Below are 56,130 nucleotides of genomic sequence, written 5' to 3' on the forward strand. Positions count from 1 at the left end.
GGACTTCACGAAGAACGGCCACACGCACTCACTCGGCCTGATCCTGTTCAAGGCCCTGCTGGCGCTCATCGTCTCGCTCAGCCTGCAGATCGGGTCGAACTTCGCCAATGACTACTCCGACGGCATCCGAGGCACGGATGACGAGCGCGTCGGCCCGCTACGCCTGACCGCCTCAGGTCTGGCGGAACCGGCCGCGGTCAAGAAGGCGGCATTCATCTTCTTCGGCATCGCCGGTGTCGCCGGTCTCGCCCTGGTCATCCTCTCTCAGGCCTGGTGGTTCCTGGCCGTGGGAGCGGCAGCCGTCGCCGCGGCCTGGTTCTACACGGGTGGGAAGAAGCCCTACGGGTACATGGGCCTGGGTGAGGTCTTCGTGTTCATCTTCTTCGGCCTCGTCGCCACCCTCGGCACCATGTGGATGCAGGTCGGAAACCTCAGCCTGAGCGGATGGGCCGGGGCCGTGGCGATCGGCTGCCTCGCCTCGGCGGTGCTCATGGTCAACAACCTCCGCGACATTCCCACGGACGTCGAGGCCAACAAGATCACCCTGGCGGTGCGGATGGGCGACGAGGGCGCCCGCACCGCCTATGCGGCCCTCGTGCTCGTCCCGTTCGCCCTGCTGGCCCTGGCGATCATCGACGGGCACCCTGCGGCCGCCTTGGCGGTCCTTGCCCTCGTGCTCGCCCTGTCCCCGCTGAAGATCGTACTGCGGGGAACAACCGGGCCGGGCCTGATTCCGCCGATCAAGTCGACAGGGCTGACAGCCCTGTGCTTCGCGGCCCTGCTGGGCCTGGGCCTCTCGCTCTGAGCAGACTGTGTGTTCGCAGTCTGACCGGGCACTGTCCTCCGCGCTCCGAGGACGAGGGGCTGTCGCTGAGCCGGGAGCGTCAGAGGCCGTTGTCGACGATGCGGTCCTCGGTCGCCTCGTCGGTGGATTTCGGCTTCTTCGCTTGAGCCCGCCGGGTCAGGCGGCCCTCGATGTCGGCGGCGACCTGTGCTCGCATGCGGCCCAGGAACAGGTAGCTCAGCAGCGCCCCGATCAGGATGGCGGCGACGGCCATGACGAGGGTGAATCCGAGGAATGGGAACAGAATCAGGCCGACGGCGACGATGATGCCGAGCCGGGCCAGGGTGTAGATCCAGAAGCTGCGCATTGAATACATTTTAGCCGCTCGGTACAAGGGGTATTCCCATGGGATGGCTGAGTTCCTGCTCAGGTTCGTCGACTATCCTGGATGCATGGCTCGACTACTCATCGCCGGGATCGTCTTGGCTGCGGCGATCACCCTGTACGGACTGTTCGACTGTCTGTTGCGCGACCGTGGCTTGGTGCGAGTCCTGCCCAAACCCGTTTGGGCCCTCATCATCCTTCTCATCCCGCTGCTGGGCTTCGGCCTCTGGTACGTGTTCGGCCGCGGAACCGAAGACAAGCCCACCACGCCCCCGCGCTCGGGCCCCACAGCTCCCGACGACGACCCGGACTACCTGCGCAAGGTCGCCCGTGATGTCCAGTTCGGCAAGCACGTCCCGCGCACGCCCGAACCCGAGGACACGGCCAACACCGACGAGTCCGAGACGACCGAGAAGAACGAGTCGCAGGGTGAGGACAGCACCACCGACGACGGGCCGGACGAGCACGGCTCGGAAGGAACCAAGGGCGAGGGCCGCGGCCAGGCAGGCTGACGGTTTCGTTTCCCCACTCCTCAGAGAGTCTGCATGGGCAGCGCTTCTGCATAGGCAGCACACACAGCTGAGCGCTATTCACATCATTGCAATGGTGTGAATAGCGCTCAGTTGTGTGCCGTGCGAGAGTCAGCAGCCAGGGGCTGCAGCGGGCCAGCGGGACGCCGGTCAGCGAGCCGCCAGCCAGCGGGCGACATCAGGCCAGCGGGGCCGCCGAGGCGGGCGTGCGAGTCGCGCAGGGCCGCCCACGCCACCCACACTGTCGCCCGTTACAGCCCCGAGTACGAATGCAGGCCGTTGAAGTAGACGTTGACGACGGTGAAGTTGAAGATCACCGAGGCGATGCCGATGAGGTTGAGCACCGCCACCTTCGTCGGGCCCCAGCCGCGGGTGGCCCTGGCGTGCAGGTACGCCGCGTAGACGACCCAGACGACGAACGTCCAGATCTCCTTCGAGTCCCAGCCCCAGTAGCGGCTCCAGGCGACCTCGGCCCAGATCGCGCCGGCGATGAGGGTGAACGTCCAGGTGATGAATCCGACCGCGGCGATCGTGTACGAGACGCGCTCGATGTCCGTGCTCGCGGGCAGGCGTTTGGTGAAGCGCAGCCACTTCGGCGCCCGGTCCTCGTAGCGGGCCTTGAGGATCTGGAACACCGCGAGGATGGCCGAGATGTAGAGCAGCGCCGTCGAGAGGATGGCGATGGGCACGTGGATGGCGATCCAGTACGACTGCAGCGCCGGGATCAGCTGCGCGGCGGGAGTGTAGAAGACCGTGATCGACAGCCCCAGGGACAGCAGCACCCCACCGGCCACGAAGGTTCCCAGGTAGCGGACGTCCTTGCGGATGTTGACGATGAGATAGACGACGACGGTGATCGCGGTGGCGGTGAGGATGTACTCCATCATGTTGCCCCACGGCACCCGCATCACCGACAGCGCTCGGGTGAGCACCGCCGCGACGTGCAGCAGGGCGGCGAGGACGAGCAGAGAGGTGCCGACGCGGGCAGCGCGCCGGGCCCGCTCGGCGCCGTGTCTCGAGGCGGCGTCGTCCGAACCGGTGTCGTCCGAACCGCCGGTCGCGGTGTCCGGGGCGTCGAGCACGGCGGTGGCCGTCTTCCGGCTCGTCCGGCGCACGCTCAACGGCTTCGACTCGGCCGACGTGACTTCGCTCTGCTTTAGCTCCCGCCCGCCGAAGAGGTCGAACGCGTAGGCGATCATCGCGATCGCGTAGACGATCATCGCCGAGACGATGAGCTGATTCGACCACATCGCGAGGTCAGTGTTGACGTCCATTAGTCCTCCGGATCACTTGCGTTCGATCGCGCTCGGTCCCGTTCGCCGACTCGGCATTCGCCGACTCAATCACGTTCGGAGGCAATTCTACTCCCGGTAGTAGAAGTCCTCGAATCCTCCGCCGAGGCGGGCCCTCCATCCCGCAGGTCCGCAGCGAGGTCCTTCGCGGCCCGCTCAACCATCGGGTCCTCGCCTCGGGCCAGCGCCGCGACTTCGACTCGGCCGTCGGCGACCCGGACCCACATCCGCCTGCGCGGGACGAACAGCGACAGTCCCAGACCGAGCAGCACGCAGATCGCGCTGACGAGCATGAGGCCCTGGGTCGGATCCTGCGAGATGTCGACCGCAACGTAGCGCTTGACCCCGTCGAACGTGACCGAACCGCCGTTCGGCAGCTGCTGCGTCTGGCCGACGCCCAGCTCCAGGACGAGCGGTTCGCCGCTCGCGTCCGTCATCTGGGTCATCGAGTCGGCTTCGAGGGTGTACACCGATTGCGGAACCCCGGAATCGAGTCCCAGGTCCCCCGTGTACCCGCTCATCACCAGGTAGGGATTGCGCAGCTCGGCGAAGCTCGAGACCAGCTCACCCTTGTCGTTCTGCGTCGCCGTGGGCAGGAACACCCCGACGAAGCCCATCTGCGTGCCTGCCGCGTCGGGCACCTTGATGACGCCCTCCGAGGTGTAGCCGGGACCTCCGTCCGGCACGAACACCGTCGGCCCCGACTGGACGACCTTTCCGGTCGCGTCCCTGACGGTGACCTCCGGGGCGTAGCCGTTGCCGGTCAGGTACACGCCGGTCCCGCCGACCCGGACGGGTTCGTTGACCTTGAGGGTGTGGTTCTCGCTCCGGCCGTCGACTGTCGTGGTCACCTCGGCTTCGAAGACCCGTGGCTGCCCGAACTGGGCGCCGGGTGAGTCCGCGTCGAACGCCGAGGTGAACTTGTCGAGGGTGAGGCGGAAGTCGGGCAGGGTGTCCGGGTCGTAGTACGCGCCCGGTTCGAAGGAATCGTAGGCGACCAGGGAGTTCGTGAAGGTGTCGCCCTCGATGAGGATCCGCTGCCCCTGATAGCCGAACAGTGAGCCGATTGCCATCGTCAGCGTCGCCACCAGCAGGGAGATGTGGAAGACGAGGTTGCCCGTCTCCCGCAGGTAGCCGCGTTCCGCGGCGACGTGGTCGCCGTGGCGGGCGGTCCGGTAGCCGAGCTTGCGCAGGCGCGTCTGCGCGGTGTCGAGGAACTCCTGCGAATCCGTCGCCGAGGTGAACGCCACGTATCCAGGCATCCGCCCCAACCGCCTCGGCGCCTTGGGCGGTGCCGAGCGCATCGCCTTCCAATGCTGGGCCGAGCGCGGGATCACGCACCCGACGAGGGAGATCATGAGGAGGAGATAGATGGAGGAGAACCAGATCGACGAGTAGACGTCGAACATCTGGATGGTGTCGAGGAACTGCCCCCAGGCGCCGTTGTCCTCGAGGAAGCGGGTGACGCGTCCCGGGTCCTGGATCCGCTGCGGCAGGAGGGAGCCGGGGATCGCGGCCAGCGCGAGGATGAGGAGCAGGATGAGGGCCACCCGCATCGTGGTCAGCTGCCGCCAGGCCCATCGGCACATGCCGAAGAAGCCCAGCTGCGGCTGGGTCGCCGTCGATTTGTCCACTAGATCACCACTTCGAATCCGCTGATCGCACCCTGCAGGGTGGTCAGCCACAGTGTCCACAGACCGGAGGCCATGATGGCGCCGAGGATGATGAGCAGCACTCCCCCGGTCCGCACGATCGCGGTCTGATGTTCTCGAACCCAGGTCAGGCGGCCGGCGCCTTTGTGAATCGCCAGGGCGAGGAGGATGAACGGCACCCCGAGGCCGAGGCAGTAGACGAACGCGAGCAGGGCACCGCGCCAGATCGTGCCGTCGGAGCCGAAGCTGACCGACAGGCTGAGCACCGCCGACAGAGTCGGACCCACGCAGGGGGCCCAGCCCAGGGCGAAGGTCGCGCCGAGCAGCGGCGCGCCCCACAGTCCCGCCTTGGGTCTGGCGTGGATGCGGTGTTCGGACTGGAGCAGGCCGATGCCGCCCATGAAGACGAAGCCGGCGATGATGACGACGACGCCGAGCACCCGGATGAGGATGCCCTGCCATTGGGAGAACAGCGCGCCGAGCGCGGAGAACGCTGTGCCCAGGGCCACGAACACGATCGTGAAGCCGAGCACGAACAGGGCGATGCCGACGACGACGCGCCAGGTCTCCTTGTCTTTGAGCGAGGATCCGCTGAGGCCTGTGACGTAGCCGACGTAGCCGGGGACCAGCGGCAGCACGCAGGGTGAGAGGAAGGACACCAGTCCCGCCAGCGCCGCCGCTCCCGCCGCCAGCAGCAGCGGGCCGCCGAGCACGAGCCCTGCGAACTGCGAACCGAGCCCCGTCACCTAGGCCTGCACATCCTCGATGAGACCGCGCAGAGTCGACTCGTCGACCTCACCGACGACGCGGGCCGCGGCCCGCCCCTCGGCGTCGAGGACCACGGTCGAGGGGGTGGCCTGCGGGGGCAGGACGCCGGACAGCAGCGCCACCATGTCCCCGCTCGTGTCGAGCATATTGGGATAGGGGATCTGGTAGTTGGAGATGAACGCGCCGGCCGCAGCCTCCTGATCGCGGACGTTGACGCCGATGAACTGCACCTTCTGACCGAACTCATCGGCGAGTGCCTTGAGCGCCGGCGCCTCCTTCCGGCACGGCGGGCAGGCCGCGTACCAGAGGTTGATGACCACAGGGGTGGGCCGCAGATCGGCCAGGGACATCTCCTTGCCGTCCAGGGTCGTGAACTCAAGCTCCAGGGGTTCGCCGCGCTTGTCCTTCGGCACCTGGGAGACGACTCCGGAACCGGAGACATAGCCCTGGTCGGACCCGGCCTGGGAGGCCAGTTCGTCGTTCTCGCTGCAGGCGGTGAGCAGAAGGGCCGCACCGCCGATCAGTCCGGTGCTCAGAAGTGTGCGCCGATTCATGCCCCCGCCACCGCTTGATCGGGCTGCAGATCGGGGCAGATGCTCTCGTAACTCACGGACACCAGTGTGGAGGAGTCGAATGTGAAAGTCGTGACAGACGCCAGGTCGCACTCCCGCCGGCGCGGGTCGTGGAAGAGCGAGCGCCCCTCGGCGGAGAGCCGGGTCATCCAGATCGGCAGCTGGTGGGTGACGATGACGCCTTCGGCCTCGGGGCCGTGGGCCTCGAGCTTCGCTCGCAGGCTCGCCATCGCCGCAGACATCCGCAGCACGATCTGCTTGTAGGGCTCGCCCCAGGACGGGGTGAACGGGTTGTACAGGCGCATGAGGTTCTTCGGGGCGGCCAGCCGCCGGCTGTTGACCTGCTGGCCCTGGAAGGAGTTCGCCGCCTCGATCACCCGGTCGTCGGTGAACACCGGCAGGTCGAGCCGCTCCTGCAGGGGCGCGATCGTCTGCTGCGCCCGCTCCAGGGGCGAGCACACGAGTTCGACGGGCGCTTTGTCGGCGGTGGCGAAGTGCTCCCCGACCCGACGGGCCATCTCGTGCCCGCGTTCGGTCAGACCGAAGTTCGGCAGCCGGCCGTAGAGAACCCGGTCTGGGTTGTCGACCTCGCCGTGGCGCACCAGATGGATGACGCTCATGACCGACCCCCCGAGCCGGCGCCGGCCGCGGCGGCAGCGGCGGCCGCCGCGGGCAGGGCCGCGATGATCCTCTCGAGGATCTCATCGGTGTGGGCCAGCGACAGGAACCAGGCCTCGAAGGCGCTCGGCGGCATGTGGATGCCCTGATCGAGCATCGAGTTGAAGAACGCCGAGTACTGGCCGACGTTCTGCGCCCGGGCGTCGTCGTAGTTGGTGACCTCGCGGTCGGTGAAGAAGACGGAGAACATCGAGTTGGCGGACTGGATGACGTGGGCGACGCCCTCGGCCTCCAGGCTTGCGGCGACAGCGGGCCGCAGCACGTCGGCCGCCCGTTCGATGTGGGAGTAGACGTCGAGCTCTCGCGTCAGCTTCAGCGTCGTCAGCCCCGCAGCGGTCGCCACGGGGTTCCCCGACAGGGTGCCGGCCTGGTAGACGGGACCTGCCGGGGCCAGGTGGGCCATCACCTCGGCGCGGCCGCCGAAGGCAGCGGCCGGGAAGCCGCCGCCCATCACCTTGCCGAAGGTGAACAGGTCGGCGGGCCCGTCGGGGTAGCCCAGGGTCTGCGACTCGTGGCCGTACCAGCCCGCGGCGGAGACGCGGAAGCCGGTCATCACCTCGTCGCTGATCATCAGTGCGCCGTGGGCCTTGGTCAGGCGGCGGATGGTGTTGGTGAAGCCGTCACGGGGTGGCACGACGCCCATGTTGCCGGGGCTGGCCTCGGTGATGACGCAGGCGATCTCGTCACCGTGCTCGGCGAACACCGCCTCCAGCGCTTCGGCGTCGTTGTAGTCGACGACAATGGTGTCCTGCGCCTGGGCGCCGGTCACCCCCGGGGTGTCGGGCAGGGAGAAGGTGGCCAGTCCGGACCCGGCCTGCGCGAGCAGAGAGTCCACGTGCCCGTGGTAGCAGCCGGCGAACTTGACGATCTTCGCCCGGCCGGTGAAGCCGCGGGCCAGGCGGATGGCGCTCATCGTCGCCTCGGTTCCCGAGGACACGAGCCGCACCTGGTCGACGGGCTCGATGCGGGACACGATCTCCTCGGCGAGTTCCACCTCCCCCGCGGACGGGGTGCCGAAGGAGAACCCACGTCCGGCGGCGTCCTGGACGGCGGCGAGCACCTCGGGGCGGGAGTGGCCGAGGATCATCGGTCCCCACGAGCCGATGAGGTCGATGTACTCGTTGCCGTCGACGTCGCGCAGCCACGCCCCCTCCGCCGAGGCGATGAACCGCGGGGTGCCTCCGACGGCCTTGAACGCGCGCACGGGCGAGTTCACTCCCCCGGGGATGACGCGCTCGGCGCGATCGAACAGTGCGGCCGACTGTGCTGTCTCCGTCATGGTGTCTCCTCAGTTCGCAGGTGGGTCGTGACCTTGTCGTGCATCTGGGTCATGCCCTGGTTTCGCAGGTGGGTCGTGACCTTGTCGAATATGCGACCCAGTGTCGCCATCTCGTCCGCGTCGAGCAAATCGACGAGGTGGTGGCGCACGCTCTCGACGTGGTCGGGGGCGCAGCTCCGCAGCAGGTCCCAGCCGGCCTCGGTCATGACGCAGTTGACTCCGCGTCCGTCCTCGGCGATCGGGACCCGTCTCAGCAGTCCGCGCTTCTCCATCCGGGCCACGCAGTGGGTCAGGCGGGAGCGCGACATCGTGGTGTCGGTGGCGAGCAGCGCCATGCGCATCGTGTGGTCCTCGTGCTCGGACAGCCGCACAAGGATCTCGTATTCGGGCATCCCGATGCCGTGCTGCTCCCGCAGCTCCCTGTCGAGGGCGATGGAGAGGAGTTCGCTGCCGGTGAGGAAGCTGCGCCAGGCCAGCTGCTCGTCCCGGCTCAGCCACTGCGGCTCCGTCATCGCTCTGTCCCGGCCGGACCTGCCCCGGCGGTCCCGTGCAGACGCTGGGCGACCTCGGTGGCCCAGTAGGTGAGGATCGCGTCGGCGCCGGCGCGTTTGAAGGCGATGAGGGATTCGTCGATGGCGCGTTCGCGGTCGATGGCCCCTGCTGCCGCGGCGAATTCGATCATCGCGTACTCGCCGGAGACCTGGTAGGTCCACACGGGCACGGGAGATTCGGCGGCCACCTCGGCGAGGACGTCGAGGTAGGGCAGTCCGGGTTTGACCATGACGATGTCGGCGCCTTCGGCCAGGTCGAGGTCGAGCTCGCGCAGCGCCTCCCGTCCGTTCGCGGGATCCTGCTGATAGGTCAGGCGGTCGCCCTTGAGCTCCGAGTCCACGGCTTCGCGGAAGGGGCCGTAGAACGCCGAGGCGTACTTCGCGGTGTAGCCCATGATGACGACGTCGGGGAATCCGGCCGCATCGAGGGCGTCGCGGCAGACGCCGACCTGGGCGTCCATCATCCCGGACAGGCCGATGACGTGGGCTCCGGCCTTCGCCTGCGCCACGGCCATCGAGGCGTAGCGGTCCAGGGTGGCGTCGTTGTCGACTCCGCCGCGCGCGTCGAGCACCCCGCAGTGGCCGTGGGAGGTGAACTCGTCGAGGCAGAGGTCGGCCATGATGACCGTGTCCTCGCCGAGGTGGGAGTGCAGTTGCCTGATCGCGCGGTTGAGGATCCCCTCGGGGGCGTCGGCCTGTGATCCCGTCTCGTCCTTGTGCTCGGGGATGCCGAAGAGCATGAGTCCGCCGACCCCGGCGGCCACGGCCTCCTCGGCGGCGGTGAGCAGGGAGTCGAGGGTGTGCTGGACGACCCCGGGCATGCCGGTCAGGGGCGCGGGCTCACTCAGAGTCTCCTTGACGAACATCGGCAGGATGAGGTCGGCCGGGTGCAGGCGCACCTCGGACACGAGCCTGCGCAGCGCGGGGCTCGTGCGCAGTCGGCGGGGACGGACGGTCCCGGGGACGAGAGTCATCTCAGGCCTTCTTTCTGCGGCGCTTCTGGCTGGGACGCATCGGGGTGGCGCCGGCGGCCAGATCGTCGGCGCGCGAGAGCTGGGCGAATTCGACCAGACCGTCGATGAGCGAGGTGAGGTTGGCCTCCTTCGCCAGCACGTCGACGCGCAGCCCGTGTTCGGCGGCGGTGTTGGCCGTGGCCGGTCCGATGCAGCAGATCACCGAGGTGGGAGCGGGCTTGCCGGCGATGCCGACGAGGTTGCGCACCGTCGAGGAGGATGTGAACAGGAAGGCGTCGAAGTCGCCGGCCTTGATGGCCTCCCGGATGGGGGCCGGCGGCGGGGAGGCGCGCACGGTGCGGTAGGCGGTGACGTCTTCGACGTCCCACCCCCTCTCGAGCAGGCCCGCCACCAGCACCTCGGTGGCGATGTCGGCACGCGGCAGCAGGACCCGGTTCATCGGGTCGATGTCCGGGACGTAGTCGGGCCATTCGGCTGCGAGCCCGCGGGCCGAGTGCTCACCGGCGGGCACCAGGTCGGGGGTGATCCCCCAGTCGGACAGGGAGGCCGCGGTGGCGCCGCCGACGGCGGCGATCTTCACTCCCGAGAGCGAGCGGGAGTCGAGGCCGAAGTCCTCGAACCACATGCGCACGGCGCGGACCGCGTTCACCGAGGTGAAGCCGACCCATTCGTAGTCGCCGTCGACGAGTCCGCGGATCGCCTTCTCCATCTGCGTGGGCGTGCGCGGGGGCTGGACGGCGATCGTCGGCACGACTGTGCCGACCGCACCCAGCTCAGCCAGCGCCTCGGCGGTGGAGGTGCCCTGTTCCTTGGTCCGCGGGATCAGGACCTGCCAGCCGAAGAGCGGCTTCGTCTCGAACCAGGAGAGGTCCCCGCGGGATTCGACTCCCTGTCCCATGATCATCACCATCCGATTCCCCGTGGCCTCGGCGAAGGCCGAGGACATCGCCTGTCCCAGGTTCGTGTCGATCGTCGTCTGCTCCGTGGTCGAGATCCCCCACCCCAGCAGGACCTTCGTCTCCTCTTTCCAGCCGTCGGCGAGCAGTGCCGCGATCGCCTGCCCGATCTCATCGGCGGTGCCCGTGAGCACATGGGTGGTGTTGCGGTGCTTCGACACGTCGACGTGCGTCTGCGGTCCGGCCTCGACGAAGCGCAGGGACCGGACCCGGTTCGTCGTCAGCGCGGTGCCCGTGTAGGCGGCGGTCGCCGCCGAGAGACCGACTCCGGGCACGATCTCGACCTCCACGCCGGCCTTCCTGCACACGGCGGCCTCCGCGGTGGTGGTGGTGAAGAGGAGGCCGTCGTCGGAACTCAGCCGCACCACCGTCCGGTCGGGGCGGGCGAGCTCGACGAGCCTGCGCCCGCGCGTCGAGGCGGAGGCGCCCAGGCTCGTGGCCTCGACCACCTCGGCGGCCTGGGTGACATAGGCGGTGACGATCTCGGAGTGGACGTCGGCGTCGTAGACGACGAGTTCGGCCGAGGCCAGCAGGTCGGCCCCGCGCATCGTCATCAGGCCCGCCTCTCCGGGTCCGCTGCCGATGAACACGACGCGCGGCGAAGCAGGCAGCAGCCGCCGCGGCTGGACCTGTCCTGTTGCCACCGTCATACCTGTTCCTGCGCTTTCTTCACCGGAGTCAGATGCGCAGAGGTCTGTGCGGGGTCGATGCCGAGACGGCGGAGCAGGTCCTCGGCGGCGAGAGTGCCGAGCTCATCGGCGACGCGGGCGAGTTCCTTGCCGCCGATCGACAGCTGATGCTCGGTGCCTGTCAGATCGACTCCGGGCACGACCGGCAGCTCCATGCTCTTCCTCGTCCGGGCCAGGTGTCCCTCGTCGTCGGCCATCACGGCGTCGACGACGAGTTCGTGACCCTCAATCACCGCGAGCGCGCCGATCGGGGCCGAGCAGCCGGCTTCGGCGCGGGACAGGATCGCCCGTTCGCACGTCACGGCGAGGTCGGTCGCTTCGTCGTGGAGCTTCATCAGTGCGGCCCGGATCTCCACATCGGCGGCGAGGACCTTCTCGTCCTGGGAGTAGGGACTGGCCGCGGACCGGGTCTCGACGGCCAGAGCGCCCTGCCCGGGGGCGGGAAGCATGGTGTCGAAGTCGAGCTGGTCGGTCGCCTCGGCGAGGCGGCCGATCCGGCGGACGCCTGCGGCGGCGAGGACGACGGCGTCGAGGCGGCCCTCGCGGACGTGCGCGATGCGGGTGTCGACGTTGCCGCGGACTCCGCGGACCTCGATGTCGGGACGAGCCGCCCGCAGCTGCACCGCGCGGCGCGGCGAGCCGGTTCCGACGACGCTGCCCGCGGGCAGGTCGGCCAGTCCGAGTCCGTCGCGACCGATGAGCACATCGGCGGGGTCGACCCGGGGCGGCACTGCGGCCAGCTGGATCCCGGCCTCGGGAGTCGTGGGCAGATCCTTGAGCGAGTGCACAGCGATGTCGATGGTGCCCTGGTGGAGGGCCTGGCGAACGGCGGAGACGAAGACTCCGGTGCCGCCGAACCCGGCCAGGGGCGACATGTTGACGTCACCCTCGGTGACGACTTCGACGATCTCGACTCGCCACCCGGTCAGGGCCGCCAGCTGGTTCGCGATGGCCGTCGACTGCGACCGGGCCAGCTGCGAGCGGCGGGTCCCGAGCCGGACCGTCCGGCCCGAGTAGTGCTCGGGTTCGACGATGTCGAGGGTGTGATCGGCCACGGGGTGGAGGCCGTCGGCCTCGATGTGCTCGGAGCTGGACGCCGTGGCGACCTTCGTCTCCGGCTTGCTGATCGAATGCGCGGCCTTGATGGTGGGCAGGTCGAAGAGCTGCATCAGTGCCTGAGCATAGTCGACGTCGGTCTCCGTGACAGCCAGTTCCTTGACCTTGACGGTCGGGGTGTGGATGAGCTTCTCCGCCACTCGGTGCAGGGACTTGCGGATCTCGGCGAAGACCTTGTCATCGACGTGTTCGCCGATCTTCTTCTCCAGCCTCCCGGCCTCCGCGGCCAGCACGTCCTTGGCGTGGGTGCGCAGGGCGGTGACCATCGGGGCCACGGCGCGTTCCTTCGCCCCGGTCTGGAGCTTGCCCAGCTCCTCGTCGATGATGCCGCGGACGGCGGAGACGGCGTCGACGACCTCGGCGTCGCGGGAACGGTGAGAGTTCTTCAGGAGATTGCGGATCTCCCCCAGTCCGAGCAGGACCACGTTCTGGAACTCGCGCACGGTGGGGTCGATGTCATGGGGCAGGGCGAGGTCGACGAACGCCTTGTCCGCGGCGCCCTTGGGGTCCTGCGACAGGCCGGCGACGATGTCGTCGCGGGTGACGACGACGCCGCGGGCGCCGGTGCAGGAGACGATGATGTCCGCCGAGGCGATCTCCTCCGCCAGTGACCGCGGGGTCAGAGCCCGGGCGCGGCCACCCACCTCGGCGACGAGGCGTTCGGCCTTGTCCACCGTCCGGTTGAGAACCGTGATGTGGTTGACTCCCTCCCGGTGCAGGCCCGAGACGACCAGACCCGACATCGCACCGGCGCCGATGACCAGTGCGTTGGCGGCGCGCAGGGACCCGATGTGGGACTCCGCCGCTTCGAGGGCGGCGCTGAACAGGGACCGGGCGACGTCGTCGAGCCCGGTCTCCGAGTGCGCTCTCTTGCCGACCCGCAGAGACTGCTGGAGGGCGTGGGAGAGCTCGGAGGTCAGCGCGCCCGCGGACATCGCGTCGGTGAAGGTCGCACGCAGCTGCCCGAGGATCTGGGCCTCGCCGATGGCCATCGAATCGAGGCCGCAGGCGACCTTGAGCAGGTGCTCGAGCGCCTGGACTTCGTAGTGGGCGTAGAAGTGGCCGGCGATGTCGTGCCATTCCCGGCCGATTGCGGCCACCAGGGCGCCGCCGAGGTCGGCGAGTCCCCCGTGGAATGCCGTGACGTCGGCGATCAGCTCGAGCCGGTTGCAGGTCGAGAGCACCGCGAGGCCCTCGATGTTGCTGCCGGCCAGGGCGCTGCTGCGCAGTCCGGCGACCTCATCGGCACCGAATGCGAGCGCATCCAGCATGTCGATCGGGGCGGAATGATGGGAAATCCCCAGAACCAAGAGAGTCAATTCTTGTGCTCCTCAACTGGATCGAGCTCAACCGAATCGAGCGCTGAATAATACGCAAGTACTTGCAGCTCACTGGCCAGATCGACCTGATGCACGCGGACTGAGTCCGGGACGTCGAGCACGGTGGGTGCGAAGTTCAGGATCCCCCGCACGCCCGCCGCCACCGCGCGAGCGGTGGCGGCGGGAGCCGCGGAGGCGGGTGTGGCCATGACCACGAGGTCGATGGGCTGCGGCCACGTGTCGAGGTCGCTCATCGCCGAGACCGGCAGGGTGCCGATCGTCGTGCCGATCTTGGCCTCGTCGACGTCGAAGATCGCGATGAGGTCGAGTCCGCGGCGGCGGAATCCGGCGTAGTCGGCCAGAGCCGAGCCGAGCCGCCCGGCGCCGATGATCGCCACGGTCCGGGCCCGGTCGACACCGAGGAAGGACCGCAGGGTGGCGGCCAGGTCCGCGCATGAGTAGCCCACCCCGCGCCGGCCGGAGCCGCCGAGGTGGGAGAGGTCCTTGCGCAGGATCGACGAGGACACACCGCTGCGGGCCGCCAACGCCTCCGAGGAGACGGTGGAGCGGCCCGCCGTGGTGAAGGTCTCGACCGACTGCAGGTAAATCGGGAGTCGAGAGATGACGCTGTCCGGCACGTCCTTGCGAACGACACCGTCAATACCGTTGGCGGACAGAATCTCGCCCACTGATGCGTGTCACTCCTTCACTCGGTCTGAGGCGCACGGCGTCACACGCCGAGCGCTTCCAAGGCTCGGGACAGCCTGTCTGACTCGACGCGGTGGAAACTGTGCTGCCGACCGTTCAGCAGCACCACCGGGATGTCCCAGCCGTACTGATCCGCAAGGGCCTCATCGGAGTCGATGTCGATCTCCGTCACGGCGACCTGCCTGCCCGCGACCACCTCGGCGATCGAGGTCCTTGCGACCTCGCACAGATGGCAGTCGGCTCGAGTCAGGAACGTCAGCTCGACCACTGCGCACTCCTCCTCAGGTGACAACAAACCCCGCCGAAATCAGATTCGAGCGGGGAGGTAGGACCGTTGCCGGTCTTACTTCTTGTTGCGACGCTGGTGACGAGTCTTGCGAAGCAGCTTGCGATGCTTCTTCTTCGACATGCGCTTGCGTCGCTTCTTGATAACTGAGCCCACGCGGGTACCCCTTGCAATTGTCGGTGGAGGTGAACATCGCATGCCCACCCATTGAACTAACCGTGCAATTCTATCGCTTGGTCCCTTGCTTTCCCAAAACTGTGTCCGAATCGACTGTGCACCGCCTCGACTTCGCCCGCGACCTCAGCCGAAACAGGGGTCGGCGTCAGTCGAAGTAGGGGTCGAGGCCGAAGAACGGGAACAGGTTCTTCCGCGTCGCCATCACCGCACGGTCGAGCTCGGATTCGGGGTCGAAGCCGCCCGACCAGGCCGTGAAGTCCCCGTCGAAGCCGTCGGTCATCGACAGCGGCGCCTCCCGCCCCGTCGTCGTCTGGGCGTAATGGGCCCACCGGCCCGGGATCGGGGATCCGGGGTCGATGTCGGCGCCGGTGGCGATCGCGACGAGGTTCGTCCAGGCGCGGGGCACCACATCGAGGATCGCGTAGCCCCCTCCCCCGGTCGCCAGCCACTTCCCACCGCAGTGCTCGGCGGCGAGGTCGCGCACCCAACCGGTGGCCACCCGCATCCCGTCGACGCTCAGCCGCATATGGGTGAGCGGGTCCATCCGGTGCCCGTCGCAGCCGTGCTGGGAGACGATGACCTGTGGGGCGAACTCGCGGACGAGGGCGGGGACGGTCGCGTCGAAGGCGCGCAGCCAGTCCGCGTCGCCGGTGCGCGGCGGCAGGGCGATGTTCGCCGCCGAGGCGGCCGCTCGCAGCCCCCCGATGTCGGCGGGGAACCCCGAGCCGGGGAACAGGTACTTGCCGGATTCGTGCAGCGAGATCGTCAGTACCCGGGGGTCGTCCCAGAAGATCTTCTCCGGCCCGTCCCCGTGGTGGGCGTCAAGGTCGATGTAGGCGATGCGTTCGTAACCGGCGTCGAGGAATTCGGTGATCGCGCCGGCGATGTCGTTGTAGACGCAGAATCCGCTCGCGCTGCCGGGCATCGCATGGTGCATCCCGCCGCTGAAGTTCACCGCCCGGTCGTAGTCGCCGCCGATGATGGCGCACGCTGCGTCGACGGACCCCTGGAAGAGCATCGCCGAGGCGGTGTGCATGTTCTCGAAGCTCGGGACGTCCTCGGACCCGATCCCGTACTTCGCGGAATCCTCGGCGTCGAGTCCCTCGGGGGCGCCGGCCTGCCGCACCGCTGCGATGTAGTCGGCGTCGTGGATGCGGGCGAGCTTGCCCTCGTCGATCGGGCCGACCGGCTGAACATGGACGTTGCCTAAGTCGAAGAGCCCGAAGTCCATGGCCAATCGGGCTGTGAGGTCGAGCCTCAGGGGGTGCATGGGGTGCGTGGGGCCGAAGTCGTACCCGGTCACCGCCTCGTCCCAGACGACGTACACATCGCGATTCGCCATGCCGCCAATGCTATACGTCCGGTGTCGGGTATGGTGCAGCTCACTGGGCCCCGGCGCAATCGGCCGCGCCCACCGGGGTCCGGCAGGTGCGGATCGCCCGGCCCGTCGGGGTTCGTCCGCGGCGGATCGCCCGACTCGGGTGGCCCGGCTTCGGCGGCTGCCGTTCTACCATGGAGTCTGTGTCCAAGAATTCCCAATTGACCTGGGACCGGGTGCTGCGTCCCGGTCGCTGGGTGCGCGACGTCGTCGACCAGCTGGCTGTGGCCTCCCCCGCCCGTCTGGCGATCGGGTCGTTCGTCGGGGTGGTGGCGCTCTTCGCGATCCTGCTGATCCTGCCGGCGAGCATGCGCGACCCCGACTCCGTCTCGCAGTCGAAGCACATCGCCAACGCGGTGTTCGTCGCGGTCTCCGCCGTCTGCGTCACCGGACTGACACCCGTGGTCACCGAGGAGTACTGGTCCGACTTCGGGATCTCGGTCATCACCGCCGGCATCCAGGTCGGCGGACTCGGAATCCTCACCCTCGCCTCGCTGCTGGGCATGGCGGTCTCCCGTCGCCTCGGCGTCAGGCAGCGTCTCATCGCACAGCAGGCCACCTCGGCGCTCAATCTGGGGCAGGTCGGCACCCTGCTGAAGACGGTCGTGTTCACGATCCTCACCGCCGAGGCGATCATCGCCGTCCTCCTCTTCCCGCGGTTCCTCTTCCGCGGTGAGAGCGTCGGGGATGCGCTCTGGTACTCCGTGTTCTATGCGATCTCCGCGTTCAACAACGCCGGGTTCACGATCCACCCGGGCGGGGCGGCCTACTTCGCCGACGACCCGTGGATCCTGTCCCTGATCATGCTCGGGGTGTTCGTCGGGGCCCTGGGCTTCCCGGTGGTGCTCATGGTCGCCATGCACTGGAACCGTCCCAGCCGCTGGGATCTGCACACGAAGCTGACGCTGACCACCACCACGGCAGTGCTGGTGGTCGGGATGCTGCTGCTGCTGCTCTTCGAATCGTCGAACCCGGCCACCCTCGGGGACAAGAACGCCGGCCATACGTTCGTCGAAGTCCTCTTCATGTCGGTGATGCCGCGCTCGGGCGGGTTCTCGACGATGGACGTCGCGGACATGAATCAGTCCTCGCACCTGCTCATGGACCTGATGATGTTCATCGGCGGCGGCTCGTCGTCGACGGCCGGCGGAATCAAGGTCACGACCGTGGCCGTGCTCGTCCTCGCGGCCTACACCGAAGCCCGGGGCATGCAGGACGTGCACGTGTTCGGCCGGCGCCTGACCGAATCGACGATCAAGCTCTCGATCTCGATCCTCCTCGCCGGCGCCACGATCGTCTTCGTCGGCACCCTGATCATGCTGCAGATCAGCGAGGAGCCGCTCGACATGGTGCTGTTCGAGGTGATCTCGGCGTTCGGCACCGTGGGCTTGAGCTCCGGGGTGTCGGCCGCAGCGCCCGAATCAGGGCTGTACTGTCTGTCCGTCCTCATGCTGATCGGGCGGCTCGGTACGATTACACTGGCGGCAGCCCTGTCGATGCAGGACTCCATGCGCCTGTACCGCTACCCCGAAGAAAGGCCCGTCGTTGGCTAGCGAACACTCCTCCATCCTGGTCATCGGACTCGGCCGGTTCGGTTCCGCGACTGCGGCAACCCTGACCCGGCTGGGCCGCGAGGTGATGGCGATCGAGCACAGCGCCGAGCTGGTCAAGGAATGGAGCGGGAAGCTCACCCACGTCGTCGAGGCGGATTCCACGAACATCGAGGCACTGCGGCAGGTGGGCGCGGGCGACTTCTCCACCGCCGTGGTGGGCATCGGCACCTCGATCGAGGACAGTGTGCTCACGACGGCCAACCTCGTCGACCTCGGCGTCGGCCAGGTGTGGGCCAAGGCGATCTCCCCCTCGCACGGCAAGATCCTCCACCGTATCGGCGCCCATCACGTCCTCTACCCCGAGTCGGATGCCGGCACCCGCGTCGCCCACCTCGTGAGCTCTCGGATGATGGAGTACATCGAGTTCGACGAGGGCCACTTCGCGGTGGTCAAGATGCGGCCCCCGCGCGAGATCCAGGGATTCACCCTGGGCGAATCGAAGGTGCGCGACAAGTACGGCGTGACGATCGTCGGCATCAAGAGCCCGGGCCGCGACTTCACCTACGCCGAGCCCACGACCCGCGTGGGCAAGCAGGACCTGCTCATCGTCGCGGGCCATGTCGAGCTGCTCGGCCGCTTCGCCGGAAGGCCGTAACGGGCACCGCCGCGAGTCGGCGGCGGGGCGCCGCGGGCTGGCGGCGGGGCGCTGCGGGCTGGCGGCGGTGCGCATTCTGTCGGCAGGCTTTCCTCAAATCGTCAATCAGAAGTCAATTCTCCAGCGAGAAATCTGGCCGCCCCGCAATTTGGGAGACAGAGATTGCTTCGACAGCGACAAGTTCCTGTCGAAATGATTTCTGATTCCCAGCTGCCGCGGGCCGAGGTGCTCCTCGAGCAACCGATCTGCCGACCGAGCAGCTGGTCCCAGTGAAGGAGCGCAACAGATCGCGGCGGAGCTGGTTCGCCGAATCGCTCGGGCGCGCAAGCGGTCTCGAAGCGGACTTGCGCGTGGAAACATGTGGACTGAAGACCGGCTCGATGCCCAACGGCCGAAGAACGTTATGACGGTCCTCCATACGGCAGCCGGGGCGACAGCCGATTTTCTTCGGAGTTGGACATCGCATGCTGTGGAGACCGTTTCGACTTATGCGCGATCGGGCTGTGGAAGAACTGCAACGTTCCACAGGCCTCATGCGAGCGGTTCGCAGCCATCTGAGAATCGTCGAACATGGACAGCATGTACAACGTCGTCGCCACCCGAGAGCTCAATGCCGCGGGAGTGCCGAGCCCGATCATCAGACAAGCCCTCGGGTGCTGCCTGCTCAAGCTCTCCTACGGTGTCTACACCGTCGTCAGAATGTGCGCCGACCCACGCCATACCCGGCTCCGACAGTTCGCAACCGACGCCGAATGGCTCCGGATCAACGAGGAACATCGTGCTCGTGAGAATGCGTTCGACTTCGAATATGCGGCACTGCTGTACAAACTCAAAGCGTCGTCATACCCGCACTACAACGCGGACGATGTCCTCTTCGGGCTGACAGCGGCGGTCCTACACGATCTGCCTCTGTTCCGCCCTGCTCTCAATCACATATTCGTGGCTCATCCGACTTCGCATTCGTCCGGACCGCTGGTGAAGAGGCGCGTTCAGCGCATCGATGAGTCGGACGTCGTCACAGTGGGCAAGATGCGGGTGACCACCTCGACGAGGGCATCGCTTGAACTGATCGCCCAGATCGGCGAGACCGCTGCCTATCCCGCGATCGAACATGTCGTACGCCTGCTCGTATTTAGCAGCGCGGAAGCCGCCGATCGTGCAGCACGACGCGGCTACCCCTCGGATATCGCCGACCGGACCAGGGCCGTGATCGAACGCAGTATGCGGCCGGTCGCGCTGCGTCTGCGCAAAGGACAGCAACGCGCACTTCAGCTCCTCGACAGCGCGGATTCCCGCTCGGAGAGCTACGCGGAGAGCCGATGCGCACTGAATCTGAGGATGCTGAGAATCGTCGGGTTCGAACCACAGGTCGACGTCTTCGAGGGGAGCCGATGGATCGCACGAGTCGACTTCATGCACCGAGAAACAGGGACGATCCTGTTCATCGACGGCACGACCAAGTACGTGCACAACGGCTTCGCCCTGATGCGGAAGGAAGCCGCCCAGCACAATGCCCTGACGTCGCTCGACTATAGGGTTCTTCGCTTCGGCTTCGACGACACCATCGACCTGGAGCGCTTCGCCACCATCCTCTTCAATCAGGCACCCGAGCTCCGAAGGCATATCGGACGCTGATTTCCCGACATAGGGCGCTCAGAGGTTCGTCGCTGTTCCAACTTCGTACCGAGACGTGATTTTTGCAAACACTTGTCATTGGCAGTTCTACTTCCGCTTGCAGGAACGAGTCACCGCCGAACTTCTCCCTGTCGAGACCTCTTCTGACTGCCGGATTCGGCATCCGTGAGGGCAGTTCGCTTCGGCATCCGTGAGGACAGTTCGCTTCGTTGACAGTTTGCTTCGGCATCACTGAAGGCAGCTCGCTTCGTTGACAAGTCGCTTCGGCTCGGCGGGCGGGACGAAAGCGAGTCGCGGCGGCACCGGCAGGGTGAATCGATCACACTGCCGGCGCCGCCGGACCGCGCCGCGAAGCCGCCCGCCGGTCTAGTGCTCGACGGCCTTCTCGGCGCCGAAGCCGGTGTGGGCGCGGACGTCCATCTCGGCGGCCAGCTCCGGGCTCTCGATGGTCCGGTCGGTGACCGACCCGAGCCAACCGAGGATGAACCCGAGCGGGATCGAGATGATGCCGGGGTTCTTCAGCGGGAAGAGGACGAAGTCGGCGCCCGGGATCATCGCGTCGGGATTGCCGGAGACGACGGGCGAGAACGCGATGAGCAGGACCGCCGCGCCGAGTCCGCCGTAGATCGACCACACGGCCCCGCGGGTCGTGAACCGCTTCCAGAACAGCGAGTAGATGATCGTCGGCAGGTTCGCACTCGCGGCCACGGCGAAGGCGAGCGCGACGAGGAACGCGATGTTCTGCCCCTGCACGCCGATGCCGCCGATGATGGCCACGGCACCGATGACAATGACGGTCCGGCGCGCGATCTTCACCTCCGCGTCGGGGTCCTCGACCTTGCCCTTCTTCATGTAGTTGGCGTAGATGTCATGGGCGAACGACGCCGCCGCTGTGATCGCCAGCCCCGCCACCACCGCGAGGATCGTCGCGAACGCGACCGCCGAGATGAAGCCCATGAGGATCGGCCCGCCGAGGTAGAGCGCCAGCAGCGGTGCCGCGGAGTTCACTCCGCCGGGAGCGTTCTTGATCGTCTCGGCGCCGACGAGAGCCGCCGCACCGTAGCCGAGCACGAGGGTGAAGAGGTAGAACGCACCGATGAGCCAGATCGCCCAGACGACGGACCGCCTGGCCTCCTTGGCCGTGGGCACGGTGTAGAAGCGCATGAGCACATGCGGGAGACCGGCGGTGCCGAGCACCAGCGCCAGCGCCAGGGAGATGAAGTCGAGCGGGTTCGCGCCGTACTGCAGCCCGGGGTTGAGGACGCCTTCGCCCACCCCCGCAGCCGCGTTGTCCACTGCCGCCCCGAGCAGCGTCGAGAGGTTGAATCCGTTGAGGGCGAGCACCCACACCGTCATTGCCGCGGCGCCGAGGATGAGCAGGATCGCCTTGACGATCTGCACCCAGGTGGTGCCCTTCATTCCGCCGACGAGGACGTAGATGATCATCAGCGTGCCGACGACGGCGATGACGAGCGACTGTCCGAGCTTGCTGTCGATGCCCATGAGCAGGGAGACGAGACCGCCGGCGCCGGCCATCTGCGCCAGGAGATAGAAGAAGCACACCGCCAGGGTCGAGATCGCGGCGGCCATCCGGACCGGACGCTGTTTGAGACGGAAGGAGAGCACATCGGCCATGGTGAACTTGCCGGTGTTGCGCATCAGCTCCGCGACGAGCAGGAGCGCCACCAGCCAGGCGACGAGGAAGCCGATCGAATAGAGGAATCCGTCGTAGCCGTTGACCGCGATCGCACCGCAGATGCCGAGGAACGATGCCGCCGAGAGGTAGTCACCGGCGATCGCGAAACCGTTCTGCGGGCCGGTGAACGACCGACCGCCGGCGTAGTAGTCGGAAGCGGTCTTGTTGTTCCTGCTCGCACGCAGGACGATGAACATCGTGACCGCGACGAAAGCGGCGAAGATCGCGATGTTGAGAACCGGGTTGTTCTCGACCTCGGTCGTCGCCTGGGAGACGAGGCTGGCTGTCAGAGTCATGGCTGAACTCCCTCGGATTCGCGTTCGAGCCGGTCGCGGATCTCCGCTGCGGGAGGATCGAGCTTGTTGTTGGCGAACGAGACGTAGAACATCGTGATGGCAAAGGTCGAGACGAACTGCAGCAGCCCGAGGATCAACCCGACGTTGATGAGTCCCACGACTTTCGTCGACATGAAGTCGTGGGCGTAGGTGCTGAGAATGACGTACAGGAAGTACCAGGCGAGGAACGCGATCGACAGTGGGACGACGATCGAGAATCTCTTGCGTTTGAGCGCTTTGAACTCCGGATTCTCCTCCTCGGCGAGGAAATCGATGGGAGCGCGGGCATGGTCGGACATCGTTGTTTCTCCATTCGCGTATCCGCAGAGTGCGTGTGACTCGTGTCACTTGAGCTCCAGCTAACCGTCAAGCGGTCTCAACGAATACCTCCGAAAGTTGGTAATCTCGGACGCATGCCTGCCATGACGAAAGAGGATCGGGCGCTGAAGGCCGAATCCCGCCGACTGTTCGCCGAGGCGATCGAGTCCCTTCATCGTGCCGGAACCGGGGACGTCGTCTTCGGCGGAATGGTCGAAGAGGGCGCTGTGTCGGTCGAAGCGGTGGCCGGCGGCAACGACGGCCGCCTCGGCCAGCTCATCGTCGGAACCGGCAAGGGACTGGGCGGTCGTGCGATGACCGAAGGCACGCCTCAGCTGACCAGGGACTACGGCGTCGACCCGTACATCACTCATCATTACGACGAAGAGATCCTCGGCGAGGGGATCGAAGTGCTCATCGCTGTGCCCACCCTCTACGGGGGCGAGGTCACCGGGATGGTCTACTGCGGTCACCGAATGGGCTTCGACGTCGCAGCCCCGCACACGGGCGACCTCGTGCGCCGCGTCCGGCAGCTGTCGGAGGACCTCGGCCGCCTGGGCCGTCCCGTCGCGACTGCGCCTCCGGCGCGTGCGGCCGACCTGCACGCGGGTCTCGACACCTCGAGCCGGGAGGCGCTGCGTCACACCTATGCCGAGCTGCGTGCGATCAGGTCCGGCGTCATCGACGACCAGACCCGGGACAGGCTGGCCGCGGTCGAGAGCCGACTGGCCGACATCCTCGCCGCGCAAGCTGCCGGTCCCGAGCCGGCGACCGCCCCATCGGTGCGGCTCTCACCGCGAGAGGTCGACATCCTCTCCCACGTGGCCCTGGGCTGGCCCAACGGCCGCATCGCCGAGGCGCTCGGACTGCGCGAGTCGACGGTGAAGTCCTACCTCAACACGGCGATGGTCAAGCTCAGCGCGGGAACCCGGCACGAGGCCGTCTCCCGCGCGAGGGCCGTCGGCGTCCTGCCCTGAGCAGGAGCGCAGGTCAGCCCGAGCTCAGCCGACCGAGGCTGCGTTCTCGGCCTCCATCTCCAGGGAGCGGTCCGCGGCGGCCTTCACCGCCGCCTCGGCGATGGAGAAGATCCCGGAGTCGATGAACGTGTCGAGGGCGGCCAGCGTCGTCCCTCCCTTGCTGCTCACGGACTTGCGCAGCGACGCGGGGTCCGGGTTGTGCGTCATCAGTCGACCTGCGCCGTCGGCGGTGGCGACGACCATCTGCTTGGCGGTCTCCTCGCTCAGCCCCAGCTTCACTCCGGCGTCGATCATCGCCTCGGCGAGGAGGAAGAAGTAGGCGACCCCGGACCCGGAGATCCCGGTCATGGCGGGGATGTCGGATTCCGGCATCGGAACGACGAGGCCGGCACCGGACAGGAGCTCCTGCAGGGTCGACGCGTTCGCCTCGGTGACGGAGTCGTCGGGGGCCAGGGCGATGACGCCGTGGCCGATCGCACTGGGCGTGTTCGGCATGATCCGCACGATGGGGCTGCCCGGAGCGAGCCGCTGGAGGTCGGCTGTGGCGACCCCGGCGGCCATCGACACGAGCACGGTGTCGGGTGAGAGCGCGGGAGCGAGGTCGCGCACGGTCTCGGCCATCATCCACGGCTTGACGCCGAGGAAGATGAAGTCAGCGCCGGTGGCGGCCTTCCGGTTGGCCTCCGGATCCTCCTCCACCGAGGTGATCGCCGCGTTCGGGAGGTCGCTCGACAGGGCCTGCGCGGAAGCGGACGAGTTGGTGGTGGCGCGGACGTCGAGGCCCGGGTCGTGGTCGAGGATCCCCGTGAGGAGGGCTCTGCCCATGTTTCCCGTGCCGATGGAGGCGATGATGGTCAAATCAGATTCCTTTCGGATCCGGCCTGTTCGCCGGGCTCGACTTGCGTGTGCTGACGTGACTGCGGTGCGCGTCGGGAGGCCCGTTGAGGCCCAGATGCCGCTTCGCGAATGCCAGCGAGTCCGCCAACATCTGCTCCCGGGTCGCCTTCTTGGCCACGAACCGGGTGTTGACCTCGACGACGATATCACCCGACCAGTTGTGCTTGGCGAGGTACTGCAGGGTTTCGGCGACCGGCATGTTCCCGGTGCCGGGCACGAGATGTTCGTCCTTGAGGGATCCCGAGCCGTCGGTGAGATGGACATGGCGGAGACGGTCGAAGATCTCCTTGACCGTCTCCACGGCGTTCATCCCCGCCGTCGAGGCATGGGAGAAGTCGAAGGTCATCGCGTCGTAGTCCTCGTCGAGCGGGTTCCAATCGGGGTAGTAGACGAGGATCTCGCGCAGTCCTGCGCGCCAGGGATACATGTTCTCCACCGCCAGGACGATCCCGGTCTCCTCGGACACCTGCCGGACCCCGTCGACGAACCCCCTCGCGTACTCGCCCTGCCAGCGGAACGGCGGATGGAGCACCACGGTGGTGGCCCCGACGTCCTTGGCGAGGTTGGCGGTGATCCGCAGCTTCTCCCAATGGTCCTTGTGCAGGACGCGGGGCAGGAAGAGCAGAGTCGGCGCGTGAATGGACATCACCTCGAGGCCGGTGTCGGCGGCGAGGCCGGTGATCAGGTCGACGTCGCGGGTCTCGGCGTTGTGGGTGACCATGATCTCGACGCCGTCGTAGCCGAGCGCCGCGGCCTGGGTGAACGTCTCCTCCACGGTCATCGGGGAGACCGAGGAGCTGGAGAGGCCGATCCGGATCGGATGGTCGGAGATGTGGTGAACCTCGTGCTCGTACACCGCGCGGTTGGCGAAATACTCCCGGTGTCGGCGCGAATTGGACCGCGCCGAGTTCTTGGCGGTGAAAACCTTGCGCTTTGACTTGCTCACGTCGCCTATTTTAATCCCCGCGAGCGCGTCCGGCGATGCGCGTCAGCCTTGGAGCTCCTCGACGTCCTCGTCGACCCAGCCCTTCGACTTCTCCACGGCCTTCGTCCACAGCCGGCGGGTGCGGGCGACGCTCTCGGCGTCCATCTGCGGCAGCCACCGCCGCCCCTCGGCCCAGTTCGCCCGCACATCGTCCTCACCCTCCCAGTACTTCACGGCGATGCCGGCGGCGTAGGCCGCGCCCAGCGCCGTGGTCTCGACGACCTGGGGTCGGATCACCGGCACGCCGAGGAGGTCGGCCTGGAACTGCATGAGCGTCTCGTTGCCGACCATGCCCCCGTCGACCTTGAGCTCGGTGAGTTCGACGCCCGAGTCGCGGTTCATCGCCTCGAGCACCTCCAGGGATTGGAACGCCACCGATTCCAGGGCGGCCCGGGCGATGTGGTTCCGGTTGACGTAGCGGGTCAGCCCGACGATGACGCCACGGGCGTCGGACTCCCAGTGCGGGGCGAAGAGGCCGGAGAACGCCGGCACGATGTAGCAGCCCCCGTTGTCCCCGACCCGCTTCGCGAGCATCTCGACCTCGGCGGATTCGCTGATGATCCCGAGGTTGTCCCGCAGCCATTGGACGAGGGAGCCGGTGACCGCGATCGACCCTTCGAGGGCGTAGACCGCCTCCTCGTCGCCGAGCTTGTACGCCACCGTCGTGAGCAGTCCGTTCTCACTGGGCACGGGTTCGGTGCCGGTGTTGATGAGCATGAAGTTGCCGGTGCCGTAGGTGTTCTTCGCCTGCCCCTTCTCGAAGCAGGCCTGCCCGAAGGTCGCCGCCTGCTGGTCGCCGAGGATGCCGCAGATGGGGGTGTCGATGAGCAACCCGTTCTTCGCCCCGTAGCCGTAGACCTCGGAGCAGGACCGGATCTCCGGGAGCATCGACCCGGGAATGCCCATCTCCGCGGCGATGTCGTGGTTCCAGTCGAGGGTGTCGATGTTCATCAGCATCGTCCGGGAGGCGTTGGTGACGTCGGTGACGTGCAGGCCGCCGCTCACCCCGCCGGTGAGGTTCCAGATCACCCAGGAGTCCATGGTCCCGAAGAGCAGCTCACCCGCCTCGGCGGCGGCGCGCGCACCGTCGACGTTGTCGAGGATCCACTTCACCTTCGGGCCGGCGAAGTAGGTGGCCAGCGGCAGACCGACCCGGTCCTTGAACCGATCGGCGCCGGCATCGCCTCCCAGCTCCTCGCAGATCCTCTGCGTGCGGGTGTCCTGCCAGACGATCGCGTTGTACACGGGTTCGCCAGTTCTCCGGTTCCATACCACGGTGGTCTCGCGCTGGTTGGTGATCCCGACCCCAACGAGCTGGTGCCGGTTGATCTTGGCCCGGGTCAGCGCCTGTCCGATCGCCTCGTTCGTGTTGTCGATGATCTCGACCGGGTCGTGTTCGACCCAGCCCGCGCGGGGCAGGATCTGCTCGTGCTCGAGCTGCCCGACCGACACGATCTGCCCGTCGTGGTCGAAGACGATGGCCCGCGACGAGGTGGTGCCCTGATCGATGGCGAGGATGTACTTCTCCTGGATCACCGCGTCTTCTCCCTGTCGTGTTGGCGCTGACTCCCCTGTCGTCGCCGTCCGCTGTCCACTGTCTGGTGTCTACTGTCGCAGTGTAGCGGTCACCAGCGCCGCGGCGGAGGCATCGTCGCGGGTCTTCTCGGCCGCCAGCTGGGCGTCGACATGGGCTCGGAATGCGCCCACCTCCCGCTGCCGGGTCTCGGCGTCCCAGCCGAGGACGGGGGCGATGATCTCGGCGACCGCCTCGGCGGCGGCCTTCCCCCGGTCCCGCACCTCGTAGTTCAGGCGCATCCGCCGCTCCAGGACGTCGCCGAGGTGGACTGCCCCCTCGGCGGCCGCTGCGTAGTGGGCTTCGGCGCCCAGATACCGCTCGGCCCCGGGGAGGGGGCGGGCAAGTTCGGGATGGGTCTCGATGAGGTCGAGGACGGTCTCGACCAGGGTTCCGTAGCGACGGATCAGCCGCTTGACCCGATCCTCGTCGAGGCCGTACCGGCCGGCGATCTCGGCCTGCCGGCGGCGCAGGGAGGCCACCCCCTGGGCGCCGAGGAGGGGCACCGTCTCCGTGAGTGTGGGCCGTTCGGCCGCCTCGTCCCCGAGGACGAAGTCGACGACGTCCTCGGCCATCACCCGGTAGGTGGTGAACTTCCCGCCGGCGATCGCCGCGAGTCCCGGCTCGACCTCCATCACCGTGTGCTCGCGCGAGACCTTGGTCGAGGCGACCCCGTCCCTGACCACCGACTGCAGCAGGGGCCGCAGGCCGGCGTAGACGCCGATCACGTCGTCGCGATCGAGCTTCTCGCGCAGGACCGCGTTCGCGTGGTCGAGTACGTAGTCGATGTCGGCGGCGGTCGCGACGGGGGCGTCGACGTCCTCCTCCCACGGGGTGTCGGTGGTTCCGATCACCCAATAGCCGTCCCAGGGGATGATGAAGAGGACGGACTTCTCAGTCTTCGAGATGATGCCGGTGTTCGGGGCGGCGCTGATCCTCTCCTGGGCGACGGTGATGTGGATGCCCTTCGAGGCGAGCACAGTCAGCCCGGAGTCGGCTTTCGCCAGGTCCTGCTGCTCCTCGGTCCAGACTCCCCCGGCCAGGATCGTGCGCCGGGAGTGGATGTCGAACTCCTCGCCGGTGAGCTCGTCACGTGCGCGCACGCCGCTCACCCGTTCACCGGAGTGGAGGTAGTCGATGACGCGCACATGGTTGGCCGCGCGGGCGCCGAAGCTGACTGCCGAACGGACGAGGGTCATGACGAACCGGGCGTCGTCGACCTTCGCGTCGTAGTATTCGAGGGCTCCGACGGCGGCGTCCTCGGCCAAGCCGGGGACGTGGGCGGCCAGGGCCTTGCGGCTCAGGTGCCGGTGGAGGGGCACGGCTCGCTTCCGACCGGGGCGGGTCGCCATCGTGTCGTAGAGGAGCACCCCGGAGCCGATGAATGCGCGGTCGATGAAGCGGTTCTCGAAGGGGAACACGAAGGCGACGGGTTCGACGAGGTGAGGGGCCGTCCGGGTGAGCAGGAGATCGCGCTCCCGCAGGGCCTCCGCGACGAGTTTGAAGTCGAGCATCTCGAGGTAGCGCAGTCCGCCGTGCATGAGCTTCGACGACCGCGACGAGGTGCCCGACGCCCAGTCGTGAGCATCGACGACGCCGACCTGCAGTTCCCGGGTGGCGGCGTCGAAGGCGGCTCCGGCTCCCGTCACCCCACCGCCGACGACGAACACGTCGAGGGGGTCGTCCGGGGTGGTCGCCGCCAGCGCCGCGAGTGCGGCGGCGCGGGAGGCCGGGGCGAGCTCGTCGTTCCTCACGTGGTCATGACCCGCTCACTGCGCATCGCCGAGGTGGCCTCCGCCGAGTCGAGCAGGTCGAGCTTGCGCATGATGATGCCCTCGCGCAGAGCCCACGGCGAGATACTCATGACGCTGACGTCGAAGATCGTGAAGGCCGCCTCGGCGACGATCGCCCCGGCCAGCACCTGCCCGGCCCTGGCTTCGGAGACTCCGGGCAGCGTCGCCCGCTCCTCCGGGGTGCGGGCGGCCAGGGTGTCGATGATCCCGGCCAGATCGCGGCGGAAGAGTTTGCGCGGGGCGTAGATCCCGTCGCCGCTGGGTGCGGCACCGGCGATGCGGGCCAGCGACCGGAACGTCTTGGAGGAGCCGACGACCTGGTCGGGTCTGCCGACCCGGTTGATGTCCCCGGCGATCCGGCCGATCTGCGACCGCGCGTGCTTGCGCAGGCGGTGGATGTCGTCGGGGCTGGGCAGCGGGTCGGGGATGAAGTCGGAGTAGGTGCGTCCCGCACCCAGCGGCACGGACGCCGCGGCCTGCGGGTACTCGTCCTGACCGGCAGCGATTTCGAGTGAGCCGCCGCCGATGTCGAGCAGCAGGATCTTGCCCGCCGACCAGCCGAACCAGCGGCGGGCGGCGAGGAACGTCACCCGGGCCTCGTCCTTGCCCGACATCACGTTGAGCGTCACTCCGAGCTGCCGGTTGATCGCTTCGATGAGCTCGAGTCCGTTGGGGGCGTCCCTGATCGCCGAGGTGGCGAAGGCGAGGATCTGCTCCGAGCCCTGGTCCTCGGCGATCTCGACGGCCTCGGCGATGAAGCTGTGCAGCCGCTGCTGACCGTAGTCGTCGATCGCCCCGTTCTCGTCGAGGTACTCGGCCAGCCGCAGGACCTCTTTGTGCGAGGTCGCCGGCAGCGGCGGGGCACCGACATGGGCGTCGACGACGAGGAGGTGAACGCTGTTGGATCCGATGTCCAGGACTGCTAGGCGCATCTGCTCAGTTTAACCTCACCGCCGAGGCCTCGCGGTCGAGCAGCGGGCGACCGAGCGCCGTCACCTGTTGCGCCAATCCGTGGCGTGGAAGCCGAACTCGGGTGCGCGTTTGGCGAAGAAGGCGTCCTGGCCGCGGGTGATCTCGGAGCGGTAGGCGGCGTCGAGCCACTCGGGCGGGCTGAACCGCTCTTCCCTCGGCTCACCGGGCAGCTCCGCCTGGGCGAGCCCGGTCTCCCTCAACTCACCGTTCAGCACCGCTTTCGCACCGGTCTGGCTGAGCCGGGACAGGCCGACGATCCGCTCCCCCAGCTCCTGTGCCGCTTCCCGGGGAGCGGAGGAGACCTGGTGGAAGAAGCCGAGGCGCTCCATCTGCTCGAACGGCACGATCGACGCCGTCACCAGCAGGTACCTGGCCCACGACTTCCCCAGCACGGCGGCCAGCCGATCCGTCGGTCCGGGCGGGTAGACGAGACCGAGCTTCGCCGCGGTGACCCCGAAGATCGAACCCTCAGCGGCGATGCGGATATCGCAGGCGGCGGCGATCTCGGTGCCGCCGCCCACGCAGCTGCCCTCGATCGCCGCGATCGTCACGGTCCGCGCATTCGCAACAGCCGCCTCGGCGGTGGAGTTGAGCTCCCAAAAGTCGGCCAGGGGCACGTTGAGGTCGGCGATGTCGGAACCTGCGGAGAAGTGCCCGCCGGCTCCGGTGATCACGAGCGCCCCGATCGAGTCGTCGGCGTCGACGCCGGCGATGATCTCCGGCAGCTGCCGCCACATCGCCCGCGACAGAGAATTGCGCTTCTCGGGCCGATCGAGGACGAGGGTCCCGACCCCACCGATGACGGTGAAGTCGAAACCCTCGAGATCGACCGGACGGAAGGAACCGTGACCGGTCATGCGTGAACCTCCTCAGCCCCGCTCGGCGGGAACCTCACGCTGGTCTTCGCCGTCGTAGGCGCTCAACGGGCGGATCAGGGCGTTCGACGCCTGCTGCTCCATGATGTGGGCGGTCCAGCCGGTGATGCGGGCCATGACGAAGATCGGGGTGAACTGCTCGGTGTCGAAGCCCATCAGGTGGTAGGCCGGTCCCGAGGGGTAGTCGAGGTTCGGGTAGATGCCCTTCCGGGAGACGAAGTCCTCCTCGAAGGTGTTGTAGAGGTCGAGCAGGTCGGTTGCACCCTTGACCTCGACCATGTCCTCGAAGGCCTTGCGCATCGTCGGCACCCGGGAGTCGCCGTTCTTGTACACCCGGTGGCCGAAGCCCATGATCTTCTTCTTCTCCGCCAGCGCCTTGTCGATCCAGGCGGAGGCCTTGTCGGCGGTGCCGATCTCCTCGAGCATCGCCATCACGGCTTCGTTGGCACCGCCGTGCAGGGGTCCCTTGAGCGCGCCGACGCCGCCGGCGACGGCGGAGTACAGGTCCGAGGTCGTCGAGGTGATGACGCGGGTGGTGAACGTCGAGGCGTTGAACGAGTGCTCGGCGTAGAGGATCATCGAGATGTCGAAGCAGCGCACGACCTCCTCGGCCGGAACCTCGCCGAAGACCATGTGGAAGAAGTTCTCCGCGTAGTCGAGGTCCGCACTCGGCGCGATCGGCTCGAGTCCGTGGCGACGGCGGTGGTCGATGGCGACGATCGTCGGCAGGTGTGCGTAGAGGCGCTCGGCCTTGGCGAGGTTCGCCTCCTCACCCTCGGTGTCGGCCTCGGGGTCGACGGCACCGAGGTAGGCCACGGCCGTCTGCACGACGTGCATCGGGTGGCAGTCCTTCGGCAGGTCGAGGATGAGCTGGACGAGGCGCTCGTCGATGGCCCGCTGGGAGCGTTCGCGCGCCTTGAACTCCTCGAGCTGCGATTCGGTCGGCAGTTCGCCGTTCCAGATCAGGTACGCGACGTCCTCGAACCGGCGCTTGGCGGCGAGTTCCTGGACGGGATAGCCGCGGTAGGTCAGGGAGTTGGTCTCCTGAACGACTTTGGAGACGGCCGTGGTGTCGACGACGACGCCGGCCAGGCCCTTCTTGATTTCTTCGGTCACTGGTGACCCTCCTGTGAGAAGTTGAAAACGGCTGCATCGAATTCGCTGTAGGACGCGTAGTCGATGGTGTCGTAGAGGTCGGCTCGGGTCTGCATTCCCTCGAGCAGGTCCACCTGGGTGCCCTTGTCCCGGATCGTCTGCAGCCCCGACTTGATGGCGCCCATAGCCAGGCGCAGGGTCGTGACCGGGTAGATGACGAGCTTGACGCCGGCGTTGGCGAGCTGTTCGGTGGTGAAGAGCTCGCTCTTGCCGAATTCGGTCATGTTCGCCAGGATCGGCACGTCGACGCTCGAGGCGAACCGCTCGAACTCGCCGAGATCGGCCATGGCCTCCGGGAAGATCATGTCCGCCCCGGCGTCGGCGTAGGCCTTGGCGCGGTCGATCGCGGCCTCGAGGCCCTCACCGGCCCGGGAGTCGGTCCGGGCGCAGATGACGAAGTTCTCATCCCGCCGTCCCTTCACCGCGGCTGCGATGCGCTTGGTCATCTCGGCGACGGTGACGACCTCCTTGCCGTCGAGGTGGCCGCAGCGCTTGGGGTTGACCTGATCCTCGAGGTGCATCCCCGAGATCCCGGCGTCCTCGAACTCCTGGACGGTGCGGGCGACGTTCATCGCCTCACCCCAGCCGGTGTCGGCGTCGATGAAGGTCGGCAGGTTCGTCACCCGCGCGATGGCGCGTCCGTGGTCGGCCACCTCGGTGAGCGTGGTCAGCCCGATGTCGGGCAGGCCCTGTGCTGCGGAGAACGCACCGCCGGAGATGTAGACGCCCTCGAAGCCGATCTGCTCGATGATCTGAGCGTTGATCGGGTTGATGGCGCCGGGGAACGCGGCGATCTCATTTCCGGCCAGCAGCTCGCGGAATTTCACCCTCCGTTCGGCGGCTGTCGTCGTCGCGCCCAGCATCAGAAGATGCCCTTCGAGCCGGTGTGCTCGAGTCCGTCGACGGTGAAGCTGAGCTCGGCAACTCCCTGGGCGTCGAGGTTCGGAAGATTCTCGGCGAGGTCGAGGAACCGATTCGCCTCCGCCTCGGCGAGGATGCCCGCGGTCAGGGTCCGGAACTTCTCGATGTAGTTGGCGCGGACGAAGGGGCGGGCGCCGAAGGGGTGGGCGTCGGCGACGGCGATCTCGTCGACGAGGGTGGAGCCGTCCTCGAACTCGATCTCCACGCGTCCGCCGAAGGCCTTCTCGTTCGGATCGGTCGAGTGGTAGCGGCGGGTCCACTCCTTGTCCTCGGTGGTCTCGATCTTGTGCCACAGGGCGACGGTCTCGGGGCGGGAGGCGCGCTCGGGGGCGTAGGAGTCCTCGTGGTGCCAGCCGCGGTCCTCCATGGCGACCGCGAAGATGTACATGATCGAGTGGTCGAGGGTCTCCCGGCTGGCACCAGGATCCATCTTCTGCGGATCGTTCGCCCCGGTGCCGATGACGTTGTGGGTGTGGTGGGAGGTGTGGATGACGATCCGCTTGATCGTCGACAGGTCCTCGATCTCTCCGCCGAGCTTGCGAGCGAGGTCGATGAGCGCCTGGGCCTGGTACTCGGCCGAGTGCTCCTTGGTGTAGGTGTCGAGGATGGCGCGCTTGGACTCGCCCTTGCCCGGCAGGGGGATCGTGTAGCGGGCTTCGGGGCCCGAGAGGATCCAGGCGATGAAGCCGTCGGCGCCTTCGTAGATCGGGTTCGGGGCGCCTTCGCCGCGCATCGCCCGGTCAACGGCTTCGACGGCCATCTTCCCGGCGAAGGCCGGAGCGTAGGCCTTCCAGGAGGAGATCTCGCCCTTGCGGGACTGGCGGGTCGCGGTGGTCACGTGCAGGGCCTGCTGGATCGCCTGGAAGGTGACCTCCGTGGGCAGGTGGAGCAGCGTTCCGATGCCGGCGGCCGCGGAGGGGCCGAGGTGGGCGACGTGGTCGATCTTGTGCTCGTGCAGGCACATGCCCTTGACCAGGTCGACCTGGATCTCGTAGCCGGTGGCGATGCCGCTGATGAGATCCCTTCCATCGACGCCCTTGTGCTGGGCCACGGCGAGGATCGGAGGGATGTTGTCGCCGGGGTGCGAGTACTCCGCGGCGAGGAAGGTGTCATGGAAGTCGAGTTCGCGCACGGCCACACCGTTGGCCCAGGCCGCCCATTCCGGGGAGAAGCGCTCACCCAGCGGCAGGCCGAAGACGGTTGCGCCGGGGCTGTAGGGGTGGGCCTGCGCCTGCTCACGGGCGTGGGCCGGAGCCGAACGGCGCACCGAGGCGGCGGCGACGGAGGCGTTGTCGATGATCCGGTTGATGACCATGTCCGTGACGTCGTCGTCGACGGGCACGGGGTCCGAGGCCACCTCCGCGATCTTCCAGGCGAGCTGGTCTTCGCGCGCCAGTTCCTCCGAGCTCTTGTACGTGCGAACTTCATGATCAATCATGGGTAACCCCTTCATCGTCCCTGACCGCAAAGGCCTAAGAGTGGTTGGCACAACTCTAGGCCACGCCACCGACCCACATCGGTCGGGCCACAATTTTATCTTGACATCGAGATACTTTACCCGAGGCGGCGCTGTCGCGACCAGGGGTGCCCGGCGGATTCCGCTCGCTGCAGGCCGGTCACCGGGATTCGAGCTCTTCTTCCCCGGCACAGTGTGTGGAATCATTGCCCCCATGACCCGGACTGCACTGGACTATGACGAGAACTGGTTCGAGGACGCAGAGTTGGCACGGCTGCGACGGCAGCTGCCGATTCCCTATGTCAACGCGGTCCCGGTTCGCGTCGGCGAGGCCGGCAACGTCGAGCGGATCGGGCTCCTGCTGCGCACCCTCGACGACGGCACCCTGGGCCGGGAGATCGTCGGTGGGCGGATCCGGTACCACGAGAGCATCCGGGCGGCGCTGATGCGGCATGCCGAGAACGACCTGGGGCCGATGGCGCTGCCGGTCATCCCTCCGGCGATCGCCCCGTTCCACATCGCCGAGTACTTCCCCACCGAGGGCACCTCCGTCCTCCACGATCCGCGTCAGCACGCGATCGCGATGTGCTTCATCATGGAGGTCCGCGGCGAGTGCACCCCGCGGGCCGATGCCCTGTGCCTGGACTGGCTGACTCCGGAGGAGACACTGCGCGCGGACATCGCCGGGGAGCTCGGCCACGGGCAGGTCCACATCCTCAAGGCCGCGCTCACGCACCTGGGCTTCTCGATCTGACCTGGGCTTCTTCATCTGACCTTGGCTTCTCGATCTGAGGCGCCGAGGCGGGGCTCTGGCTCGACGCCCACTCCCTGAGACCGGCATCACACTCCCTGGCCCCGGCGCTGTTGTACAGTGGTGACCACGACAGGGGAGCGCCATCCGGGGCGCTGAGAGTGCAGGAGAAGCTGCAGACCCTCGAACCTGATGCGGTTAGCACCGCCGAAGGAAGTCGAGACTCTTCCACCCCTCCTGACACCCAGGAGGCATCATGCCGAACGACGCCGCGCAGACACCAGCGCCGAACACCGTTTCAGTCCCACCACATGCGACCACCGCCCCTGCGACGAAGAAGTGGCGGGTCGTCGACTACGTCGTCACCGCCGTGCTCGGCATCGCGGTCGGGCTGATCTTCTGGGTCCTGGCCCTGAGCTGGAAGGTCCTCGAGATCGCCTTCCAGGCCTTCCCACCATCGATCGGCCTCATCGCCGGCCTCTGGGTGCTCGCCGGCCCGTTGGCGGCAGCCATCATCCGCAAGCCGGGCGCCGCTCTCCTGTGCGAGATGATCGCCGCCATCGTCGAAGCTGTGCTCGGTTCGCACTTCGGCGCCACTGTGCTGCTGTCGGGCTTCCTCCAGGGCCTCGGCGCCGAGCTCGTGTTCGCCGCCTTCGGCTACCGCCGGTTCACCCTGTGGATCACGAGCCTGTCCGGCCTCGTCGCCGCCGCGTTCATGGCGGTGAGCGAGAACCTCATGTACAACGCCGCCTGGCAGCCGAGCTTCCAGGTCGCCTACGCCGCGTGCGCCCTCCTCTCCGGTCTCGTCATCTCCGGGATCGGCGCCTGGTACGCCTCCCGGGCGATCGCGCGGACCGGAGCGCTCAGCGCCTTCGCCTCCGGCCGGCGCTGATGGCGCTGCCGGTCACCGCGCACGCGTTCTCGTGGCGACATGCCGACCGTGCCGAACCTGCCGTCGGACCGCTCGACCTCGACATCGCCGCTGGTGAGAAGGTGCTCCTGCTCGGACCCTCGGGAGCGGGCAAGTCCACGCTGCTGCACGCGATCGCCGGTGTCCTCCCCGCCGAATCCGGGGAAGGCACAGGTGAGATCCTCGTCGGCGGCACTCCCCCGGACCCGCGCCGAGGTGAGGTCGGGGTGGTCTTCCAGGACCCGGATGCGCAGGTGATCTTCTCCCGGGTCGGCGACGATGTGGCGTTCGGGATGGAGAACCTCGGGTTGCCGGCAGCCGAGATCGAGCCCCGCATCACCGCCTCTCTGGCGGCGGTGGGTCTCGACCTCGACCATGATCATCCGACGGCGGCGCTCTCGGGCGGGCAGAAGCAGCGCCTGGCGTTGGCCGGGATCACCGCCATGGCCCCTGGTGTCCTCGTCCTCGACGAACCCACCGCCAACATCGATCCGCCGTCCATGCCGCGGATCCGTGACGTGGTTCTGAGACTGCAGGCCGAGACTGCGGCGACCATGATCGTCGTCGAGCACCGCGTCGACCTGTGGATCGACCACGTCGACCGGGTGATCGTGCTGGGGCGCAGCGGCGTCGTCGTCCAGGGTCCGCCGCGGCGGGTCTTCGGCGACCCGGACCTCGCCGAGGTGCTCGCGCAGTGCGGGATCTGGCTGCCCGGTGCCGTGCGCGAGCCACCGGCGACTCGCCGTCCCGACTCCCCCACTGACTCCCGCACAGACTCCGCCGCTGAGGCGGTGCTGAGGGCGCGGCACCTCGGCGTCGGGCGTCCCGGTGCCCTCAATCCTGCGGTTCAGGATCTCGATCTCGGGATCCACTCCGGCGAGGCGGTGGGCATCGTCGGGCCCAATGGGGCGGGGAAGTCGACCACGGCGCTGACCTTGGCGGGCCTGATCCCGGAGTACGCCGGTGAGGTGACGGCGAACGGCCCCCTGGCGCTCGGAGCGAAGCATGCACGACCGTTCCGCTGGCCGTCGTCGTTCCTGGCGCCGCGGATCGGAATGGTGTTCCAGGAACCCGAGCATCAGTTCCTCAGGGCCACTGTCGCCGCAGAGCTCGCCCTCGGCCCACGACTGGCCGGCTGGTCCGCGGCCGAGGTCGAGGCCCGGGTGACCGAACTCCTGCGCACCCTGGGTCTGGAGAACCTCGCCGAGGCCCACCCGCAGGGGCTGTCGGGCGGGGAGAAGCGCAGGCTGTCGGTGGCGGCGATGCTCGCCCCGCGTCCCACCGTGCTCGTCGTCGATGAGCCGACCTTCGGTCAGGATGCACTGACGTGGGCCGGCCTCGTCGACCTGTTCATCGATGTGCTCGACCACGGCAGCGCCGTCGTCGCCGTCAGCCATGACCACGCGTTCCTCGACGCGATCGGGGCCCGCCGGATCGAACTCGGGGCGGGTGCGCTCGTTGACTGAACTCACACTCCGGCCGGCAGAAGCCACCGTCGCCGACCCCGGTCAGCTCATCCCCGTGGTGCGCAGGAGCGCGGTCGGCACGTGCAACCCGCTGACGAAGATCGCCGTCGCCCTCATTCTCATGGTCGGCGCCCTGCTGAGCATCGATCTCGTGTCCGCAGGGATCGTGCTCGCGTTCTCGCTCGTCCTCGTATTCGCCTCCGGGCTCGATCCCGCCCAGGCGCTCAAACGGCTGTGGTTCCTGCCCGCCGGTGCGCTGCTCGCCGCCTGGGGCACGGCGATCCTGGCGGAGAAGACAGGCGCCGTCCTCGTCGACGCCGGTCCGCTGCTCATCACGACCGGTTCACTCACCGCGGCCGCCGCGATCTTCGTGCGCGCCCTGGCGCTGGCGATCCCACTGGTCGTGCTCGCCTCGACTATCGATCCCAGGGACCTCGCGGATGCGCTGATCCAGCATCTGCGGCTGCCCGAGACCGTCGTCGTGTCCGTGCTCGCGGCCAGCCGGCTGCTCGGGCTGCTCGTGGTCGAGTGGCAGACGCTGTCGACGGCCAGGCGGGCCCGCGGGGTGGCCGACGGTACACCGCTGCAGCGCTGCTCGAGCCTGCTGTCGGGCATCTTCACCCTGCTCGTCCAGGCGATCCGCCGGGGCACGCGGATGGCGATGGCGATGGAGGGACGGGCATTCGGGAGGGCGGGACGGACGTGGCGCAGACGTTCGAGCTTCCACCTTCGGGACCTGGTGCTCACGGCAGCCGCGGTCCTCGTCGCCTCCGCGGCGATCACCTCGGCGGTTGTGCTGGGGACGTGGAACCCGATCATCGGCGGGTGAGCAGGTCTCGGCGGCGGACTCTAGATCTCCTTGAGGAACTCCTTGAAGTACGCCCGCCACTCCTCGAGCGATTCCGGAGTGGGCAGATTGGAGACCGTGACGGTGAGGTTCGAAGTGCCCTCCCCCTTCGGTTCGGCCGCCGCCTCGAGTTTCACTCCCGTTGAGAGCTCGGCTCTCCAATAGGAGCGCTTCGGGGTTTCGGACACGCGTGGATCACCGGCGAGGGGCAGACCGGCCGGGGTTTCGACGAGTGAGGAGAATCGCTTCACCGCCTGCTGGCGCTCCAGGGGCACGGTCCGCGAGATCGCGACCGCGAACGTTCCGTCCGCTCTCTGCCCGGGGATCCGGCGCCCGATCTCCTGTTCGTAGGCGACGACGGCTCCCTGCACCCACCAGCCGTGGTTGTTCACCTTGCCTTCGTACTGCGGGTACAGGGCGTCGGCGAGCTCCGTGTGGCTCGCCGACGCCCCTCCCGCAGCCTCGAGGCGAGCGCGGACGTCCGCCCACGGTTCGCCCAGCGCATTCGCGATAGCTTCGACGTTCATCTCTTTCGCTGCCATACCGGAAGTCTAAGCTCTCGGGTGCAGGCGGCAGCTGGAGCCCGGTCAGGCCGGCACTCGGTCAGTCGATCTGGAGCTCGCCCATTCGGTCCCAGCCCTCGCCGTCGATCTTGCGGGAGATGATCTGCGGCGTCGAGTTGAGGTGTGGGCGCATGGCCTCGAGCCCGGCCTGGAAGTGATCGCTCGTCACGTGGGGTTCGGCGCCTTCGTCGGTGAACGCCTCGACGAGGACGTACTCGTTGTCCTTCTCCAGGCTCTTCGACCACTCGAACCACAGGTTGCCCGGCTCCGCGCGGGTCGCCTCGGTGAACTCCCGCACCGCCTCGGGGAAGGCGTCCACGCTCTCGGGCTTGACGTCGTACTTCACTACGATGAAGATCATTCGGCTCTCCGTTCTCTGTGCTCGGGGGTGTTCTGCGGTTCGATTCTCTCAGATCCGCTCGGCGATGAGCACGATGAAGTCGCTGTCGGGCTCGAAGGGGTGGAGCTCCCAGGAGGAGAGCTGGAGGGTGATGAGCATCCCGGTGGACTTCACGTCGGCGATGAACTCGGCGAAGTCATAGCCGCGTCCGGCTCCGAATCCGGCGACGAACCGTCCGCCCGACTTCAATGTCGACTTGATGTTGGACAGGGTCTGGCGGCGGGAGGCCGGGTCGAGGAAGGCGAGCACGTTCCCGGCGCAGACGGCGACATCGATGTCGGTGATCCCCGCTGCGGCGAAGTCGAAGACGGCGAGGTCCCCGGTGTGCCATTGGCCGCTCGGGAAGTCCTCCTCGGCGACGGAGATGAGGAATTCGTCGAGATCGACCCCGTACACGGTGTGACCAGCATCGATGAGCAGCCCACCGACCCGGCCCGTGCCGCATCCGGCGTCGAGGATCCTCGCCTCGCGCGGGGCCATCGCATTGACGAACCGCGCCTCTCCCCCGATGTCGTGGCCGGCGTCGACGAGCTTGCGCCACCTCTGGGCGTAGTTCGCAGAATGCTCGGGGTTGTTCTCTCGCAGGCGGTCCCACTTGTGGTCGAAGCTCATGGCTTCATTCTAGGCAGAGAACTCTCACGCGAAGACCTCGGCGACCACCTCGGCGACGGCTGCGGCCGAATCGTTCGGGTGCGGTGCCGTGAGCACGATGATCTCCCGGCCGCCCACCTCGGCGAGGGGGTGGAGTGCAACGCCGGGACCGGCCAGGGACATCATGATGGGCGTGGCCAGGGTGAGCCCGAGGCCGGTGCCGGCGAGCGCCAGCGCGACAGCGGTGTCGGTGACGATGTGGGTCTCCTTCGCGGCGATGCCGAGGGCTGCGGTGGCGAAGCGCAGGGCCCGGCCGAAGAGCTCGTCGGCCGGGGGCAGGATCCAGTCCGCCTCGGCGAGCTCGTCCCGGTTCGGTCGCGAGCGTCCGGCGGGGGTGACGACGCCGAAGTCCTCACCCGCGACCGTCGTCCACCGCACCCCGCGCATCGGGGGCAGGGGAACGCTTGGATAGTCGATTCCGATCGCCAGGTCGATCGCCCCGTCGACGACCGAGGAAGCCATCGTCTCGACGTCGATCTCCCTGGCCCGGACCTCGATGTGCGGATGCCGCTGCGCCAGCAGTGACATGACCTGCGGCAGCGCCACGATCGAGGCGGAGCCGAACACACCGAGGGTGACGATCGCCTCGCTGCGGAAGTCGCGGCCGAGCATCGCCTGCTCGGCCTGCCTCTCCGCGGCGAGGATGCTGCGGACCCGCGGGAGCAGTGTGCGTCCGGCCTCGGAGAGGACCATGCCCCTGCCCCGGCGGACGAACAGGTCCGCGCCGACGACCTGGCGCAGGGCCGCGATGTGCTGGGACACGGCACCGATGCTGTAGCCGAGCTGCTCCGCGGCTCGGGTCATCGAACCGCGTTCGGCCACGGCGACGAAGGTCCGCAGCTGCGCGAGTGTCCAGGCCATGGAAGCAGACTACCCTTTTTCAGTTTTCCTGAAACCGTCTTTCAGAAACTGCCCCTTGTCCTTAAACGTGAGCGCGCCCACAATGGCAGTGAGCGGTTCGAACGCGTTCCGCGAGAGCACTGACGACGATGAGGTGAGACGTGCACAACTCGATTCCCGCGACCGCCGAGGTGGTCGTCATCGGCGCCGGAGTGATGGGCGCCGCGATCGCCTACCACCTCGCCCAGCGCGGAATCAGCGACGTCGTCCTCGTCGAACGCGACATCCCCGGCGCCGGATCGACGTCGAAGGCCGCCGGCGGGGTGCGCTGTCAGTTCTCCGATGAGGTCAACATCGCCCTCGCCGTGCGCAGCCTCGAGGTGCTGCGGAACTTCGAGCAGGACTTCGGCATCGCCATCGACCTCGTCACGAATGGATACCTGTTCCTCCTCGACTCCGCCGAGGCGGTCGAGGCGTTCGCCGCCAACGTCGCCCTCCAGCAGCGGATGGGTCTCGATTCGCGGATGCTCACCGTCGACGAGGCGAAGGAGCGCTCCCCATTCATCAGCACCGAGGGCCTGGTGGCCGCGGCATTCAACCCCGGAGACGGGCACTGCACGCCGGAGGCCGTGGTCGCCGGGTACATCCGTGCCGCCCGCGATCTGGGCGTCACGGTGCTCAAGTCCTGTGAGGTCACGGGCATCGAGACGAGCGGCGGGGCGGATGCCCCGGGAGCCGATGGCATGGCTTCCGGCTCACGCACGATCACCGCTGTCGTCACCACCCGCGGCACGATCGAGTGTTCGCGAGTGGTGTGCGCCGCCGGCGCCTGGTCGGGCCTCATCGGGGACATGGCGGGGGTCGACCTGCCGGTGACGCCGCTGCGCCGGGAGATCATGGTCAGCGAGCCCGTCGGCTTCGACACCACCGGCATGCCCTTCACGATCGACTTCTCGACCGGCTTCTACTTCCACCCCGAGGGCCCGGGACTGCTCTTCGGCTGCCCCGACGAGACCGATGAGCAGACCTTCGGAGAGAAGCGGGACCCGGACTGGCTGGGCTATCTGTCCGAACTCATCGACAGGCGCGCTCCGGGCCTCGCCGACGTCCAGGTCAAGCACGGCTGGGCGGGCCTGTACGAGATGACGCCCGATCACAATGCGCTCATCGGCGCTGCCCATGAGCTCGAGGGGTTCTTCTACGCCTGCGGGTTCTCCGGCCATGGCTTCCTTATGGGCCCGGCGGTCGGTGAGGTCGTCGCCGATCTCGTCGTCGGCCGCGCACCCTTCGTCGACATCTCCCCGCTGGACAAGCGGCGCTTCGTCACCTCCGGTCTGCGCAGGGAGCTCAACATCGTGTGAGCGCGCGCTCCAACACCCGAATCAGCCACCGCCCGAGGCATCACACCGGCAGGCAACCGCAAGAGAAAGGACCGCAATGACTGCGACCACCACCGAGACCGCACTCCCCACCGATGAGGACATCTCCGCTCTGCTCAGCGCGGGGCTGAGGGCCTGCGGCGTCGACGCCTCGGTGCTCGACGCCTCGGTGCTCGACGGCGATTCCGCCGGTGTCCTCACTGCCCGTTCCCCCATCACCGGTCAGGTGCTCGGCACGATCGCCGCCGACACTCCGGACACCGCCGCGGAGAAGATCGGCCGGGCTCAGCGGGCGTTCGCCGCCTGGCGTGACGTGCCCGCCCCGGTGCGCGGTCAGCTGGTCAGCCGGTGGGGTCAGCTGCTGGCCGAGCACAAGGAGGACCTGGCGAAGATCGTCACCGTCGAGGCCGGCAAAACCCCTTCCGAGGCGGCCGGCGAGGTGCAGGAGATGATCGACATCTGCGAGTTCGCCCTCGGCCAGTCCCGGCAGCTGTGGGGCAAGACGATGCCGAGCGAGCGGCCCGGGCACCGGCTGATGGAGACGTGGCACCCCCTCGGCGTCGTCGGCGTCATCTCCGCGTTCAACTTCCCCGTCGCCGTGTACTCGTGGAACACCGCACTCGCCCTCGTCGCCGGAGACTCCGTGGTGTGGAAGCCCTCCGAGAACGCGGTGCTCGCGGCCCTCGGCGCGCAGGCCCTGCTGGTCCGGGCCGCCGCCGAGGTGGGGGCGCCGGAGGATCTCACCCCGGTCCTCATCGGTGGCCGGGACATCGGCGACGCACTGATCCGCGATCCCCGCGTCGCATTGGTCTCGGCGACCGGTTCGGTGCGGATGGGACGCGAGGTGGGCCCGGTGGTGGCCGAGAGGTTCGGACGGGTGCTGCTCGAGCTCGGCGGCAACAACGCCGCGATCGTCGCCCCGAGCGCCGACATCGACCTGGCCCTGCGCGGCGTCGTCTTCGCCGCGGCCGGCACCGCCGGCCAGCGCTGCACCACTCTGCGCCGGCTCATCGTCCACGAGTCGATCGCCGATGATCTCGTCGACCGGATCGTCTCCGCCTACGGCACACTGAGCATCGGTTCACCGACAGCGGACGGGGTCCTCGTCGGACCGCTCATCAACGAGGCCTCGTACCGGGCGATGCAGGACGCGCTCGAGCAGGCGAAGGCCGAGGGCGGCGAAGTGCTGTGCGGAGGCGCCCGAGTCCTCGCCGACGGACGCCCGGAGGCCTTCTATGTCGAACCGGCAGTCGTGCGGATGCCTGCGCAGACGGCGGTGATGGAGTCGGAGACGTTCGCACCGATCCTCTACATCGTCACCTACTCCGACCTCGACGAGGCGCTCGAGATCCACAACGGGGTGCCGCAGGGGCTGTCGTCGGCGATCTTCACCTCTGATCTGGCGGAATCCGAAAGGTTCCTCTCCCGCTCCGACTGCGGCATCGCCAACGTCAACATCGGCACCTCGGGAGCAGAGATCGGCGGCGCCTTCGGTGGGGAGAAGGAGACCGGAGGCGGCCGCGAATCCGGTTCGGATTCGTGGAAGGCCTACATGCGTCAAGCCACGAACACCATCAACTACTCGGGTGAGCTGCCCCTGGCCCAGGGGGTGGAGTTCCTCTAGGACCGACTAGAGTTGCAGGTGGTTCGAATCGCCGACAGAAGGAGCCCACCGAAGTGATTGAGCTGAAGACGCCCGCCGAGATCGAGAAGATGGCGGTCACCGGCCGATTCGTCGCGAACACCCTCACAGAGCTGTGCGCCACGGCGGAACCGGGAATGAATCTCCTCCACCTGGAGAACCGGGCGCGGAAGCTCATCGAGGACGCCGGCGCGGTCTCCTGCTATTGGGACTATGCGCCGTCCTTCGGTTCGGGCCCCTTCCGCAACGTCATCTGCCTGTCCGTCAACGACGGGGTCCTGCACGGCAAACCGCACGACTACGTGATGAAGAACGGCGACCTGCTCACCCTCGACTTCGCCGTGTCGATCGACGGCTGGGTCGCCGATGCGGCCCGCTCCGTCGTCGTCGGCGAGGGCCGTGAGGAGGACCAGCAGCTCATCGATTCCACCTGGACCGGGCTGGAAGCCGGCATCAGCGCCGCACAGCCGGGCAACCGCCTCGGCGACATCTCACAGGCGATCGGAGACGTCGCCGACTCTCTGCGGATTCCGGTCAACCTCGACTTCGGCGGGCACGGACTCGGGCACACCATGCATGAGGACCCGCACGTGCCCAACCGCGGCAAGGGCGGACGCGGAATGGTGCTCAAACCGGGCCTCACGTTGGCGATCGAACCGTGGTGGTCGCTGACCTCGAAGAAGCTCAAGGTCGACAAGGACGGGTGGACGCTGCGGGTGGCCGACGGCTCGAACGGGGCGCACTCGGAGAACACGATCGCGATCACCGAGGACGGCCCGCGCGTCCTCACGCTCGAGGGCTGAGCGCCCACCTCAAGCGGTTCCGTGCCCGATCGGCCGCAGGCCCCTCGTGTGGACCGGGCACCGGCCGGGCTCATGCGCGCTCCGCTGACTCGACGGGTCCTGGAGCACCCGCAACGACCAGCGCAGACGCCGCCGGAAGATCAGCAGACCGAGGGCGATGACGATCATGGCGTCGGGCCAGCGCGGCGCCGGCAGGTTGTCCGGGGCAGGCGGGTAGTGGCCTCCGGACAGGCCCGCGTCACGCTCGAAGTGGTTGCGGGATCTGGGAAAGAGCGAATTGTCGATGAAGTACGCGGTGGGGAACGCGAACGGTCCTGCCACGAGATTCGTCACCGCCCATTGGTCCACGTGACGCGACTCGTGCAGACCCAGCTCCGCCTCGTCCTCTCTGGACCCAGAGATGTTCGGGCCGTACCGCATGTAGAGCCGGTGGCCCTCGTTCCCGTAGCCGTTGACGGTCGCCGGCCCTGAAGTCGGCTCGCCGGGCATCCATGCGACGAAGACGTCGCCCAGGGTGGTTCCGCCGCTGCTGGTGCGCGGCGGCGGCCAGAACATGACCAGCAGCGGCGGGCCCGAACACGATTCCATTCCCATCGCCCGGCCGGCCAGCACCCCCACCCCGCTGATCGGGGCGACCAGGAAGTCCCGGGTCACCTGCCATGGGGTGGGAGGCGCGATCCTCAGACTGGGTTCGGGGCGCACGCTGCCGTCAGCGGTGATGTGGCTGTGGCAGAGGAGCGGTGAGGTCGCGGCCTCCAGCGGTCGTGCTGCTGCCCCGGCCACGAGCAGCACGGCGACCACCAGCACAGCGACGTTGCGCACTCTCATGTGGGAGGCGCAGACTCCGCAGGTCGCGGCCCGTCTCAGCCGGCGGCGGCGGAAGCGCGGTGCCGACCAGACCAGTCCGACGAGTCCGAAGCAGATGCCGCAGGCCACAGCACGCAGAAACGGACGGGCGCGTCTGATCGCCCTGCGCACACTTCTCTCCATCGAGAACCACCCTGCCCTGCCCCCGCAACTTCAAGCTGAGCGTACCACCGGCTCCGACGGCCGGCCCCGAGCTGCTCGACGACCGACTTGAGGTGCCGGCGGAGCCTCGGAAGGAGGGCTTCGAAGGGCCTCCCGGATCCCGCAGTCTGCGTCTAGAGTTTCTGGAGAAGAGAGACTGCCGGTGGAACCGGGCTCGATGCGGTTCGGGGCATGATCGATTGGACAGCGGGAATGACGACAGATGCCACCGCCTCGACCCAGGAAGGCCGGACGCCATGACACGGAGCAGAATCGCCGAGGCGGCGCTCGTGGTGATCGCCGCGATCACGCTGACCGCATGCTCTCCCGAGCCGGAGCGGAATGACTCCGAAGAACGCGGGACACCGGAGTCGCAGACCAGCCCGCCCGCCGGGGTCGAGGTCATCGCCTCGGACCTCGAGGCACCCTGGTCGATCGCCTTCCACGAGGGCACCCCGCTCATCAGCGAGCGCGACAGTGCCCGGATCCTCGAACTCGACGAGACCGGCGCCGCTCGAGAGATCGGGCGCGTCGACGGCGTCGTCCCCAACGGTGAAGGCGGACTGCTCGGCATCGCCGTCCATGAGGGCTTCGCGTACACGTACTTCACGGCCGACGATGAGAATCGCATCGAACGGTTCCCATTGACAGGAGAACCCGGTTCCCTCGCGCTCGGAGATTCGGAGCCCGTCTTCGCGGGGATCCCCGCCGCCGGCTTCCACAACGGCGGTCGGATCGCATTCGGTCCCGACGGAATGCTCTATGCCACGACGGGTGACGCGGGAGCGAGGTCAGACGCACAGGAGCTGGAGTCCCTGGCCGGAAAGATCCTCCGCCTCACTCCCGAAGGTGAGGCGCCGACGGACAATCCCTTCGCAGGCTCCCCCGTCTACAGCTACGGTCACCGCAACCCGCAGGGGATCGCCTGGGACTCGGACGGAACCATGTACGCCAGCGAGTTCGGGCAGGACACCTGGGACGAGCTCAATCTGATCGAGGCCGGGAACAACTACGGGTGGCCCGAGGTCGAGGGAATCGCCCAAGACGAGTCCTTCGTCGATCCGGTGCAGCAGTGGGAACCCGCCGAGGCGAGCCCCAGCGGCATCGCGATCACCGATCAGACCATCCACGTGGCGAATCTGCGCGGACAGCGACTGCGCGACATCCCACTGGCCGAGCTCGGCGAATCCAGCGAGCGGCTCGACGGCGAGTACGGGAGGCTGCGGGACGTCGTGGTGGCACCGGACGGATCGCTGTGGGTGCTGACGAACAACACCGACGGTCGCGGGAATCCCGGGCCGAACGACGACCGGGTCCTGCGCGTCCCGGCAGCTCCGTGAGGGAGGTGCCGTGTGGGAGGTTCCCGGGAGGGAAGTCCTGCCCCGCGTTCCCCTGGCTGCAGCCCTCGTGTCCGTCCCTCGTGCAAGGATGAGGGCATGTCTTTCACCTGCACCGAATGCGGTTACACCTGCGTCAAGTGGCTCGGCCGCTGTCCCGAATGCCAGGCCTGGGGCACGCTTGAGGAGAAGAGCGCCGGCTCTTCCCGAATCAAGACGAAGGTCAAGAAGTCGAGTGGAGCGAAATCGATCACCTCGGTGGACGCCACTCTGGCTCAGGCCAAACCGACCTACGTCTCCGAGTTCGACCGGGTCCTCGGCGGTGGGATCGTGCCGGGCGCTGTGGTTCTGCTCTCGGGGGAACCCGGGGTGGGCAAGTCGACGCTCCTGCTCGACGTCGCCTCCCGCATCGCCCGCTTCGACTCCAAGGTCCTCTATGTGACCGGTGAGGAATCGGCAGGTCAGGTGCGGCTGCGCGCCGAACGCATCAACGCACTCGAAGACACCCTGCTCCTGGCGGCCGAGACCGACCTCGGCGCCACGCTCGGGATGATCGAGGCCGAGAACCCGGTTCTGCTCATCGTCGATTCGATCCAGACCCTGGCCTCCTCCGAGGTCGAGGGAGTGCCCGGCGGTGTGACCCAGGTGCGGGAGGTCGCGGCGGCCCTGATCAGGGAGGCGAAGGCGAGGAACCTGCCCACAGTGCTCGTCGGACACATCACGAAGGACGGATCGATCGCCGGTCCCCGCCTGCTCGAACACCTCGTCGACGTCGTCTGCACATTCGAAGGAGAACGGCACTCCAGGCTGCGCATGCTCAGATCCGTGAAGAACCGGTTCGGGCCCACGGATGAGGTCGGCTGCTTCGACATGACGGAGAACGGGATCCAGAGCCTTGAGGACCCCTCGGGGCTGTTCCTCTCCCGCAGCGGAAACAACCCGCCCGGCACCTGCCTGACGGTGACCCAGGAGGGCAAACGCCCCCTCCTCGTCGAGGTCCAGTCGCTCATCACCCCTGCCGCTGCTGGGCAGACGCGACGCTCGGTGTCCGGAGTCGATTCGTCCCGCGTAGCCATGATGCTCGCGGTCCTCAGCCAGCACATCAAAAAGCTCGACCTGTCCAAATGCGATGTCTTCACCGCCACCGTGGGTGGGGCGAAACTCGCTGAGCCCGCCAGCGACCTGGCGATCTGCCTCTCACTCGCCTCGGCGGCGATGGAGAAGCCCCTCGACGACAGGTTCGTCGCGATCGGCGAGATCAGCCTCTCCGGGGAGATCCGCAATGTCCCGAACCTGGGTCAGCGCCTCAATGAGGCGGCGCGGCTCGGCATCCACAACGCGGTGGTGGCCAAGGGCGCCCTCCGCAACGTGTCGGCGCCGAGTTCGATGAATGTCAAGGAATGCGAGCTGGTCTCCGAGGCGGTCTGCACTCTTCTGGAATGACGGTCTGCAGAGCTTGAGGCAGGTGACCGGAACAGTTGCCGGAATCACAGCCGGGGCGCATCCTAGAGACATGGGCACGACAGTCTTTCCGGCATTTCGGACCACGGACGCGGAAGCCACCACGACTCTGCTGGTCACGCTCGGCTTCGGCGAGCGGCTGACCGTCAGGGATGAGGACGATCCCCGTCAGGTCGTCCACGCGGAGTACGCGCTGGGAGACCGGGGCGGGATCATGTTCGGATCCGTCAGGCACGACGGCTCGGCACTCGACAGCGTGGGCGGCAGCACGGTCTATGTCGTCGTCGACTCCGAGCGGGAAGTCGATCGTCTCTACCAGGAGATCAAGGACTTGGGGCACGCGATCGTCAACCCGGTCGCGACTCAGCCTCATGGCGGACGAGCGTTCGACTTCCGTGACCACGACGGCAACTCCTGGGGCGTCGGCTCCTACCGCGGGGCCTGAACCTCAGTCAGCGGCCGGAGTCTCAGTTCGGCGCCGGGGACTCGGTCTCGGAGTCGCCTTCGTCGGCCCTCTCCGTCTCGGCTTTCTCCTTCTCCGCCTTGCGCTTCTCCTCGGCCTCTTCCTTCTCCTTGGCCTTGGTGGCTTCGTCCTTCTCCAGTTCGAAGCCCACCGGCTTGCTCTCCTTGTCACCGAGCTTGACGACGAGCTCGTACTCCCCCGGACCGAAATCGTCCTTCGTCCGGTTGCAGTTCTTGTCCACCGGGATGCGGTTCCACTTCAGCTGCGCATCCTTCTCGGTCTGCGGCGCGAACTCCGTGGACACCTCCGCGTTCTCGTCGTCGACGGCGCAGTACCTCGAGGACCAGACGACGTCGCCCTCCTTCTTCACGAGGAATTCCTGGTTCTTCGTTCCCACCTCGATCAGACAGGTCACATTGTGATTGTTCGCGATCTTCAGTTTGAACTTCGGCTCTGCGTCCTCTGCGTAGCTCTTCTTGTCGGCCTCCGCGCTGATGGTGACCTTGTCCTCGGCACAGCGCCCGCTCGCCGCGGTCTCATCCGGCACCGGCGCCGTGGGTGTCGGTGACTGCGAGGTCGTGCTCTCGGCCGCGGCGTCGTTCTTCGAACCGCTGATCGCGTTGACGATCCCGACGACTCCGAGCACCAGCAGCGACAGCACCACGAGGCTGAGCACGGCCAGGGTGATACGGCGGCGGCGGTACACGTGAGAAGGCAGCTTCCCGCTAGACTGGCGGGGCTGCCGCGGCTGCGGACCACGATTGGAAGGAGTCATCGCTTTGAGCCTAGGGCGAAGCGATTGCGCATCCAAATGACACACCGGAACACCGCCGAAAACCGACCGCAGAGCGACTTCACCACGGTCGCCGACGACGACATCCGCAGAGTCCGCCGGACGATCATCTCCTGGTTCGAATCGGCCGCTCGCCCACTTCCGTGGCGGGAGGAAGGCACCAGCGCCTGGGCGATCCTGGTCAGTGAGATCATGTCCCAGCAGACTCCCGTGTCCCGGGTCGAACCTCGGTGGCGGGAGTGGATGGAGCGCTGGCCCACCCCGGCGGACCTGGCACAGGCCCCCACCGCCGAGGTGCTCCGCCGCTGGGATCGCCTCGGCTATCCGCGCCGGGCGCTGCGTCTGCAGGAAGCCGCCCGCGTCATCACCGCGGAGCACGGCGGCAGGGTCCCGACCACGGCGGTCGAACTGGAGGCACTGCCCGGAATCGGCGCCTACACCGCCGCTGCCGTCGCGTCATTCGCCCATGCCGAGCGCACCACGGTTCTCGACACGAATATCCGTCGCGTCCTCGTCCGCCTCTTCGTCGGCCGTGAGCGTCCGACCCCTGCCCCGAGCCGCAGGGAGACGGCCTGGGCCGCCCAGTTCGTCCCCGCTGAGCGCCATCAGGAATGGAATGCCGGAGTGATGGAGTTCGGGGCGCTCATCTGCACGGCCCGCAGTCCCCGCTGCGACGACTGCCCCCTCAGCGATCTCTGCGCGTGGAACCGCGCCGGGCGACCCGCCTCGGCGACGAAGCCCTCGTCCCAGAAGTGGGCAGGAACGGACCGACAGCTCCGTGGGGCCATCATGGATGTCCTCAAAGCCGCGCACAGGGACGTCGAGCCGAACTCGGACGACGGTCACACCTCGGTGCCGGTTGATCTGCTCCTCGCACCGACCGCCGAGGTGGATTCCCGGCTGCTCGACTCCCTGGGCCCGGCGACGTCGACGTCCCTGAGCCGGATGCGCGACCTCAGCGCCGACTCGGACCGGGTGTCACGTCTGATCTCCGATCTCGTCTCCGACGGCCTGGCCGAGCGTCACGGGGACAGGCTCGGCCTCCCCCGCTGACGGAGTCGGCGCTCTTCTACAGGTACTTGATCATCCGGGTGTTGCCCAAGGTGTTCGGCTTGACCCGGGCGAGGTCGAGGAATTCGGCGACGCCCTCGTCGGCCGAGTGGAGGAGTTCGATGTAGACCTCGGGTGAGACCGGGATGCCTTTGATCTCCTCGAACCCCAGCGACCGGAAGAAGCCGGTCTCGAAGGTCAGGCAGAACACCCGGTCGACGCCGATCTCCTGCGCATCGGCGAGCAGCTGCCGGATCAGGGCTTTGCCGACTCCCCTGCCCCGGTAGTCCGGGGAGGTCGCGACGGTCCGAGCCTCGGCGAGGTCGCTCCAGATGACGTGGAGAGCCGCGCATCCGGCGAGCATCTCGCTGCCGTCGGGCTGCGGATCGACGACCAGCCAGAACTCCTGCAATGACTCGTAGTAGGTGACGGTGTCCTTGGCCAACAGGATCCGCTGCTCGGCCAACGGCTCCACCAGAGCCTCGATCGCCTTCACATCGCTCGTTCGCGCCCGGCGCAGATACAGCCCGCCGGGAAGCCCGTGACTGTGGTGGTGATGCTGGGACAGGCTGTCGTGGTCGAAGGTGTGCGCGGGAGAGCTCATGGGTTCATTCAACCACTGCCCGCGAACCCGTGACGCATCCGCCGTTCCCCACTGTCTTGTCTCCGGGCAGACGAAAAGGTGGTCACAGACCTGAGGAGATTCCAGGAAGAACCCGGAAATCCCTCAGGTCTGTGACCACCAATCAGCCGTCAGCTCGTGTCGGCAGCACCCGTCGGCAGCTCACGCCAGCGGTCGCGGTCGGTGCGTCACCGGCCGCCGCGCCGGTCAGGAAGCCGAAGCCCCTGGACCGTTGCCGCCGGACGAACCGGAGCCTGCGCCGGCCAGCTCTCCGCCGGACGCGGAGTCGTCCGGTCCCTCGATCGCACGCTTCTCGGTCTCAACGCCTTCGAAGGTGAAGTTCGCCTCGCGACCTTCGCCCTCGACGCCGACCTTGATCGTCTGCCCGCGACCGATCTCCTTGAACAGGATCTTCTCGGACAGCTGGTCCTCGATCTCGAGCTGGATCGTCCGGCGCAGCGGACGAGCACCGAGCACCGGATCGTATCCACGATCGGCCAGGAGGCTCTTCGCTGCGTCGGTGAGCTCGATGTGCATGCCCTGATCCGCCAGCCTGGTGTCGAGGCGGGCGAGGAACAGGTCGACGATCTCGACGATCTCGTCCTTGGCCAGCTGCGGGAACACGATCGTGTCATCGACACGGTTGAGGAACTCGGGCCGGAAGTGCTGCTTGAGCTCCTCGTTGACCCGCTGCTTCATCCGGTCGTAGGACGTCTTCGTGTCACCCTCGACCTGGAATCCCAACTGCAGCCCGCTCGAGATGTCGCGCGTTCCGAGGTTGGTGGTCATGATGATGATCGTGTTCTTGAAGTCGACCTCACGACCCTGCGAATCCGTCAGACGTCCGTCTTCGAGGATCTGCAGGAGGGAGTTGAAGATGTCCGAGTGGGCCTTCTCCACCTCGTCGAAGAGGACCACGGAGAACGGCTTGCGGCGCACCTTCTCGGTCAGCTGACCGCCCTCTTCGTAGCCGACGTAGCCGGGGGGCGAGCCGAACAGACGCGAGACCGTGTGCTTCTCGGAGTACTCCGACATGTCGAGGCTGATGAGCGAGTCCTCATCCCCGAACAGGAACTCCGCCAGGGCCTTGGCCAGCTCGGTCTTGCCCACGCCGGTGGGTCCGGCGAAGATGAACGAGCCCGACGGTCGCTTCGGATCCTTGAGGCCGGCACGGGTCCGGCGGATCGCCCGGGAGATCGACTTGACGGCGTCGTTCTGACCGATGATGCGCTTGTGTAGCTCGTCTTCCATCCGCAGCAGTCGCGAGGACTCCTCTTCGGTGAGCTTGAAGATCGGAATGCCCGTGGCCGAAGCCAGCACCTCGGCGATGAGATCGGCGTCGACGATCGACGACGTCTCCTTACCGCCCTTGCGCCATGCCTCGGTCTGCTCTTCCTTGTCCTTGACCAGCTTCATCTCGGCATCCCGCTCAGAGGCGGCCAGCTCGAAGTCCTGGGCATCGATGGCGGCTTCCTTGCGGTGCCGGGCCTTGAGGATCTCCTCCTCCAGGTCCCGGATCTCCTGCGGCACCGACAGACGCGAGATGCGCAGCTTCGCACCCGCCTCGTCGATGAGATCGATCGCCTTGTCCGGCAGGTAGCGGTCGTTGACGTACCGGTCGGACATGTTCACCGCGGCCGAGAGAGCACCCTCGGTGATGGTCACCTTGTGGTGTGATTCGTACTTGTCGCGCAGACCCTTGAGGATCTCGATCGAGTGCGCCAGCGAGGGCTCGGGCACCTGGATCGGCTGGAAGCGACGCTCGAGAGCGGCATCCTTCTCGATGTGCTTGCGGTACTCCTCGAGGGTCGTCGCACCGATGGTCTGCAGTTCACCGCGAGCCAGCATCGGCTTGAGGATCGATGCGGCATCGATGGCGCCCTCTGCGGCACCGGCACCCACCAGAGTGTGGATCTCATCGATGAACAGGATGATGTCACCACGGGTGCGGATCTCCTTGAGAACCTTCTTCAGGCGTTCCTCGAAGTCACCGCGGTAGCGGGAACCCGCCACCAGGGAGCCGAGGTCAAGGGTGTAGAGCTGCTTGTCCTTGAGCAGCTCCGGAACCTCGCCGTTGACGATGGCCTGAGCCAGACCCTCGACCACAGCGGTCTTGCCGACACCGGGCTCGCCGATGAGGACAGGGTTGTTCTTGGTCCTCCGGGAGAGGATCTGCATCACGCGCTGCATCTGCTCGTGCCGGCCGATGACCGGATCGAGCTTCCCCTCGCGAGCGGCAGCGGTGAGGTTGCGTCCGAACTGGTCGAGGACCAGCGAACCGGACGGAGTGCCCTCTTCGCGGCTGCCTGCGGCAACCGGTTCCTTGCCCTGGTACCCGGACAGGAGCTTGATGACTTCCTGGCGGACCCGGCCGAGGTCAGCACCCAGCTTGACGAGAACCTGAGCGGCCACACCTTCGCCCTCACGGATGAGGCCGAGCAGGATGTGCTCGGTCCCGATGTAGCTGTGGCCCAGCTGCAGGGCTTCACGGAGGCTGAGCTCAAGGACCTTCTTGGCGCGCGGAGTGAACGGGATGTGTCCGCTCGGAGCCTGCTGCCCCTGCCCGATGATCTCCTGGACCTGATCGCGGACCTGCTCGAGGGAGATGTCCATCCCCTCGAGTGCTTTGGCTGCCAGGCCCTCACCCTCGTGGATCAGGCCGAGCAGGATGTGCTCGGTTCCGATGTAGTTATGTTTGAGTAGCTTGGCTTCTTCCTGCGCCAGCACCACCACTCGGCGTGCTCGGTCGGTGAACCGCTCGAACATATTCATCCTCCTCGGTCTTGTATTCTTATGAGCGTAACGACGAATCCCCGGGATGTATTGCACGTTTCGCCCTCAGCCGAAACCGTTTGGCTGTGCGCGAAATTGGGTTGCGAGCGGGTAACGCCTGCGACCGCCCGGCGGTCTGCCGCTCGGCTCTGCGCACAAGGCGGGCTGAGCTCAGGAAACGAGGCCGCAGCGAATCATCATTCGCGGAAGTGCTCTTTCTGCACAAAGCATGTGAATGAGCACCGGCCGCGACCACGGTTCTCGATTACCGCAGAAATGCCTCCCGGCAGAGATGATGAAGCTCCCATCGAAGAACAACCGACGGTGACATAATTGTGACTCACCTCACCGATATCGGCACCGATTTCCCGTGACCGCTCCGCCAGGCATTCCGATTCCCGTCCGCGCTGCCATTCCCGTCAGCACTGACATTCCTGTCAGCACTGACATTCGTGGCACCGCTGCCATTCCTGTCACCGCTGTCATTCCTGACCCGGCTGATTTCAAATGTGCGTCACTTCGCACCTCTCACCACTGTTCGGAGAGGACCGTGATTCGGATTGTGCAGAATGCGCCGCAATTCCCTTTGCGGCGGCGAATCCTCCGTGCACTCGGCATTCCGCTCTCCTCGGGTACGCCGAAGGGCCGACGGCAATGCCGTCGGCCCTTCGTCAAACTTCAGTCAGCCGTTGTTCGCGGCTTCGTAGGCCTGCACGATCTCCTGCGGAATGCGCCCGCGATCACCGAGCTGGTAACCATTGGCCTGCGCCCATTCGCGGATCTTCGCGGTATCCCGCTTCGGACCGGAACCACCGGAACCCGAATTCGAGCGACGACCGCGTCCACCGGTATTGGCGACGCGACGGGCCTTTGCGACATACGGAGCGAAGGTCTGGCGCAGCTTCTCTGCATTCTCGCTCGAAAGTTCGAGCTCATATGTGGCCTGATCAATGCTGAATCGCACAGTTTCAGCTGCTTCAGAACCATCAAGATCATCCGTCAGGACGAGTCGCATCTCCCTTGCCATGATCACTCTTTCCATAATCAGATTTGTTCGACTGAGTCAGCTTAACATCTGATTCGGCATTATCGGTGATTTCATTAACTTCATGCTCTGAATAGAATTTCTCGATCTGCTCACGTTCCCTGCGATCTGCGCGCAGGATGTTTCGCATCACGTACCAGAACAGCAATCCCACACAGATCGACGGCAGAAGAGCTTTGATCAGGTCCATCATTAACTCAGCCCTCCCTCGGGCAATTCCGACTTCGCAGAAGCGAGCGGTTTGGTGAAGGGGAAGAGAATGGTTTCGCGGATGCCCAGACCGGTCAATGCCATGAGCAGCCGGTCGAGTCCCATGCCCATGCCTCCTGTCGGCGGCATTCCATGTTCCATGGCGGTGAGGAATTCCTCGTCCAGGCCCATGGCCTCATCATCGCCGCGGGCCGCGTCGGCGGCCTGGGCTTCGAACCTCTGCCGCTGGATCACCGGATCGACCAGCTCGGAATAGCCTGTCGCCAATTCGAATCCGCGCACATAGAGATCCCATTTCTCCACGACCCCCTTCTTCGTCCGGTGCTCGCGCACCAGTGGGGAGGTGTCGACGGGGAAATCGGTGACGAAGGTCGGCGCCCACAGCTTGTCGCCGTAGAAGTGCTCCCACAGCTCTTCGACATATTTGCCGTGCGATCGGAACACTCCGCTCAGATCGACTCCGTTGTCGGCGGCGATCCGGTCGAGGACGTCGAGTCCGGTCTCCGGGGTGACCTCGACGCCGGATTCCTCGCTCAGGGTCTCGTACATGCTGACCACGGCCCAGTCCCCACCGAAGTCGTAGTCGGTTCCGTCCTCCAAGGTCACGACCAGGGAGCCGGTGGCGTCCTGCGCGGCATTCTGCACGAGGGTCTTCGTCAGGTCGGCGATCGAGTGATAGTCGCCGTAGGACTGGTAGGCCTCGAGCATCGCGAATTCCGGGGAGTGCGTCGAGTCGGCGCCTTCGTTGCGGAAGTTGCGATTGATCTCGAAGACGTTCTCGATTCCGCCGACGATCGCGCGCTTGAGGAACAGTTCGGGTGCGATGCGCAGGTACATGTCGATGTCGTAGGCATTCATGTGCGTCTTGAAGGGCCTCGCCGAGGCTCCTCCATGCATGACCTGCAGCATCGGCGTCTCGATCTCGATGAAGTCCTGCTCGGCGAAGGTCCGGCGCAGCGAGCTGACGACGGCCGCCCGGGTCCGCATCGTGCGCCGGGCGGCTTCACGTGTGACGAGGTCGAGGTAGCGCTGGCGCACCCGGGTGTCCTCGGCCAGTTCCGTGTGCAGTCCCGGCAGCGGTCGCAGCGCCTTGCTGGCCATCGCCCAGGAATCGGCGAGCACGGACAGCTCACCCCGCTTCGACTTGATGACCCTGCCGTGGACGAAGATGAAGTCACCCAGGTCGACATCGGTCTTGAAGTCGTCAAGCCGTTCCTGGCCGACCTCA

General features: G+C 67.2%; 54 protein-coding genes and 1 riboswitch (2 of these 55 cut by a window edge). Of the genes, 17 read left to right on the forward strand and 37 right to left on the reverse strand.

Annotated features, from left to right (window positions below; translation table 11 throughout):
* Positions 1–805: the 3' portion of a 1,4-dihydroxy-2-naphthoate polyprenyltransferase gene (locus RIT73_RS02745; RefSeq protein WP_309130519.1), read on the forward strand. The gene continues 128 nt to the left of window position 1, outside the view; the window shows 805 of its 933 coding nt (coding positions 129–933); its start codon lies off the left edge, out of view; the stop codon is at positions 803–805.
* Positions 806–884: 79 nt separating this feature from the next.
* Here RIT73_RS02745 and RIT73_RS02750 read toward each other — a convergent pair whose 3' ends face one another.
* Positions 885–1,151, reverse strand: coding sequence for a DUF4229 domain-containing protein (locus RIT73_RS02750; RefSeq protein WP_309130520.1), 267 nt, complete (start codon positions 1,149–1,151; stop codon positions 885–887).
* Positions 1,152–1,236: 85 nt separating this feature from the next.
* Between RIT73_RS02750 and RIT73_RS02755 the strand changes: the two genes are divergently transcribed.
* Positions 1,237–1,680, forward strand: a complete 444-nt coding sequence (locus RIT73_RS02755; protein ID WP_309130521.1) for a PLDc N-terminal domain-containing protein — start codon at positions 1,237–1,239, stop codon at positions 1,678–1,680.
* Between the two features lie 269 nt (positions 1,681–1,949).
* Here the strand turns inward: RIT73_RS02755 and ccsB are convergent, their stop codons facing one another.
* The 14 genes from ccsB to RIT73_RS02825 all read right to left on the reverse strand — a co-directional run bounded on the left by ccsB (position 1,950) and on the right by RIT73_RS02825 (position 16,057).
* Positions 1,950–2,972 carry a c-type cytochrome biogenesis protein CcsB gene (gene ccsB / locus RIT73_RS02760; RefSeq protein WP_309130522.1) on the reverse strand — a complete coding sequence of 341 codons (1,023 nt, stop codon included), beginning with the start codon at positions 2,970–2,972 and terminating at the stop codon, positions 1,950–1,952.
* Between the two features lie 65 nt (positions 2,973–3,037).
* On the reverse strand, positions 3,038–4,624 hold the full coding sequence (locus RIT73_RS02765) for a cytochrome c biogenesis protein ResB (RefSeq protein WP_309130523.1): 1,587 nt from the start codon (positions 4,622–4,624) through the stop codon (positions 3,038–3,040).
* A complete protein-coding gene (locus RIT73_RS02770; RefSeq protein ID WP_309130524.1) occupies positions 4,624–5,388 on the reverse strand; it encodes a cytochrome c biogenesis protein CcdA in 765 nt (254 codons plus the stop codon). Before RIT73_RS02770 ends, RIT73_RS02765 begins: the two co-directional genes overlap by 1 nt.
* Positions 5,389–5,964, reverse strand: coding sequence for a TlpA disulfide reductase family protein (locus RIT73_RS02775; RefSeq protein WP_309130525.1), 576 nt, complete (start codon positions 5,962–5,964; stop codon positions 5,389–5,391).
* Positions 5,961–6,602, reverse strand: coding sequence for a histidine phosphatase family protein (locus RIT73_RS02780; protein ID WP_309130526.1), 642 nt, complete (start codon positions 6,600–6,602; stop codon positions 5,961–5,963). The genes RIT73_RS02775 and RIT73_RS02780 overlap by 4 nt, the downstream gene beginning before the upstream one ends.
* On the reverse strand, positions 6,599–7,939 hold the full coding sequence (gene hemL, locus RIT73_RS02785; RefSeq protein ID WP_309130527.1) for a glutamate-1-semialdehyde 2,1-aminomutase: 1,341 nt from the start codon (positions 7,937–7,939) through the stop codon (positions 6,599–6,601). Before hemL ends, RIT73_RS02780 begins: the two co-directional genes overlap by 4 nt.
* Positions 7,936–8,451 carry a MarR family winged helix-turn-helix transcriptional regulator gene (locus tag RIT73_RS02790; protein WP_309130528.1) on the reverse strand — a complete coding sequence of 172 codons (516 nt, stop codon included), beginning with the start codon at positions 8,449–8,451 and terminating at the stop codon, positions 7,936–7,938. The genes hemL and RIT73_RS02790 overlap by 4 nt, the downstream gene beginning before the upstream one ends.
* Positions 8,448–9,464, reverse strand: coding sequence for a porphobilinogen synthase (gene hemB, locus RIT73_RS02795; protein WP_309130529.1), 1,017 nt, complete (start codon positions 9,462–9,464; stop codon positions 8,448–8,450). The genes RIT73_RS02790 and hemB overlap by 4 nt, the downstream gene beginning before the upstream one ends.
* Before the next feature lies 1 nt (position 9,465).
* Positions 9,466–11,070 (reverse strand): uroporphyrinogen-III synthase, encoded by a 1,605-nt coding sequence (locus RIT73_RS02800; RefSeq protein ID WP_309130530.1) that lies wholly within the window; start codon positions 11,068–11,070, stop codon positions 9,466–9,468.
* On the reverse strand, positions 11,067–13,544 hold the full coding sequence (hemA, locus tag RIT73_RS02805) for a glutamyl-tRNA reductase (RefSeq protein ID WP_309130531.1): 2,478 nt from the start codon (positions 13,542–13,544) through the stop codon (positions 11,067–11,069). Before hemA ends, RIT73_RS02800 begins: the two co-directional genes overlap by 4 nt.
* The gene (locus RIT73_RS02810; protein WP_309130532.1) at positions 13,541–14,233 is read right to left on the reverse strand and encodes a redox-sensing transcriptional repressor Rex; all 693 of its coding nucleotides are present in this window, start codon (positions 14,231–14,233) and stop codon (positions 13,541–13,543) included. Before RIT73_RS02810 ends, hemA begins: the two co-directional genes overlap by 4 nt.
* Positions 14,234–14,274: 41 nt before the next feature.
* Positions 14,275–14,520, reverse strand: coding sequence for a glutaredoxin family protein (locus RIT73_RS02815; protein ID WP_309130533.1), 246 nt, complete (start codon positions 14,518–14,520; stop codon positions 14,275–14,277).
* A gap of 75 nt (positions 14,521–14,595) precedes the next feature.
* A complete protein-coding gene (locus tag RIT73_RS02820; protein ID WP_005504750.1) occupies positions 14,596–14,694 on the reverse strand; it encodes a 30S ribosomal protein bS22 in 99 nt (32 codons plus the stop codon).
* A 166-nt stretch (positions 14,695–14,860) separates the two neighbouring features.
* Positions 14,861–16,057, reverse strand: coding sequence for an acetoin utilization protein AcuC (locus tag RIT73_RS02825; RefSeq protein ID WP_309130534.1), 1,197 nt, complete (start codon positions 16,055–16,057; stop codon positions 14,861–14,863).
* A 170-nt stretch (positions 16,058–16,227) separates the two neighbouring features.
* Between RIT73_RS02825 and RIT73_RS02830 the strand changes: the two genes are divergently transcribed.
* The 3 genes from RIT73_RS02830 to RIT73_RS02840 all read left to right on the forward strand — a co-directional run bounded on the left by RIT73_RS02830 (position 16,228) and on the right by RIT73_RS02840 (position 19,936).
* Entirely contained in the window at positions 16,228–17,646 is a 1,419-nt protein-coding gene (locus RIT73_RS02830) for a potassium transporter TrkG (protein WP_309130535.1), read from the forward strand.
* Positions 17,639–18,301: a TrkA family potassium uptake protein gene (locus RIT73_RS02835; protein ID WP_309130536.1), complete on the forward strand. Its 663-nt coding sequence runs from the start codon at positions 17,639–17,641 to the stop codon at positions 18,299–18,301. Before RIT73_RS02830 ends, RIT73_RS02835 begins: the two co-directional genes overlap by 8 nt.
* A gap of 570 nt (positions 18,302–18,871) precedes the next feature.
* On the forward strand, positions 18,872–19,936 hold the full coding sequence (locus tag RIT73_RS02840) for a hypothetical protein (RefSeq protein WP_309130537.1): 1,065 nt from the start codon (positions 18,872–18,874) through the stop codon (positions 19,934–19,936).
* A 366-nt stretch (positions 19,937–20,302) separates the two neighbouring features.
* Here RIT73_RS02840 and RIT73_RS02845 read toward each other — a convergent pair whose 3' ends face one another.
* Entirely contained in the window at positions 20,303–21,928 is a 1,626-nt protein-coding gene (locus tag RIT73_RS02845; protein ID WP_309130538.1) for a cation acetate symporter, read from the reverse strand.
* Positions 21,925–22,266: a DUF485 domain-containing protein gene (locus RIT73_RS02850; RefSeq protein ID WP_309130539.1), complete on the reverse strand. Its 342-nt coding sequence runs from the start codon at positions 22,264–22,266 to the stop codon at positions 21,925–21,927. The genes RIT73_RS02845 and RIT73_RS02850 overlap by 4 nt, the downstream gene beginning before the upstream one ends.
* Before the next feature lie 114 nt (positions 22,267–22,380).
* Between RIT73_RS02850 and RIT73_RS02855 the strand changes: the two genes are divergently transcribed.
* Complete coding sequence (locus tag RIT73_RS02855; RefSeq protein ID WP_309130540.1) at positions 22,381–23,262, forward strand: LuxR C-terminal-related transcriptional regulator; 882 nt, start codon at positions 22,381–22,383, stop codon at positions 23,260–23,262.
* Positions 23,263–23,286: 24 nt separating this feature from the next.
* Here RIT73_RS02855 and proC read toward each other — a convergent pair whose 3' ends face one another.
* From proC to RIT73_RS02900, 9 genes are all read right to left on the reverse strand, one after another.
* Entirely contained in the window at positions 23,287–24,120 is an 834-nt protein-coding gene (proC, locus tag RIT73_RS02860; protein WP_309130541.1) for a pyrroline-5-carboxylate reductase, read from the reverse strand.
* A 1-nt stretch (position 24,121) separates the two neighbouring features.
* Positions 24,122–25,105 carry a sugar phosphate isomerase/epimerase gene (locus RIT73_RS02865; RefSeq protein ID WP_309130542.1) on the reverse strand — a complete coding sequence of 328 codons (984 nt, stop codon included), beginning with the start codon at positions 25,103–25,105 and terminating at the stop codon, positions 24,122–24,124.
* Between the two features lie 42 nt (positions 25,106–25,147).
* Positions 25,148–26,680: a glycerol kinase GlpK gene (gene glpK, locus RIT73_RS02870; RefSeq protein ID WP_309130543.1), complete on the reverse strand. Its 1,533-nt coding sequence runs from the start codon at positions 26,678–26,680 to the stop codon at positions 25,148–25,150.
* A 69-nt stretch (positions 26,681–26,749) separates the two neighbouring features.
* A complete protein-coding gene (locus RIT73_RS02875) occupies positions 26,750–28,471 on the reverse strand; it encodes a glycerol-3-phosphate dehydrogenase/oxidase (RefSeq protein WP_309130544.1) in 1,722 nt (573 codons plus the stop codon).
* Positions 28,468–29,442, reverse strand: coding sequence for a Ppx/GppA phosphatase family protein (locus RIT73_RS02880; protein WP_309130545.1), 975 nt, complete (start codon positions 29,440–29,442; stop codon positions 28,468–28,470). The genes RIT73_RS02875 and RIT73_RS02880 overlap by 4 nt, the downstream gene beginning before the upstream one ends.
* Before the next feature lie 60 nt (positions 29,443–29,502).
* A complete protein-coding gene (locus RIT73_RS02885; RefSeq protein WP_309130546.1) occupies positions 29,503–30,339 on the reverse strand; it encodes an enoyl-CoA hydratase/isomerase family protein in 837 nt (278 codons plus the stop codon).
* A 12-nt stretch (positions 30,340–30,351) separates the two neighbouring features.
* The gene (locus RIT73_RS02890) at positions 30,352–31,473 is read right to left on the reverse strand and encodes a bifunctional 2-methylcitrate synthase/citrate synthase (RefSeq protein ID WP_309130547.1); all 1,122 of its coding nucleotides are present in this window, start codon (positions 31,471–31,473) and stop codon (positions 30,352–30,354) included.
* On the reverse strand, positions 31,470–32,375 hold the full coding sequence (gene prpB, locus RIT73_RS02895) for a methylisocitrate lyase (RefSeq protein ID WP_309130548.1): 906 nt from the start codon (positions 32,373–32,375) through the stop codon (positions 31,470–31,472). Before prpB ends, RIT73_RS02890 begins: the two co-directional genes overlap by 4 nt.
* Positions 32,375–33,871, reverse strand: coding sequence for an MmgE/PrpD family protein (locus tag RIT73_RS02900; protein WP_309130549.1), 1,497 nt, complete (start codon positions 33,869–33,871; stop codon positions 32,375–32,377). Before RIT73_RS02900 ends, prpB begins: the two co-directional genes overlap by 1 nt.
* A gap of 232 nt (positions 33,872–34,103) precedes the next feature.
* On the opposite strand from RIT73_RS02900, the gene RIT73_RS02905 reads away from it, so the two are divergent.
* The 4 genes from RIT73_RS02905 to RIT73_RS02920 all read left to right on the forward strand — a co-directional run bounded on the left by RIT73_RS02905 (position 34,104) and on the right by RIT73_RS02920 (position 37,845).
* Complete coding sequence (locus tag RIT73_RS02905) at positions 34,104–34,643, forward strand: DUF4916 domain-containing protein (RefSeq protein ID WP_309130550.1); 540 nt, start codon at positions 34,104–34,106, stop codon at positions 34,641–34,643.
* A 121-nt stretch (positions 34,644–34,764) separates the two neighbouring features.
* Positions 34,765–34,873: riboswitch (TPP riboswitch) on the forward strand.
* Between the two features lie 23 nt (positions 34,874–34,896).
* Positions 34,897–35,532: an ECF transporter S component gene (locus tag RIT73_RS02910; RefSeq protein WP_309130551.1), complete on the forward strand. Its 636-nt coding sequence runs from the start codon at positions 34,897–34,899 to the stop codon at positions 35,530–35,532.
* Positions 35,532–37,016 carry an ATP-binding cassette domain-containing protein gene (locus tag RIT73_RS02915; RefSeq protein WP_309130552.1) on the forward strand — a complete coding sequence of 495 codons (1,485 nt, stop codon included), beginning with the start codon at positions 35,532–35,534 and terminating at the stop codon, positions 37,014–37,016. The genes RIT73_RS02910 and RIT73_RS02915 overlap by 1 nt, the downstream gene beginning before the upstream one ends.
* Positions 37,000–37,845, forward strand: a complete 846-nt coding sequence (locus RIT73_RS02920) for an energy-coupling factor transporter transmembrane component T family protein (protein ID WP_375294969.1) — start codon at positions 37,000–37,002, stop codon at positions 37,843–37,845. Before RIT73_RS02915 ends, RIT73_RS02920 begins: the two co-directional genes overlap by 17 nt.
* 20 nt (positions 37,846–37,865) lie before the next feature.
* Here the strand turns inward: RIT73_RS02920 and RIT73_RS02925 are convergent, their stop codons facing one another.
* From RIT73_RS02925 to RIT73_RS02940, 4 genes are all read right to left on the reverse strand, one after another.
* Positions 37,866–38,405, reverse strand: coding sequence for a hypothetical protein (locus RIT73_RS02925; RefSeq protein ID WP_309130554.1), 540 nt, complete (start codon positions 38,403–38,405; stop codon positions 37,866–37,868).
* Between the two features lie 61 nt (positions 38,406–38,466).
* Positions 38,467–38,787: a putative quinol monooxygenase gene (locus RIT73_RS02930; RefSeq protein WP_309130555.1), complete on the reverse strand. Its 321-nt coding sequence runs from the start codon at positions 38,785–38,787 to the stop codon at positions 38,467–38,469.
* A 48-nt stretch (positions 38,788–38,835) separates the two neighbouring features.
* A complete protein-coding gene (locus RIT73_RS02935) occupies positions 38,836–39,438 on the reverse strand; it encodes a class I SAM-dependent methyltransferase (protein WP_309130556.1) in 603 nt (200 codons plus the stop codon).
* Positions 39,439–39,462: 24 nt separating this feature from the next.
* Positions 39,463–40,338 carry a LysR family transcriptional regulator gene (locus tag RIT73_RS02940; RefSeq protein WP_309130557.1) on the reverse strand — a complete coding sequence of 292 codons (876 nt, stop codon included), beginning with the start codon at positions 40,336–40,338 and terminating at the stop codon, positions 39,463–39,465.
* A 140-nt stretch (positions 40,339–40,478) separates the two neighbouring features.
* Between RIT73_RS02940 and RIT73_RS02945 the strand changes: the two genes are divergently transcribed.
* From RIT73_RS02945 to map, 3 genes are all read left to right on the forward strand, one after another.
* On the forward strand, positions 40,479–41,678 hold the full coding sequence (locus RIT73_RS02945; RefSeq protein ID WP_309130558.1) for an FAD-binding oxidoreductase: 1,200 nt from the start codon (positions 40,479–40,481) through the stop codon (positions 41,676–41,678).
* A gap of 76 nt (positions 41,679–41,754) precedes the next feature.
* Positions 41,755–43,320, forward strand: coding sequence for an aldehyde dehydrogenase family protein (locus tag RIT73_RS02950; RefSeq protein WP_309130559.1), 1,566 nt, complete (start codon positions 41,755–41,757; stop codon positions 43,318–43,320).
* A gap of 53 nt (positions 43,321–43,373) precedes the next feature.
* Positions 43,374–44,141, forward strand: a complete 768-nt coding sequence (map, locus tag RIT73_RS02955) for a type I methionyl aminopeptidase (protein ID WP_309130560.1) — start codon at positions 43,374–43,376, stop codon at positions 44,139–44,141.
* 9 nt (positions 44,142–44,150) lie between these two features.
* Here map and RIT73_RS02960 read toward each other — a convergent pair whose 3' ends face one another.
* Positions 44,151–45,119, reverse strand: coding sequence for a hypothetical protein (locus RIT73_RS02960; protein ID WP_309130561.1), 969 nt, complete (start codon positions 45,117–45,119; stop codon positions 44,151–44,153).
* A gap of 287 nt (positions 45,120–45,406) precedes the next feature.
* Between RIT73_RS02960 and RIT73_RS02965 the strand changes: the two genes are divergently transcribed.
* From RIT73_RS02965 to RIT73_RS02975, 3 genes are all read left to right on the forward strand, one after another.
* The gene (locus RIT73_RS02965; RefSeq protein WP_309130562.1) at positions 45,407–46,489 is read left to right on the forward strand and encodes a PQQ-dependent sugar dehydrogenase; all 1,083 of its coding nucleotides are present in this window, start codon (positions 45,407–45,409) and stop codon (positions 46,487–46,489) included.
* Positions 46,490–46,585: 96 nt separating this feature from the next.
* Complete coding sequence (gene radA / locus RIT73_RS02970) at positions 46,586–47,929, forward strand: DNA repair protein RadA (protein ID WP_309130563.1); 1,344 nt, start codon at positions 46,586–46,588, stop codon at positions 47,927–47,929.
* A gap of 70 nt (positions 47,930–47,999) precedes the next feature.
* Entirely contained in the window at positions 48,000–48,392 is a 393-nt protein-coding gene (locus RIT73_RS02975; protein ID WP_309130564.1) for a VOC family protein, read from the forward strand.
* 22 nt (positions 48,393–48,414) lie between these two features.
* Here the strand turns inward: RIT73_RS02975 and RIT73_RS02980 are convergent, their stop codons facing one another.
* Positions 48,415–49,185 (reverse strand): hypothetical protein, encoded by a 771-nt coding sequence (locus RIT73_RS02980; protein WP_309130565.1) that lies wholly within the window; start codon positions 49,183–49,185, stop codon positions 48,415–48,417.
* A gap of 36 nt (positions 49,186–49,221) precedes the next feature.
* On the opposite strand from RIT73_RS02980, the gene RIT73_RS02985 reads away from it, so the two are divergent.
* Complete coding sequence (locus tag RIT73_RS02985) at positions 49,222–50,256, forward strand: A/G-specific adenine glycosylase (RefSeq protein WP_309130566.1); 1,035 nt, start codon at positions 49,222–49,224, stop codon at positions 50,254–50,256.
* Between the two features lie 16 nt (positions 50,257–50,272).
* Here the strand turns inward: RIT73_RS02985 and RIT73_RS02990 are convergent, their stop codons facing one another.
* From RIT73_RS02990 to lysS, 5 genes are all read right to left on the reverse strand, one after another.
* Positions 50,273–50,857: an amino-acid N-acetyltransferase gene (locus RIT73_RS02990; protein ID WP_309130567.1), complete on the reverse strand. Its 585-nt coding sequence runs from the start codon at positions 50,855–50,857 to the stop codon at positions 50,273–50,275.
* Positions 50,858–51,082: 225 nt separating this feature from the next.
* Positions 51,083–53,641, reverse strand: coding sequence for an ATP-dependent Clp protease ATP-binding subunit (locus tag RIT73_RS02995; RefSeq protein ID WP_309130609.1), 2,559 nt, complete (start codon positions 53,639–53,641; stop codon positions 51,083–51,085).
* Positions 53,642–54,329: 688 nt separating this feature from the next.
* Positions 54,330–54,674 (reverse strand): Lsr2 family protein, encoded by a 345-nt coding sequence (locus RIT73_RS03000; protein ID WP_309130568.1) that lies wholly within the window; start codon positions 54,672–54,674, stop codon positions 54,330–54,332.
* Positions 54,640–54,885 (reverse strand): hypothetical protein, encoded by a 246-nt coding sequence (locus tag RIT73_RS03005; RefSeq protein ID WP_309130569.1) that lies wholly within the window; start codon positions 54,883–54,885, stop codon positions 54,640–54,642. The genes RIT73_RS03000 and RIT73_RS03005 overlap by 35 nt, the downstream gene beginning before the upstream one ends.
* A protein-coding gene (lysS, locus tag RIT73_RS03010; protein ID WP_309130570.1) for a lysine--tRNA ligase crosses the window boundary here: on the reverse strand, positions 54,885–56,130 show its 3' portion. Its footprint extends 314 nt past the window's final position; 1,246 of the gene's 1,560 nt are visible here — the last part of the coding sequence; its start codon lies beyond the right edge, outside the window; the stop codon is at positions 54,885–54,887. Before lysS ends, RIT73_RS03005 begins: the two co-directional genes overlap by 1 nt.

Origin of the sequence: Brevibacterium sp., from assembly GCF_031179145.1 — a bacterium.
Lineage (GTDB): Bacteria > Actinomycetota > Actinomycetes > Actinomycetales > Brevibacteriaceae > Brevibacterium.

What these genes read in the sequence shown, in the direction of transcription:
- RIT73_RS02965 (WP_309130562.1), top strand. Translation starts at nt 45,407, where the DNA reads ATGACACGGAGCAGAATCGCCGAGGCGGCGCTCGTGGTGATCGCCGCG.
- RIT73_RS02855 (WP_309130540.1), top strand. Translation starts at nt 22,381, where the DNA reads ATGCCTGCCATGACGAAAGAGGATCGGGCGCTGAAGGCCGAATCCCGC.
- RIT73_RS03000 (WP_309130568.1), bottom strand. Translation starts at nt 54,674, where the DNA reads ATGGCAAGGGAGATGCGACTCGTCCTGACGGATGATCTTGATGGTTCT.
- RIT73_RS02880 (WP_309130545.1), bottom strand. Translation starts at nt 29,442, where the DNA reads ATGCGCCTAGCAGTCCTGGACATCGGATCCAACAGCGTTCACCTCCTC.
- RIT73_RS02930 (WP_309130555.1), bottom strand. Translation starts at nt 38,787, where the DNA reads ATGATCTTCATCGTAGTGAAGTACGACGTCAAGCCCGAGAGCGTGGAC.
- RIT73_RS02840 (WP_309130537.1), top strand. Translation starts at nt 18,872, where the DNA reads ATGGACAGCATGTACAACGTCGTCGCCACCCGAGAGCTCAATGCCGCG.
- RIT73_RS02900 (WP_309130549.1), bottom strand. Translation starts at nt 33,871, where the DNA reads ATGATTGATCATGAAGTTCGCACGTACAAGAGCTCGGAGGAACTGGCG.
- RIT73_RS02850 (WP_309130539.1), bottom strand. Translation starts at nt 22,266, where the DNA reads ATGTCCGACCATGCCCGCGCTCCCATCGATTTCCTCGCCGAGGAGGAG.
- RIT73_RS02980 (WP_309130565.1), bottom strand. Translation starts at nt 49,185, where the DNA reads ATGACTCCTTCCAATCGTGGTCCGCAGCCGCGGCAGCCCCGCCAGTCT.
- RIT73_RS02915 (WP_309130552.1), top strand. Translation starts at nt 35,532, where the DNA reads ATGGCGCTGCCGGTCACCGCGCACGCGTTCTCGTGGCGACATGCCGAC.
- RIT73_RS02775 (WP_309130525.1), bottom strand. Translation starts at nt 5,964, where the DNA reads ATGAATCGGCGCACACTTCTGAGCACCGGACTGATCGGCGGTGCGGCC.
- RIT73_RS02985 (WP_309130566.1), top strand. Translation starts at nt 49,222, where the DNA reads ATGACACACCGGAACACCGCCGAAAACCGACCGCAGAGCGACTTCACC.
- RIT73_RS02975 (WP_309130564.1), top strand. Translation starts at nt 48,000, where the DNA reads ATGGGCACGACAGTCTTTCCGGCATTTCGGACCACGGACGCGGAAGCC.
- RIT73_RS02800 (WP_309130530.1), bottom strand. Translation starts at nt 11,070, where the DNA reads ATGACGGTGGCAACAGGACAGGTCCAGCCGCGGCGGCTGCTGCCTGCT.
- prpB (WP_309130548.1), bottom strand. Translation starts at nt 32,375, where the DNA reads ATGCTGGGCGCGACGACGACAGCCGCCGAACGGAGGGTGAAATTCCGC.
- RIT73_RS02925 (WP_309130554.1), bottom strand. Translation starts at nt 38,405, where the DNA reads ATGGCAGCGAAAGAGATGAACGTCGAAGCTATCGCGAATGCGCTGGGC.
- RIT73_RS02910 (WP_309130551.1), top strand. Translation starts at nt 34,897, where the DNA reads ATGCCGAACGACGCCGCGCAGACACCAGCGCCGAACACCGTTTCAGTC.
- RIT73_RS02905 (WP_309130550.1), top strand. Translation starts at nt 34,104, where the DNA reads ATGACCCGGACTGCACTGGACTATGACGAGAACTGGTTCGAGGACGCA.
- RIT73_RS02755 (WP_309130521.1), top strand. Translation starts at nt 1,237, where the DNA reads ATGGCTCGACTACTCATCGCCGGGATCGTCTTGGCTGCGGCGATCACC.
- RIT73_RS02830 (WP_309130535.1), top strand. Translation starts at nt 16,228, where the DNA reads ATGGAGTCTGTGTCCAAGAATTCCCAATTGACCTGGGACCGGGTGCTG.
- RIT73_RS02935 (WP_309130556.1), bottom strand. Translation starts at nt 39,438, where the DNA reads ATGAGCTTCGACCACAAGTGGGACCGCCTGCGAGAGAACAACCCCGAG.
- radA (WP_309130563.1), top strand. Translation starts at nt 46,586, where the DNA reads ATGTCTTTCACCTGCACCGAATGCGGTTACACCTGCGTCAAGTGGCTC.
- RIT73_RS02940 (WP_309130557.1), bottom strand. Translation starts at nt 40,338, where the DNA reads ATGGCCTGGACACTCGCGCAGCTGCGGACCTTCGTCGCCGTGGCCGAA.
- RIT73_RS02790 (WP_309130528.1), bottom strand. Translation starts at nt 8,451, where the DNA reads ATGACGGAGCCGCAGTGGCTGAGCCGGGACGAGCAGCTGGCCTGGCGC.
- RIT73_RS02780 (WP_309130526.1), bottom strand. Translation starts at nt 6,602, where the DNA reads ATGAGCGTCATCCATCTGGTGCGCCACGGCGAGGTCGACAACCCAGAC.
- RIT73_RS02990 (WP_309130567.1), bottom strand. Translation starts at nt 50,857, where the DNA reads ATGAGCTCTCCCGCGCACACCTTCGACCACGACAGCCTGTCCCAGCAT.
- RIT73_RS02750 (WP_309130520.1), bottom strand. Translation starts at nt 1,151, where the DNA reads ATGCGCAGCTTCTGGATCTACACCCTGGCCCGGCTCGGCATCATCGTC.
- RIT73_RS02995 (WP_309130609.1), bottom strand. Translation starts at nt 53,641, where the DNA reads ATGTTCGAGCGGTTCACCGACCGAGCACGCCGAGTGGTGGTGCTGGCG.
- ccsB (WP_309130522.1), bottom strand. Translation starts at nt 2,972, where the DNA reads ATGGACGTCAACACTGACCTCGCGATGTGGTCGAATCAGCTCATCGTC.
- RIT73_RS03005 (WP_309130569.1), bottom strand. Translation starts at nt 54,885, where the DNA reads ATGATGGACCTGATCAAAGCTCTTCTGCCGTCGATCTGTGTGGGATTG.
- RIT73_RS02825 (WP_309130534.1), bottom strand. Translation starts at nt 16,057, where the DNA reads ATGGCGAATCGCGATGTGTACGTCGTCTGGGACGAGGCGGTGACCGGG.
- RIT73_RS02845 (WP_309130538.1), bottom strand. Translation starts at nt 21,928, where the DNA reads ATGACTCTGACAGCCAGCCTCGTCTCCCAGGCGACGACCGAGGTCGAG.
- hemB (WP_309130529.1), bottom strand. Translation starts at nt 9,464, where the DNA reads ATGACTCTCGTCCCCGGGACCGTCCGTCCCCGCCGACTGCGCACGAGC.
- hemL (WP_309130527.1), bottom strand. Translation starts at nt 7,939, where the DNA reads ATGACGGAGACAGCACAGTCGGCCGCACTGTTCGATCGCGCCGAGCGC.
- RIT73_RS02950 (WP_309130559.1), top strand. Translation starts at nt 41,755, where the DNA reads ATGACTGCGACCACCACCGAGACCGCACTCCCCACCGATGAGGACATC.
- RIT73_RS02885 (WP_309130546.1), bottom strand. Translation starts at nt 30,339, where the DNA reads ATGACCGGTCACGGTTCCTTCCGTCCGGTCGATCTCGAGGGTTTCGAC.